The sequence below is a fragment of the Pedobacter zeaxanthinifaciens genome, assembly GCF_003313335.1.
GTDB lineage: Bacteria > Bacteroidota > Bacteroidia > Sphingobacteriales > Sphingobacteriaceae > Pedobacter > Pedobacter zeaxanthinifaciens.
On the sequence record NZ_QMHP01000008.1, the window covers coordinates 91,054 to 148,724 of the forward strand.

The 57,671-nt window shown below is 38.2% G+C and carries 46 protein-coding genes and 2 tRNA genes (2 of these 48 only partly in view); 29 read left to right on the forward strand and 19 right to left on the reverse strand.

Going from position 1 to position 57,671, the window contains the following annotated elements:
- The 3 genes in view from DUT68_RS13205 to DUT68_RS13215 are tightly spaced (at most 28 nt apart) and all read right to left on the reverse strand, a layout consistent with a single transcriptional unit that may run on beyond the window.
- On the reverse strand, window positions 1–38 hold the start of the coding sequence (locus DUT68_RS13205) for an IPT/TIG domain-containing protein (RefSeq protein WP_113638684.1). 985 nt of this gene lie to the left of the window's left edge; 38 of the gene's 1,023 nt are visible here — the first part of the coding sequence; the start codon lies at window positions 36–38; the stop codon falls past the left edge of the window.
- A gap of 28 nt (window positions 39–66) precedes the next feature.
- Window positions 67–1,716 (reverse strand): RagB/SusD family nutrient uptake outer membrane protein, encoded by a 1,650-nt coding sequence (locus DUT68_RS13210; RefSeq protein WP_113638685.1) that lies wholly within the window; start codon window positions 1,714–1,716, stop codon window positions 67–69.
- An 18-nt stretch (window positions 1,717–1,734) separates the two neighbouring features.
- Window positions 1,735–4,908, reverse strand: coding sequence for a SusC/RagA family TonB-linked outer membrane protein (locus tag DUT68_RS13215; RefSeq protein ID WP_113638686.1), 3,174 nt, complete (start codon window positions 4,906–4,908; stop codon window positions 1,735–1,737).
- 163 nt (window positions 4,909–5,071) lie between these two features.
- Here DUT68_RS13215 and DUT68_RS13220 point away from each other — a divergent pair, with 163 nt between their 5' ends.
- From DUT68_RS13220 to DUT68_RS13250, 7 genes are all read left to right on the forward strand, one after another.
- Entirely contained in the window at window positions 5,072–6,010 is a 939-nt protein-coding gene (locus tag DUT68_RS13220) for an AraC family transcriptional regulator (protein ID WP_237088338.1), read from the forward strand.
- Between the two features lie 17 nt (window positions 6,011–6,027).
- A complete protein-coding gene (locus tag DUT68_RS13225; protein WP_113638687.1) occupies window positions 6,028–7,098 on the forward strand; it encodes an SGNH/GDSL hydrolase family protein in 1,071 nt (356 codons plus the stop codon).
- A 103-nt stretch (window positions 7,099–7,201) separates the two neighbouring features.
- Window positions 7,202–8,605, forward strand: a complete 1,404-nt coding sequence (locus DUT68_RS13230) for an MFS transporter (RefSeq protein ID WP_113638688.1) — start codon at window positions 7,202–7,204, stop codon at window positions 8,603–8,605.
- Between the two features lie 301 nt (window positions 8,606–8,906).
- A tRNA-Met gene (locus tag DUT68_RS13235) sits at window positions 8,907–8,980 on the forward strand.
- Between the two features lie 181 nt (window positions 8,981–9,161).
- Window positions 9,162–9,542 (forward strand): START-like domain-containing protein, encoded by a 381-nt coding sequence (locus DUT68_RS13240; RefSeq protein WP_113638689.1) that lies wholly within the window; start codon window positions 9,162–9,164, stop codon window positions 9,540–9,542.
- Between the two features lie 128 nt (window positions 9,543–9,670).
- Window positions 9,671–11,122: an LptF/LptG family permease gene (locus DUT68_RS13245; protein WP_113638690.1), complete on the forward strand. Its 1,452-nt coding sequence runs from the start codon at window positions 9,671–9,673 to the stop codon at window positions 11,120–11,122.
- Between the two features lie 138 nt (window positions 11,123–11,260).
- Window positions 11,261–12,472, forward strand: coding sequence for a bifunctional 3,4-dihydroxy-2-butanone-4-phosphate synthase/GTP cyclohydrolase II (locus DUT68_RS13250; RefSeq protein ID WP_113638691.1), 1,212 nt, complete (start codon window positions 11,261–11,263; stop codon window positions 12,470–12,472).
- Window positions 12,473–12,603: 131 nt separating this feature from the next.
- Here DUT68_RS13250 and DUT68_RS13255 read toward each other — a convergent pair whose 3' ends face one another.
- Window positions 12,604–17,004, reverse strand: a complete 4,401-nt coding sequence (locus DUT68_RS13255; protein WP_237088339.1) for a translocation/assembly module TamB domain-containing protein — start codon at window positions 17,002–17,004, stop codon at window positions 12,604–12,606.
- A gap of 78 nt (window positions 17,005–17,082) precedes the next feature.
- Between DUT68_RS13255 and tsaD the strand changes: the two genes are divergently transcribed.
- The 6 genes from tsaD to DUT68_RS13285 are packed head-to-tail and all read left to right on the forward strand — an operon-like array spanning window position 17,083 to window position 23,491.
- A complete protein-coding gene (gene tsaD, locus DUT68_RS13260) occupies window positions 17,083–18,084 on the forward strand; it encodes a tRNA (adenosine(37)-N6)-threonylcarbamoyltransferase complex transferase subunit TsaD (RefSeq protein ID WP_113638693.1) in 1,002 nt (333 codons plus the stop codon).
- Between the two features lie 10 nt (window positions 18,085–18,094).
- Window positions 18,095–18,310 (forward strand): hypothetical protein, encoded by a 216-nt coding sequence (locus tag DUT68_RS13265; protein ID WP_113638694.1) that lies wholly within the window; start codon window positions 18,095–18,097, stop codon window positions 18,308–18,310.
- A gap of 46 nt (window positions 18,311–18,356) precedes the next feature.
- Window positions 18,357–19,280, forward strand: a complete 924-nt coding sequence (locus DUT68_RS13270; RefSeq protein ID WP_113638695.1) for a hypothetical protein — start codon at window positions 18,357–18,359, stop codon at window positions 19,278–19,280.
- A 17-nt stretch (window positions 19,281–19,297) separates the two neighbouring features.
- Window positions 19,298–20,734: a B12-binding domain-containing radical SAM protein gene (locus DUT68_RS13275; RefSeq protein WP_113638696.1), complete on the forward strand. Its 1,437-nt coding sequence runs from the start codon at window positions 19,298–19,300 to the stop codon at window positions 20,732–20,734.
- The gene (locus tag DUT68_RS13280) at window positions 20,731–22,320 is read left to right on the forward strand and encodes a glycosyltransferase 87 family protein (protein ID WP_157960867.1); all 1,590 of its coding nucleotides are present in this window, start codon (window positions 20,731–20,733) and stop codon (window positions 22,318–22,320) included. The genes DUT68_RS13275 and DUT68_RS13280 overlap by 4 nt, the downstream gene beginning before the upstream one ends.
- Window positions 22,321–22,324: 4 nt before the next feature.
- A complete protein-coding gene (locus DUT68_RS13285; protein WP_113638698.1) occupies window positions 22,325–23,491 on the forward strand; it encodes a hypothetical protein in 1,167 nt (388 codons plus the stop codon).
- Here DUT68_RS13285 and DUT68_RS13290 read toward each other — a convergent pair.
- On the reverse strand, window positions 23,484–24,209 hold the full coding sequence (locus tag DUT68_RS13290; protein ID WP_113638699.1) for a glycosyltransferase family 2 protein: 726 nt from the start codon (window positions 24,207–24,209) through the stop codon (window positions 23,484–23,486). The two genes, DUT68_RS13285 and DUT68_RS13290, sit on opposite strands and share 8 nt — an antisense overlap.
- Window positions 24,210–24,253: 44 nt before the next feature.
- Between DUT68_RS13290 and DUT68_RS13295 the strand changes: the two genes are divergently transcribed.
- From DUT68_RS13295 to DUT68_RS13315, 5 genes are all read left to right on the forward strand, one after another.
- Window positions 24,254–25,060: a methyltransferase domain-containing protein gene (locus DUT68_RS13295; protein WP_113638700.1), complete on the forward strand. Its 807-nt coding sequence runs from the start codon at window positions 24,254–24,256 to the stop codon at window positions 25,058–25,060.
- 12 nt (window positions 25,061–25,072) lie between these two features.
- Window positions 25,073–26,467: a B12-binding domain-containing radical SAM protein gene (locus DUT68_RS13300; RefSeq protein ID WP_113638701.1), complete on the forward strand. Its 1,395-nt coding sequence runs from the start codon at window positions 25,073–25,075 to the stop codon at window positions 26,465–26,467.
- On the forward strand, window positions 26,464–27,159 hold the full coding sequence (locus tag DUT68_RS13305) for a HemK2/MTQ2 family protein methyltransferase (protein WP_113638702.1): 696 nt from the start codon (window positions 26,464–26,466) through the stop codon (window positions 27,157–27,159). Before DUT68_RS13300 ends, DUT68_RS13305 begins: the two co-directional genes overlap by 4 nt.
- 160 nt (window positions 27,160–27,319) lie before the next feature.
- Complete coding sequence (locus tag DUT68_RS13310; RefSeq protein ID WP_113638703.1) at window positions 27,320–28,855, forward strand: B12-binding domain-containing radical SAM protein; 1,536 nt, start codon at window positions 27,320–27,322, stop codon at window positions 28,853–28,855.
- Complete coding sequence (locus DUT68_RS13315; RefSeq protein ID WP_113638704.1) at window positions 28,845–29,762, forward strand: FkbM family methyltransferase; 918 nt, start codon at window positions 28,845–28,847, stop codon at window positions 29,760–29,762. Before DUT68_RS13310 ends, DUT68_RS13315 begins: the two co-directional genes overlap by 11 nt.
- A 351-nt stretch (window positions 29,763–30,113) precedes the next feature.
- On the opposite strand, the gene DUT68_RS13320 is transcribed toward DUT68_RS13315, so the two are convergent.
- Window positions 30,114–31,184, reverse strand: a complete 1,071-nt coding sequence (locus tag DUT68_RS13320; RefSeq protein ID WP_113638705.1) for a glycosyltransferase family 4 protein — start codon at window positions 31,182–31,184, stop codon at window positions 30,114–30,116.
- A gap of 212 nt (window positions 31,185–31,396) precedes the next feature.
- Between DUT68_RS13320 and DUT68_RS13325 the strand changes: the two genes are divergently transcribed.
- Window positions 31,397–32,434: a polysaccharide biosynthesis protein gene (locus DUT68_RS13325; protein WP_113638706.1), complete on the forward strand. Its 1,038-nt coding sequence runs from the start codon at window positions 31,397–31,399 to the stop codon at window positions 32,432–32,434.
- Between the two features lie 58 nt (window positions 32,435–32,492).
- Here DUT68_RS13325 and recA read toward each other — a convergent pair whose 3' ends face one another.
- Window positions 32,493–33,503, reverse strand: coding sequence for a recombinase RecA (gene recA, locus DUT68_RS13330; RefSeq protein ID WP_113638707.1), 1,011 nt, complete (start codon window positions 33,501–33,503; stop codon window positions 32,493–32,495).
- A gap of 135 nt (window positions 33,504–33,638) precedes the next feature.
- Complete coding sequence (gene nth / locus DUT68_RS13335; RefSeq protein ID WP_113638708.1) at window positions 33,639–34,298, reverse strand: endonuclease III; 660 nt, start codon at window positions 34,296–34,298, stop codon at window positions 33,639–33,641.
- A 763-nt stretch (window positions 34,299–35,061) separates the two neighbouring features.
- Here nth and mtgA point away from each other — a divergent pair.
- Window positions 35,062–35,784, forward strand: coding sequence for a monofunctional biosynthetic peptidoglycan transglycosylase (gene mtgA / locus DUT68_RS13340; protein ID WP_113638709.1), 723 nt, complete (start codon window positions 35,062–35,064; stop codon window positions 35,782–35,784).
- 80 nt (window positions 35,785–35,864) lie between these two features.
- Here mtgA and DUT68_RS13345 read toward each other — a convergent pair whose 3' ends face one another.
- Together DUT68_RS13345 and DUT68_RS13350 are read right to left on the reverse strand one after the other, a co-directional pair.
- Window positions 35,865–38,303: an AsmA family protein gene (locus tag DUT68_RS13345; RefSeq protein WP_113638710.1), complete on the reverse strand. Its 2,439-nt coding sequence runs from the start codon at window positions 38,301–38,303 to the stop codon at window positions 35,865–35,867.
- Window positions 38,304–38,492: 189 nt separating this feature from the next.
- Window positions 38,493–38,981, reverse strand: a complete 489-nt coding sequence (locus tag DUT68_RS13350) for an ABC transporter ATPase (protein WP_113638711.1) — start codon at window positions 38,979–38,981, stop codon at window positions 38,493–38,495.
- Between the two features lie 51 nt (window positions 38,982–39,032).
- Between DUT68_RS13350 and DUT68_RS13355 the strand changes: the two genes are divergently transcribed.
- Complete coding sequence (locus tag DUT68_RS13355) at window positions 39,033–39,515, forward strand: hypothetical protein (protein WP_113638712.1); 483 nt, start codon at window positions 39,033–39,035, stop codon at window positions 39,513–39,515.
- Window positions 39,516–39,695: 180 nt separating this feature from the next.
- On the opposite strand, the gene DUT68_RS13360 is transcribed toward DUT68_RS13355, so the two are convergent.
- Complete coding sequence (locus tag DUT68_RS13360) at window positions 39,696–40,484, reverse strand: (Fe-S)-binding protein (RefSeq protein ID WP_113638713.1); 789 nt, start codon at window positions 40,482–40,484, stop codon at window positions 39,696–39,698.
- Between the two features lie 135 nt (window positions 40,485–40,619).
- Complete coding sequence (locus DUT68_RS13365; RefSeq protein WP_113638714.1) at window positions 40,620–41,915, reverse strand: 4Fe-4S dicluster domain-containing protein; 1,296 nt, start codon at window positions 41,913–41,915, stop codon at window positions 40,620–40,622.
- 233 nt (window positions 41,916–42,148) lie between these two features.
- On the opposite strand from DUT68_RS13365, the gene DUT68_RS13370 reads away from it, so the two are divergent.
- A tRNA-Phe gene (locus DUT68_RS13370) sits at window positions 42,149–42,221 on the forward strand.
- Between the two features lie 131 nt (window positions 42,222–42,352).
- Here the strand turns inward: DUT68_RS13370 and DUT68_RS13375 are convergent.
- The gene (locus tag DUT68_RS13375; RefSeq protein WP_113638715.1) at window positions 42,353–43,216 is read right to left on the reverse strand and encodes a DMT family transporter; all 864 of its coding nucleotides are present in this window, start codon (window positions 43,214–43,216) and stop codon (window positions 42,353–42,355) included.
- 576 nt (window positions 43,217–43,792) lie between these two features.
- Here DUT68_RS13375 and DUT68_RS13380 point away from each other — a divergent pair.
- The 4 genes from DUT68_RS13380 (at window position 43,793) to DUT68_RS13395 (ending at window position 46,319) form a co-directional block, all read left to right on the forward strand.
- Complete coding sequence (locus DUT68_RS13380) at window positions 43,793–44,260, forward strand: hypothetical protein (RefSeq protein ID WP_113638716.1); 468 nt, start codon at window positions 43,793–43,795, stop codon at window positions 44,258–44,260.
- Window positions 44,261–44,589: 329 nt separating this feature from the next.
- Complete coding sequence (locus tag DUT68_RS13385) at window positions 44,590–45,039, forward strand: SRPBCC domain-containing protein (protein ID WP_113638717.1); 450 nt, start codon at window positions 44,590–44,592, stop codon at window positions 45,037–45,039.
- A gap of 390 nt (window positions 45,040–45,429) precedes the next feature.
- Complete coding sequence (gene arr, locus DUT68_RS18640) at window positions 45,430–45,843, forward strand: NAD(+)--rifampin ADP-ribosyltransferase (protein WP_306419626.1); 414 nt, start codon at window positions 45,430–45,432, stop codon at window positions 45,841–45,843.
- A 5-nt stretch (window positions 45,844–45,848) separates the two neighbouring features.
- Window positions 45,849–46,319 carry a DinB family protein gene (locus DUT68_RS13395; protein ID WP_113638719.1) on the forward strand — a complete coding sequence of 157 codons (471 nt, stop codon included), beginning with the start codon at window positions 45,849–45,851 and terminating at the stop codon, window positions 46,317–46,319.
- 95 nt (window positions 46,320–46,414) lie between these two features.
- Here DUT68_RS13395 and DUT68_RS18610 read toward each other — a convergent pair whose 3' ends face one another.
- Complete coding sequence (locus DUT68_RS18610; protein WP_262510302.1) at window positions 46,415–46,549, reverse strand: hypothetical protein; 135 nt, start codon at window positions 46,547–46,549, stop codon at window positions 46,415–46,417.
- Window positions 46,550–46,743: 194 nt separating this feature from the next.
- On the opposite strand from DUT68_RS18610, the gene DUT68_RS13400 reads away from it, so the two are divergent.
- The gene (locus DUT68_RS13400) at window positions 46,744–48,963 is read left to right on the forward strand and encodes an NADP-dependent isocitrate dehydrogenase (RefSeq protein WP_113638720.1); all 2,220 of its coding nucleotides are present in this window, start codon (window positions 46,744–46,746) and stop codon (window positions 48,961–48,963) included.
- A gap of 239 nt (window positions 48,964–49,202) precedes the next feature.
- On the opposite strand, the gene DUT68_RS13405 is transcribed toward DUT68_RS13400, so the two are convergent.
- Together DUT68_RS13405 and DUT68_RS13410 are read right to left on the reverse strand one after the other, a co-directional pair.
- A complete protein-coding gene (locus DUT68_RS13405; RefSeq protein ID WP_113638721.1) occupies window positions 49,203–49,640 on the reverse strand; it encodes an SRPBCC family protein in 438 nt (145 codons plus the stop codon).
- 103 nt (window positions 49,641–49,743) lie between these two features.
- Window positions 49,744–50,157: a VOC family protein gene (locus DUT68_RS13410; protein ID WP_113638722.1), complete on the reverse strand. Its 414-nt coding sequence runs from the start codon at window positions 50,155–50,157 to the stop codon at window positions 49,744–49,746.
- A 143-nt stretch (window positions 50,158–50,300) separates the two neighbouring features.
- On the opposite strand from DUT68_RS13410, the gene DUT68_RS13415 reads away from it, so the two are divergent.
- Window positions 50,301–53,135 carry a S8 family serine peptidase gene (locus DUT68_RS13415; RefSeq protein WP_113638723.1) on the forward strand — a complete coding sequence of 945 codons (2,835 nt, stop codon included), beginning with the start codon at window positions 50,301–50,303 and terminating at the stop codon, window positions 53,133–53,135.
- A gap of 158 nt (window positions 53,136–53,293) precedes the next feature.
- On the opposite strand, the gene DUT68_RS13425 is transcribed toward DUT68_RS13415, so the two are convergent.
- On the reverse strand, window positions 53,294–53,869 hold the full coding sequence (locus DUT68_RS13425) for a thymidine kinase (RefSeq protein ID WP_113638725.1): 576 nt from the start codon (window positions 53,867–53,869) through the stop codon (window positions 53,294–53,296).
- Window positions 53,870–54,151: 282 nt separating this feature from the next.
- On the opposite strand from DUT68_RS13425, the gene DUT68_RS13430 reads away from it, so the two are divergent.
- Complete coding sequence (locus tag DUT68_RS13430; RefSeq protein ID WP_113638726.1) at window positions 54,152–55,210, forward strand: hypothetical protein; 1,059 nt, start codon at window positions 54,152–54,154, stop codon at window positions 55,208–55,210.
- 121 nt (window positions 55,211–55,331) lie between these two features.
- On the opposite strand, the gene rodA is transcribed toward DUT68_RS13430, so the two are convergent.
- The gene (rodA, locus tag DUT68_RS13435) at window positions 55,332–56,594 is read right to left on the reverse strand and encodes a rod shape-determining protein RodA (RefSeq protein ID WP_113638727.1); all 1,263 of its coding nucleotides are present in this window, start codon (window positions 56,592–56,594) and stop codon (window positions 55,332–55,334) included.
- Window positions 56,578–57,671: the 3' portion of a penicillin-binding protein 2 gene (mrdA, locus tag DUT68_RS13440; protein ID WP_113638728.1), read on the reverse strand. 889 nt of this gene lie beyond the right edge of the window; only the last 1,094 of its 1,983 coding nucleotides appear in the window; its start codon lies beyond the right edge, outside the window; it ends in the stop codon at window positions 56,578–56,580. The genes rodA and mrdA overlap by 17 nt, the downstream gene beginning before the upstream one ends.

The following is a 57,671-nucleotide window of genomic DNA, read 5'->3' on the forward strand; positions in this document are numbered from 1 at the left end:
ACTAAGCCAACTCCAATGTTTTTGTTTATCATTCTCATATCAATCAATATTTAAATGTTTGATGAATTACCAACCAAAGTTGTTGCCTTTGATGGCAGTATTTGAATTCAGTTCGTTTAATGGAATAGGAAGTAATAAATTCTTCTGCTGACGTACTTTGGAAATGTTGTTTTGTCCCGTGCCAATTTTATTCATTACTTGAAGATAAACTCCCCAACGCATTAAATCAAAGCGCCTAACTCCTTCCAAGTTAAATTCTCTAGCTCTTTCCGCTAGTACGTAGCTACGGAATTGCTCGGGCGTCATGCCAGCTGGAGCGTAAGCCTCAGGAACGGGTGCCGCTGGTGTTCCAGTAGTTGGAAACGAACGAAACCTTACCGTGTTCAGTGCATTATAAGCTGCGGTTGTAGGCCCGTTAACTTCATTTTCTGCCTCTGCATACATTAAAAATAGTTCTGCATAGCGAAGCATAGGATAAAATGCGTCGCTACTAACAACAGTTGGATCGGTTACACCGCTAAATTTAATGGTGTAAGCTCTTTCGGCAGTAGTAGTACCTGAGTTGTTATAGGTAATGCCGCCTACTACTTTATATTGTGCCGATTGCCATGATGGGTAAAAGATGTACGTGCCTTGTAAGGTTTGGTAGTTGTGCGTAATGCCATCTAGCACACGTTTGTCCTGTACATCATAATCGTTGTAGTGATTGTTGGTTGTCCATACAGCGCCTACGCCAAATGTTGAACGGGCTGAAAAATATGCATTTAAATTGTTGATGAAAGCACTTCCAGCAAGGGATTGCAATTGCCACATGTGTTCTTTCGAGTTCCTGCCGGCAATGCTCCACAAGTCTTTCCAGTTTGCAGTTAATGCGTAAAGGTTGCTGCTGATTACTTCGGCTGCTTTGTCCCTAGCCAGAGTGTAGTAAGCCCTAGCATCCAATCCTTCTAATCCTTTCACCACATCTTTGGTATAAGTGTAGTAGCCATTATCGGTTCCGCCACGTACGGTGACATTACCTGTAGATGCGCCTGAAGCCATGGTTAAATAAGTTTTAGCTAAAAATGCTTTAGCCACTCCTTGGTTTACCCTTCCAGGCTCACCAGCTTTAGCATTGCCGTAAGGAAGTAGGTTTTGCTCTGCAGCTTTAAAATCTGCAATTACCACATCGTAAGTTTCTTTTACTGTAGCTCTTGGTACATTTGTTTCAGGGTTATTTGCTGATAACGACTTGAGTTTAATTGGTACGCCGCCATAAAGCTGTACCAGTTGAAAATAAGCCCAGCCACGTAAAAAATAAGCTTCGCCTAAAATCCTTTTCTTAATATCTGGATCTATATCCGTAATGTTAGCCACATTTTCCAGTACGGTGTTTGCCCGGGCAATAATAGTATAGCAGCCTACCCAGGGGCCATCAATTCCCCAGTAGCCTTGCGGGTTACCTGCACCAGTGGTGCCTAAAAACCAATCGGCACCAGCTACATGGTCATCATCTAACATCGTGATGTTCCAAAATGGTTGATAAAAAAGGTCTGTAAACCAAAGCTCGGCATATACGCCATTTATTGCCGCTTTGGCATCACTTTCATTTCTGTAGAAATTTTCAGGTGAGTAAAAAGAAAATGGTTTTTCTTCGAGTGCTTTTTTGCAAGAACTAGTGCTTAATAAAGCCAGTCCTACAATTGAAGCCATAAAATATGTTGAAATCGCTTTCATGAGATTACTTTATTAAAGTTAAAAATTGCAACGTAGCGATAAATTGTACGTTCGTGAATTTGGATAGCCCCCTAAATCTACCCCGAATAGGGCAGGATTATCGCCATAGCTATTAATTTCAGGATCGTATCCAGTGTATTTAGTGAAGGTTAATAAGTTGTTTGCACCAACGGATACCCTCAAGTTAGAAATGGTTTTTGATTTAAGTGGAACGTTGTAGCCAAACGTTACATTTTTTATCCTCACAAAACTGCCATCTTCAATAAATCTTCTAGAAAATAACAGGTTTCTGAAAAACTGGCGCATAATTTTTGGGCCTGTAGCGTTAGTGTTGTCCTGTCCCTGTGCCCAAGCTCCATCCGCCATTTCTTGCGTAATATTTTTATTGGTTCCTAGGTTGGCGTTAAATCGGGTATTCATATTAATGATATCATTTCCTTGTACGCCGTTTACAAAAATGCTCAAATCAAAGCGTTTGTATTTGAAGTTGTTGGTAAACCCAAAGGTGTAATCAGGGCTAACATCGCCAATGAAGGTTCTGTCGCCTTGGCCAATGGTTGTAGGGTCGTTGTCTAAGTTTTTGTACTTGATTTCGCCAATGGTACGCAAGATAATCGCGTTGCCTTGGTTAGTGTACTGAGGGTCGTTGCGTACTTCAGCCTCGTTATCGTAATAACCATTTTCAACATAGCCATACAAAGCACCAATTGGCTTGCCTACCGTTTGTATAAAAGGGGCATCTCCGGTAGAGATATTACGGCCATATTGTTCCGTAACATTTGGTCCTAAACTCAAAATCTTATTTCTGTTGAAGGCAATGTTAAAATTGGAAGTCCATTCAAAGTCTTTAGCTTTCAACACCGTTCCGTTTAAAGTTACTTCTAATCCTTTGTTTTGGATTGAGCCAGAGTTTACCAGCTGCGTTCTAAATCCTGTTGATGACGGGATAATTAAGTTCTGTAAAAGGTCATCAGTAATCTTTTTGTACAGCTCCACATGTAGGTTTAGTCTGTTTTTGAACATGCCCAAATCTAAACCTAAGTTGTAGGCGCTTGTGGTTTCCCATTTCAACTTTTCGTTTGCGGGTCCAGCAAATAAATCATTAGCTAAACCAGTTTGTACTGCGCCCCCAAAAACGTAATTGTAAACGCTCAGCTTTGCCAATGAAGTATAAGAGCCAATACCCTGATTTCCTGTTTTGCCATAGCTGAAACGTAATTTCAAATCGCTAATAGTTTTAATGTTCTTCATGAAATCCTCATTAGAGATTTTCCAGGCAACCGCTGCCGAAGGGAATCCCGCCCACTTGTTATCTTTACCAAACTTGCTCGAACCATCTTGACGGAACGATACGGTAAGTAGATAACGTTCATCGAAATTGTAGTTTACCCTTGCCAAAAACGACATTAAGGTAGATTGGTATCGGTTAGTTACCACTGGCATAATTACTTCGCCGGCGGCCAAGTTTTCGTTTTGCAACGCATCATTAGGGAAGGTTTTCGCTTCAGCTCTTTTGCTTTGTCCGTTGGTGCGCTCATAAGTTCCGGCTGCAACGGCATTGATGTTATGCTTGTCAAATTTTTTGGTGTAGCTTAAAATGCTTTCAGCAGTGGCATTGCTCCAAATGTTATCTGCTTTTAATCCCCATCCTTTCATTGCAAAACCTTCATACACACTACGAGGGTAGTATTGGTCTCTTGCACTGTTGGAGTAGTTAAAGCCAATATTTTGTCTGAATTTGAAATCTTTTAAAAAAGTAGCTTCAACATAGTTGGATGAGAAAATATTCAGTCCTTTTACTTTGTTTAAAACATCGTTTACATAAATGTAAGGATTGGTGATAAATGCATCCCCAACGCCGTCATAAGCAATTGGATCAGCAATGGTAGAAGGGAAGGTAATTGCCGAACGGATAATCCCAGCACTTGCTGCATCTGACTTGTCGGTTCCTGTTTTTACACCATCGGTATTGGTGCTTGCAAATGAGGTACTGGTACCAACTTTAAAAGTTTTACTTACATTTCTCGACAAGTTAAGACCTAAACCAAACCTATTGTAGGCCGAGTTCATTACCGTTCCTTGCTGATCTAAATAGTTAAAAGAAATGCTGTGGCTGCCTGCATCGCTTCCTCCTGATATGTTAAGCGAATAGTTTTGGTACAAACCGGTGCGGAAAATCCTGTCTTGCCAGTTGTTGGTATCTCCAATAAAATCTTGCGGACTTTTGTTGTAATACGTTTGTCCGGGCCTATCCGGATCTGGAATGGTTTCGCCGCGGTACGGTAATGTGTAATTTGTTCCTGTATAGATATTTGAATTGCGGTAAGCTAAATTTTGGTAAGCTGCATATTCAGATGCGTCAAGTACATCTAGTTTTTTAGAGACCTGAGCTGATCCAACGTTGAAATTAGCTTCGATTCTGTCCTTGCCGCTGCGCCCTTTTCGAGTGGTAATAAGCACTACACCATTGGCACCACGTGAGCCGTAAATAGCTGTTGCAGAGGCGTCTTTTAAAATATCGATACTTTCAATATCATTAGGGTTGATGAACGACATGGCGTTTAACGTCTGCTTTTCGTCCTCGCCAATTGACATAGGTGTAGAGCCAGTGCTAGAGTTGTTGAATGGAATACCATCAATAACGTAAAGGGGCTCGGTGCCACCTAAAAAAGAGTTGGAACCCCTAACGCGGATACTTAGTCCGGCTCCCGGAGCCCCATCGTTTTGAGTAACGTTAACGCCTGCAATTTTACCTTGCATAGCTTGTAGGATGTTAGTGGGAGCATCTCTGGTAAATTCCTCACGTTCAATCCTGGCTACTGATCCAGTTAAGTCACCTTTTTTTACCGTGCCGTAACCTACAATTATTACGTCTGATAGGATGGTTGCATTTGGCTTTAGCCTTACATTGAAAATAGTTTGCGTGCCAATGGCGAATTCTTGTGGCTCCATCCCTAAAAATGAAAAAACAATTACCTGTGCGTTTGCTGGCACGGTAATATTAAAATTTCCATTTTGATCGCTAATAGCCGAGGACTTCGAGTTTTTAACGCTAACGGAAGCGCCAGCTAAAGGGCTTCCACTCTCATTAACTATTTTGCCTGATAGCTTTTTTTCTTGGGCAAAACATAGCGTGGTAGCGAATGTCCATACAAGTACTGCCAATAAAATACAGTTTAGTTTATTAAGCATATTGAGTTATTTGGTTGATATCAAAAGTAGTATCTCTTGATTCTCTTAAAGTAATACTATTTTATCTTTTTATTGTATTTTTAACTCAATAATCTACGTCTGCTTTCTCGCTGTGCGTTTTAAACAATTGTAAAGCGCTTTTTAATTGATAAATAGCATTAGTATGTTTTATCTTTGCTTATGGTACTATTTTATCAAAAATGTTGATATTATATTTATTAAGCCTATGCATTTGAACATCATTAAAGAAATTACACCTCTTACCAATGGCGATTGCTTCACCATTTTTGAGCGCAGGAAAAGGGATTTTGATTTCCCGTTACATTACCACGAAGAGATGGAGCTCAATTTTATTTCTAACGCCGCCGGAGCAAGAAGGGTAGTGGGTGATCACATAGAGGAAATAGAAGACGTTGAGTTGGTGCTCATCGGCTCTAACTTGCCGCATGTTTGGGAAACGCATAAGCTTAATGGAAAGGAAATTCATGAAGTGACTATTCAGTTTCATAAAGATCTGTTCGATGAGAAGTTTTTAAGGCGTAATCAGCTGCGTTTAGTAAGGGAAATGTTTGAAAAGGCCAAGTGCGGTATTTTGTTTTCCAGCGAAACGGCTAAACTGATTGGCCCTCGATTGGTTAAGCTCAACAAGCAACATGGTTTCGATTCGGTGTTAGAGCTCATGTCTATTTTGCATGATTTGTCTACGTCGCGGCAAATGCGTACCCTTTCCGATTCCACGTTTAGCCAAGCGGAGTTTTCGTATACAAGCCGCAGGGTTGAAAAAGTGATGGAATACATCAACCTAAATTTTGATAAGCAGGTTTCCTTGGCAGAAGTTGCCCGCATCGCTAACATGACGGAAGTTTCGTTCAGTAGGTTTTTTAAGAGCAGAACGGGGATCAGCTTCATCGACAGCTTAATAGAAATTCGCCTTGGGCATGCTTCCCGTAAGCTAATTGATACCAATGAAACGGTGTCGGAAGTAGCTTACAACTGCGGTTTCAATAACATCTCTAATTTCAATAGGATTTTTAAAAAGAAAAAAGGTTGTACTCCGAAAGAATTCAGGGAGAATCTTTCTGGTCATCGTGTATTTGTCTAAATCAACCAAAACATCAAATGAAAAAAATATTGCTTCTAATTTTAGTGTCAAGTGTGGCATTATCTTGCTTTGCCAAAGAAAAACAATTTTTTAAGGCCAATCATCCTTTTATCCAATATACAGGTAGGGTTGATTATTCTAATCCTTTAAAACCTAAGTTTTGGGCTTCAGGGGCTTATGTTGAAATTAAATTTAAGGGCAATTACTGCGCCATGAAAATCAACGATGAAATGCTGTGGGGAAATATATTGAACTATTTGGAAATCAAAATTGATGATCAACCTGCATACAGGATTAGGCTTACCGGCAAGGAAAATGAAGTGGTGCTAGGTAAAAATCTATCTGATGGAGTTCACCGGGTGATGATTTGCAAGAACTCGGAAGCGGAAAATGGCTACTTAGAAATGGTGGGTTTCAGCTGTGCCGAATTACTTAAACCAGACCCAAAGCCGGTGAGAAAAATGGAGTTCATCGGTGATTCCATTACCTGTGGTGCTGGCAGCGATGAAAGTGAGGTGAAGTGTGGTGCGTCAGGTTCTTCTTGGCATGATCAGCATAATGCTTATTTCGCCTATGGCCCCACAACCGCACGTAGCTTAAATGCACAGTGGCATTTAACGTCTGTATCGGGAATTGGATTAATGCACAGCTGCTGCGAAAAAAAGATTGTAATGCCACAGGTTTTCGCTAAAACCAACTTTGCGAAAGATACTATTGACTGGGATTTTAAACGCTACCAGCCTGATGTGGTAACAGTTTGTTTGGGCCAAAATGATGGCGTTCAGGATTCTATTAAATTTACTGATGCTTATGTGAAATTTGCGAAACAACTGCGTGTGTACTATCCTAAAGCGAAGTTGGTTTTATTGAGCAGCCCAATGGCTAACGCAAAATTGAAAAGCGTGTTGGTTAATTACATTGGTGCGGTAGTCAATCGGCTTAAAGCTCAAGGAGATAAGAATATTGGTAGTTATTTCTTTACCCAGCAAGCACGTAGTGGCTGCGGAAGTCACCCTTCGTTGGCAGAACATCAGCAAATTGCAGCTGAGCTAACCACTTATTTAAGTGAGGAAATGAACTGGAGGTAAAGTTTTGCAGTGCTTTTATGGGTAAGTATTAGGTCAAAAAATAGCAAACAACTTGGTATATACGCGGTTTAAATATTAGCTTTGAAATAACTGATTTAAGCGTATGGAGCAATTATCCGAGGACAGTCGAGCGTCAACCAAGAAAATACTGCCAATCATTTTGGCTACTGCCATTTTCATGCAAATGCTGGACTCCACTGTGCTTAACACTTCGCTGCCAACCATTGCCAGAGATTTAAATGAGTCGCCGCTGAACATGCAAAATGCAATTATCAGTTATGTACTTACATTGGCGCTTTTTATGCCTGTAAGTGGGTTTTTGGCTGATAAGTTTGGGACAAAGAAGATTTTCATCTTTGCTCAGGTCTTGTTCATCGTGGGATCTTTGTTTTGTTCGCTTTCGCATAATTTAACGGAGTTGGTAATTGCAAGGATGCTGCAAGGTGTCGGCGGCAGCTTGCTTACACCAGTTGGTAAGTTGGCCTTAATTAAAACTTTTCCGAAAAACGAGCTGCTCAAGGCAATGAATTTTGCCATTGTGCCCGCCTTAATTGGTCCGGTTTTAGGGCCTTTGGTTGGTGGTTACATGGTAGATTATTTGTCGTGGCACTGGATTTTCTTGATTAATATTCCAATTGGTGCGTTGGGTATTTTGCTAAGTTTAAAGTACATGCCCGATTTTAAATCAACCATTATTGATTTTGACTTAAAGGGATTTCTGATTTTCGCTGCGGCGTCACTTTTACTGTCAATCGCTTTAGAGCTGTTCGGTAATACAGTGCACATTAGTCCGGTGTTGCTCACGCTCATGCTGGGGTTTTTGATGATGTATTTTTACTATCGACATGCCGCAAAAGATAACAACCCAATTTTTCCGCTAAACCTGTTTCAGGTGCGAACCTTCAGAGTGGGGATAGTAGGTAATTTAGCTACCAGACTAGGCATTAGCTCGGTACCGCTACTTTTGCCAATGATGATACAGATTGCCTATGGGCAGTCGGCTGTAATTTCTGGTTGGATTGTTGCACCAATGGCACTTACGGCAATGTTTGCAAAATCTGCCGTAATTAGGATATTAGATGTGTTTGGTTACCGCCGAACGCTGATGGTCAACACCTTTATGATTGGTATTCTCATCTGCTGTATGGCAATTCCAACTGTTAGTACTTCAATCTATTGGTACATGCCAATTATTGCTGCACTCGGTTTCTTCAATTCCATACAGTTTACCTCTATGAACTCCATTTCCATTGCCGATTTACGTCAATATCATACTTCTAGTGGTAACTCGCTGGCATCTGTTAACCAGCAGTTGGCTATTGGATTTGGCGTAGCTTTCGGTTTAATTGTGCTAAAGGTTTTTCAGGGCGATGTAAAGTTGATTCATAATGAAATACACAACGCTTTCCGTTATACTTTTTTGGTGATAGGAGGGTTAACAATACTTTCTGGTTTTGTTTTCAGGCGCTTGCATTTTAAAGATGGCGAAAATATGCGATCAGCTTAGCGTTTTTTATATCAGTTAAGTTTAATATTGAATGGCCGTAATTTCTAATAAGCCCATTTTTTAAGCGTTTTGTCATTCCGACGTTAGGAGGAATCTATACTTTGGCAATTATAGAAATAGATTCTTGAAATTTTTAAGAATGACAAAATGCAGATGATGCCTAATAACGGACAGCCAAAACTTAATAATTAGCACATTATTAATTAGCTCAAAAATAGCAAGTTGGTAAATGGGCAGAAGGATATTTAAATATTTTTCTTGTTTATTGGATTAAATCCTATATTTGCAGCTCGAAAAATTCGGCGGGGTAGCTCAGATGGTTAGAGCGCAGGATTCATAACCCTGAGGTCGGCAGTTCGATCCTGCTCCCCGCTACTAGGCAAAAGCTCACAGCAATGTGAGCTTTTTTTATTTGTAAAAAACGCCTTCTTTTGGTAAATGCAACACTTCAAATCCTCAGGCTATAAATAAAAAAATACTTATCTTTCAAAACTTTGCATTTATAAAAGAAATTACTTTTCTTTAGAAAAAATAGAAAGCCTAAACCAAAGCAAGGATGTCAGAAAAGAAGAAATTTACATTAGAATACGCAATAAGATCATCTCCACGTATACTATATAGTTTTATTAGTGAGCCAAATGGTTTGGCGCAATGGTTTGCTGATGATGTAATTTTCAGAGACCAAACTTATACCTTCACTTGGGATGATGAAGTGCAGAAAGCTAAGCTGATTAGCGCTAAAGAGAATAAGTTGGTAAAGTTTAAGTGGATTGATGACGAGCCTTATTGCTATACAGAAATGGAAATCATCCAGGATGAACTTACTAATGATGTAGCTTTAGCAATCACTGACTTTGCAACGGAAGACACTTTACAAGAGAGAAAGCAAATTTGGGATAATCAAATCGATTACCTTTTGGGTGTTTTAGGGGCGTAAAACTATTAGGGTTAACGCAAAATAAATCTTTCAAGCTAAGTTTAACTGTTTGAACATTTGCTGTCAAATTATACATTTAGCTTTCACATAAATTCTACTTTTAATTGGCTTTGCCTATCTTTGCATAATTGAAAAAGATTCATTTACTGCTGATAAAGGCGTTCATTAGGCCGTTTGCCGTCACATTTTTTATTGTGATGTTTATTCTATTGATGTTCTTCTTGTTCAAGTACGTCGATGATTTAATTGGTAAAGGTTTCGAATGGTATGTTATTGCCGAGTTGATGATGTATGCTTCGGCATCCAACGTAGCTATGGCCTTGCCGTTGGCTATCCTTTTATCATCCATCATGACATTTGGTAATCTCGGTGAAAACTACGAATTGGTTGCTATCAAGTCGGCAGGTGTATCACTTAGAAAAGCAATGCAGCCGCTATTTGTGCTTATTTTGGGCTTGGCGGTCGCATCCTTCTTTTTTTCCGATTACATGTTGCCCAAAGCTAACCTAAAATATGGATCGTTGCTTTACGATGTGCGTAATAAAAAACTTTCTTTTCTAATTCAGCCCGGGGTTTTTAACAATAGCATTCCTAACTATTCAATGCGTGTAGAGCGTAAAGGCGAAGGTGCAATTGATTCGCTTTATGGTATTATGATTTACGACCATAATGCTGGAAATGGGGTGCCTCAAATCATCATGGCCGAAAAAGGGAAGATGTCAAAAACTTCTGATGGCAATTACATGGTGCTGAATTTGGTGAATGGTGTACGCTATCAGGAATCTGCATCTAATAATGGCTCCTACAACCCGCGTCAGTCGTTTACTCGTATGCGCTTTAAACAAACTGAAGTAAAGTTTGATTTTAGTAGTTTTAAAAATATGGCTCGCACCAATGAGCAAAATTTTAAAAATAATGCCCCCATGCTAAATCGTAAGGAGCTGTTGCATCGTGAGGATTCCTTGGTAAAGAACTTAGACAGTTTAGGGAAAGCGCTTAAAACCAATGCACAATACTACTTTAAGCAAAACAACTACGTTAAAGGATATACTAAAACAAAAACGCCCGCCAAAGATATTAAAGGCAACATCATCAATTATATCCCCAAGGCGCAAAGATTCCAGTCGATGCAAATTGCTTTTGATCAGGTTGATGCTCTGAAGCAAACCATTAGGGCGCAGCTCACAGATTACGATTTTAAATCAAAAGAAGTGCTAAGGGCCCAAATTGAATATCAACGTAAATACACGCTTGCCGTATCCTGCTTACTTTTGTTTTTCATTGGAGCGCCTCTAGGTGCCATTATACGTAAAGGTGGTTTAGGGCTTCCTGTGGTTATTGCGGTAATTTTCTTCTTATTCTACCACATTATTTCTACCGTTGCCGAAAAATCTGCCAAGGAAGGTTCGCTTGATCCGGTGGCTGGAATTTGGATGGCTGTTATTGTACTTACACCAGTCGGAATCTTTCTTACCTACAAGGCTACTGTTGATTCGGCGTTGTTTGATATCGACTACTATAAACAGTTAATCGTTGGGCTTTTTAAACGTAAAAAGGTCGCAAATAACGAGCAAAAGTAGTGTCGCAACTGCTATAATACGCCACTTAGAAACTTACTTCTTAATGATAATTAGCTATAACATTTGATGATAAAGGTTGTACCTTTGCATTGAAAATAATGAAGCGAATAAATCGCATTTAAGTTGTTTTTTGCCAAAATGGAGATTAAATTAAATACCATAGAAGAAGCGCTAGCCGATGTGAGGGCAGGCAAAATTATCATAGTAGTAGATGACGAGGATAGGGAAAACGAGGGCGATTTTTTAACTGCGGCTCGTAATGTTACTCCTGAAATCATCAATTTCATGTCTAAATACGGACGAGGCTTAATTTGTGCTCCGTTAATTGAAGAACTTTGTGATAAGCTTGAGCTGAATTTGATGGTACAAAACAATACTGTATTACATCAAACTCCTTTTACCGTTTCTGTTGATTTAATTGGCCAGGGTTGTACTACTGGAATTTCCGCTCATGATAGAGCAAAAACTGTACAGGCGTTAATTAACCCTGCTACTAAGCCTGAAGATTTAGGTAGACCTGGACATATTTTTCCATTACGTGCTCGTAAAGAGGGTGTGCTGCGCCGTACCGGTCACACAGAGGCAACCATTGATATTGCCAGATTAGCTGGTTTTGAGCCTGCCGGTGTGCTGGTTGAAATCATGAACGAAGACGGCACCATGGCCCGCTTACCTGATTTAATGCTGATTGCTAAGCAGCACGATTTGAAAATCATTTCTATTAAGGATTTGATTAGCTATCGTTTGGCGGTTGAGAGTTCGATTAAAGAAGAAGTAACGGTTAATTTGCCCACCCAATGGGGAGATTTTAAAATGACCGCCTATACGCAAATGAGCAATGGTGCTACACATTTAGCATTATCAAAAGGTGAATGGACTGAGGATGAACCGGTATTAACTCGTATTCATAGTTCATGCGTAACAGGTGATATTTTTGGTTCTTGCCGTTGCGATTGCGGACCTCAATTACATAAAGCCATGGAGATGATAGAGAAAGAAGGAAAAGGCTTGATTGTATACATGAACCAAGAGGGAAGGGGTATAGGTTTAGTGAATAAGTTACATGCTTATAACTTACAGGATGCAGGTTTAGATACCGTAGAGGCTAATATTCAGTTGGGCTTTAAAGGCGACGAAAGAGACTATGGTGTAGGTGCGCAAATTTTAAGAGCTAAAGGCATTACTAAAATGAAATTGATGTCTAACAATCCTACAAAAAGAGCGGGCATAGTTGGATATGGTTTAGAGGTTGTTGAAAATATCCCGATTGAGATTGCGAGCAACAAACATAATGAGTCTTACTTGATCACTAAGCGTGATAAAATGGGACATCAAATCTTAAAAGGTTAGTCCTTTATTTTAGAGCTGTCTCAGAAGTTAGCCTTACAATTGATGTATAGGTATCTTTCGAGACAGCTTTTTGTTGCCTATCCTATTCTGCTATTACTTAAATGCTTCGGAAGTGTTACGTAAAATGTAGATTACCGTCTTTGTGTCTTCTTGCTCTCGTTAATGATAGCTTCCTTAGTAACACGCTGTTTTTCCCGCTCTGCTTCTTTTTTCTTTTGCTCCTTGCGGTACTTGCCCGATATCTTTTGAAGTAATTCGGTAAACGTATCGAACTGTTGGTTGTAAATTAGCCCTAATGAAGTGATATTTTGATATGGATTGATCCCTGGGTTGGCAAATATACTTTGTATGGTAGGAGGTTTATTGGCTATCTTACCAACTAGGCTACCATCTTTTTTAATTAAGCCCAAAATTTCAACTTCCCTTCCAATTTCATTCCTGAAACCGATAGTATTGTCAATTGAGCTTTTGCTAATATCAGTAATCCCTGCATTAACAATAATCCTATCATTAAAGAATTTGAACGAAGCACTTGCTTCGTTGAACGAACGGATGTTGATATCAACGAAGTTGAGGTTTAAACTGGATAACACATTGTTCAGCTGGTTGAAAATTAAATCTGTGGCTGTACCTGTACCAACGGAGCCTAACTGCTGGCTCAAGTTCTCAGATCCAGTTCCCGGTGCAAATCTTCTTTGGATAATCAAACTTAAAGCCTGTGTATTAAGGTTGTTTCCATCGTTGAAATACGACTGTAACTCGTCCTTGATTGCAGGGTTAGCCGGGAAAAAGATATCCAACTTGATGTCTGGCTTCATCAATAGGCCAGTTAAGCCCATCTCTACTTCTGTTTGTGCAGTTTGGTTTGCATTACTACTGGCATCGCGGTTGGCAGCCCTATACAAATCGCCCAGCGCCGCACGTAGGGTGTAAATTGCTTTTAGGTTGATTTGAGCATTCACAGGATTTCCAGTCCAACGGATGGTTCCACCTTGTCTAATGTCAAAACGTTTATTGATTACTTCCCTGGCGGTAAAGTCAAAAACACCACTTTCAATGATGTAATCGCCTTTCATCTCAAAATCACCAACCTTGCTAATATTAAGTTCCAAATCTGCATTTCCGGTGCCGCTGAGTTTACCTAAAACGGTGTAAATGTTTACCGTTGTGTTAGGATCAACCGATAGCTTGAAATTCATGCTCAATCCTTGGAAGCTGTTTATCTTTTTAACCACTTTAGTGGTATCCTTACTTACAAAAGTGATAAAATCTTTATCCGTTACCGTTTCCGAGCTATTTAACGGCAAATTAAATATCGTTCCCTTTTCCGTTTTTGCATCAATATCAATAAACATGTCATTGGTTGGGCCTTTAAAAATGAATTTGCCTGTTCCATAAGCTTTACCAAAATAAATGGCGTTATCCTTTGAGGTGGTATTTAGGGCCATTAACCCTTTAGCGTCAAGTTGCACTTGTATGTTTGGGTTATTGATATCCTTTAGGTCAACAGTTCCGTTAGCTGTGCCGCTATGACCTTCCAAATCTTTCAACACCAGATTGGTAAGTACAATTGCACTATTATCTACCTTTACTTCATCATCAATAACATAAGTTGTTTTGAGGTAATTAACCGTTAGTTGTGCTTGATCTAATGTGATATCTCCATTAATTAGAGGCTGGTCAAACTTTCCTTTTACAGTCAAATCTGCTGATACTTTACCTTTCAAGTTTGATACAATTTTGTTCAGAAAAGGCGTAAGAATAGCCAATTCGCTTTGATCAAGATTTACCTTTAAATCGATTTCTTTTTGACCTACATCCAAGTTTCCCGTAATGTTAAACGTCTCTCTGTCTAGCGCTGTGATTTTGGTGTGTACATTAGCTAATTTGCTAGTGCTGTTAAATGAGGAGGTGTCGACCAAACTTCCAATGTAAGTGCCGTTAAAACCAAGCGAATCTATCCTTAAACTGTCGGATATTTTTGGAGATTTCAGTACGCCATTGATTTTTGTTTTGCCATTGGCCGTTCCCGCAAATTTGATCCCCAAGTTTTTAACAAACGGATTAATTGTTTTGAGCTTAAAGTTCTCTAAAGCAACTAAAATCACATCAGCAGGGTCATCGGAAATCACGCCGTCAATTTTGAGTTCTTGTTGGCCATTGCTCAGTGAAAAATTATCAATTTTGGTTTTACCTTTATTAAATCCAATTTGAACCTTATCCTCTATCGTCCAATCTTCAAAATTGATTTTAAGGTTGGAGGGTAAAATACTGATCTTGGCCGTATCGGGTAAAAACTCTACCAAGCCGTTTAAATCTAACTGATTGGCATCATCTGCATTGGATAATTTCACGTTAAGCGATAAACTATCGTTGCGTAAAATATTCGAAATATTGACGTTTTTAATGTATAAGCTGTCGTTTAAATCGACCCTGTCAGATGATATAATGGCAGTAAGCTGCTTTGGCGAAGTACTCTCATCGATGATGATGTTATTGGCTATGACACCTTTGTATTTGAGTCGTTTGACAATACCTCCGAGCGTCGCCGTGTTATTTCTGGAGTCAAAAGAACCCACTAATAACGATTGATCATCAATTTCCAAGCCGGGAGAAATGAGTTCGGCAATAGGTTCAAAATCTTTAATCTTAAGCCTAAAATCAAAAACCTGCGTTTTAAATTTAACGATATCCGTTTTAAGCGATGGAATGTAAGTTTTTCCGATCGTTTTAAAATAAGATACAATGGTGCTCAAATCATATTGTCCCTTAATGCCAGCTTCTAAAATATCAGAATTTACCGTCAAACTCCTGTCCATGCCAATACCCCTAGCATTCAATAAAACCGAGTCTACTTTGTAAACACCCCTTAAATTGTTGATGGTAATTTGTTGCAACAGTAAGCTTCCTTGCAGGTTGTCTAAATTAGTTCCCGAAAAATTAGTGCTAAAAATGGCATCTACTTTTAAAGAATCTTTGTAGAGTTTTAAGGTTTTTAAACGGGCATTTCTAATGTTTGCTCTAAAGTTGAAGACGGGCAACTTAGGATTTAAGTTAACACCACCATCAAAATCTAACTGGACGTTTTTATCGTTAATTTTTAAACTTCCGTCGAAGAATTTCTTGTCAAAAGTTCCATTGATATTGATATTTCTATAGCGGTAACCTTTAAAATCCAAGTAGCTGATCTGCCCTTTCAATTCTTCAGTAAGCTCTTTTACTTCAGTTCCTTTTCCTTTAATGTTAAGTTCGGAGGTGATGCGGCCCAGCAGCTTTTCGTTAAGTAAATCGCCGATGTTAAAGTCATAGGTTTTTACATTCCCACTGTACGATGGTGTACCCTTTTTGTCAATTTTCATGTTGACATCCGAGCGTAGCCTACCAAGCTTGGTTTTAAACTCTCCGTATGCAATAAAATCATTTTGAAAGCCAGTGAAATAGCCGTTGAAATTGATGTTGCCAAACTTATTTACAATTTCAGGGATCGATTTTACTTTTTTACCAGTAAGGTCGGTCAATATTTCATCTAAATCTTTTTTATTGGTACCGGCCAACTCTATTTTCATATCCATAAAAGTTTCTTCCCAGTTGGGTAAACCTTTCATTGAAAAATCGCCTTTGATATAAGTTGCTCTGCCAGCCTTTATTGATAGTTTTTTAGCTCTTAAATCATTCACCAAACCATTAATTTGACCATCAATATCAATATCCAGCTTCATTTTTTGCAAAGCTGGCGCAAAAAAGGCAACATCGCTTGATGATAAATGGCTATTCTTGAAATTGGCCTTCATCCGTACCTTGTTCTCATAATCTTTGAAATCCCTAAATGTTTTGAATTTCATTTGATAGTAGTCGGTAAGGCGGGTTCTATTGGTAATCAGTAACAGTTTTTTTAGTTCGATGGCGTTAGAATCAACCGTAGCGAGCGCTGTTAAATTTTTGAGGTAAAAACCACTTTTCTCCTTTAACGTCAAATTTTTGATGTTCGCTTGAATGAAGTGGTCTTTCGTGTTTAAACCTTCGAAAATGCCATTCATTTCTTTAACATCAATGTCCTCAAAATTTACGGCATTAGGACTTGGTCGGTTATATTTTAAGTTTTTGTACTTGAAATGTAGGTTGTTGATGATAATCCTGTCAAATAAAAACTCAAACTTCTTTTTTTTCTTTTTGGGTTTTGGGGAAGGACTGTCAAAATAATCGATAATGAAATCTAAATTAGAGTTTCCATCTTTTTGATCTTTTAAAAAGAAAGTTCCGTTATTAATTTGAACGGTGTTAACGTCAAGTATGCGCTGTTTAAGCGAAAACTGATTGATATCAACTAAAAACTTCGGAAAGTGCGCTAATGTATCCTTTTCCAAGTCTAACACCAGTAAATCTTCAAGCACAACCGATTTAAAAGGAACAACATAAAGGCCACCAACACGTACAGTTGTTTTTAATTCTTTTGAAAGATAAGCTGCTGCTTTTTGTGCTACGTAGGTTTGTACGGGTTTAAATTGTAGTGAAAATAGTACGCCCGCAATCAATAAAATAATTGAAGCGATAATCCAAAGAAGTATTTTTAATAGTTTTTTAATAATTTTGTAGCTTAAAATATCTTTTCCGTGCCTATCATATTAGCTATAGAATCATCCTGCGACGAAACTTCGGTTGCCATTTGTGATAACGGCAAAATTACTGCCAATGTTATTGCAAACCAAACAATTCATGAAAATTATGGAGGTGTAATTCCTGAACTTGCTTCAAGGGTTCACCAGCAGAATATTGTGCCCGCTGTACAACAGGCTTTAGCCATTGCCGGAGTGGATAAAAAGCAGCTTGAAGGTGTGGCGTTTACGCAAGGTCCGGGATTGTTGGGTTCTTTGTTAGTAGGGGTTTCTTTTGCCAAATCTTTTGCTTTGGCACTCGATCTTCCACTGATTTCTGTAAACCACATGCAGGCGCATATTTTGGCCCATTTCATCGATGATCCGCATCCAAAATTTCCATTTCTGTGTCTTACCGTTTCAGGTGGGCATACGCAAATTGTGCTGGTGAAAGATTATTTTGATATGGAAATTGTTGGTGAAACATTAGACGATGCCGCCGGCGAAGCATTTGATAAAACCGCAAAGATTTTAAACCTGCCATATCCTGGCGGCCCACTGATTGATAAATACGCTAAAGAAGGTAATCCGCATGCTTACCAGTTTCCAGAACCACAAATACAAGGTTTAAACTACAGTTTTAGCGGCTTTAAAACAGCGATATTATATTTCATTAGAGATAACCAAAAGAATAACCCCAATTTTGTAGAAGAGCATTTGGCCGATATCTGTGCATCGGTGCAGTATAGCATTGTTAATATTCTTTTAAACAAGTTAAAGAAAGCAGCAAAGCAATACAACTGTAAGCAAATTGCCATAGCTGGAGGAGTTTCCGCCAATTCTGGATTAAGAAATGCCTTACTGGCACAGCAAGAAATTTTGGGTTGGGAGGTGTTTATTCCTAAATTTGAATATTGTACTGATAACGCTGCCATGATTGCGATAGCCGGTTATCATAAGTTCCTAAATAAGCAATTTGTAGGGCAGGAGGTAGCGCCAATGGCTCGTATGATTTTTTAATATTGATGATATGCAAACAAGCAGTTTTATATTTTTTGGTTTATTAGCTATTCCGTTAATTGCCTTTTTATTTTGGGTGATTAAAAAAGATAAGAAAAAGAATTACCTAGGTTTGGCTTTGCTTTTGGTAGGTGCCATTATAGCTGCTTACACTATCGTACGCTTAGATTCTTCTTTTGTTAAAGAGAAAATCCCAACAGCGCCAAAGGCTTCAAGTTTTAGATAGACGGCTTTTTTTCATAACTTACCTCTTCCTAAATATTATTTTACCTATGAATAAGTTTAAGAAGAACGAGTATTTGGCTATTGCAAAAATTATAGCCTACGCTGATGTTTTTAGCTATCCCCTTTTAGAAAAAGAGATAAGGGAGCGATGTCAAGACTTAGATTCAATCAATTTGCCTAATATTTTAGCGGCAATGGTCGACAAAAAGTTGATTCACAAGATTGATGATTTTTACCTTCTAAATTTTAAAAAAGAACTAGTTGACAGAAGAAAAATAGGAAATCAGTCTGCAAAGGATTGGCTGCCTGTAGCCAAATCTAATGGTTACAAACTGGTTAAATTTCCTTTCATAAAAGGTGTTTTTCTTTCAGGTTCCATATCTAAAGATTATATGGATGTGGACTGTGATGTTGACTATTTCATTGTTGCCAAGCATAAGCGTATATGGTTAGCCCACGCATCACTCTTTTTATATCGTAAGATATTTTTTAATACTAATCCTCAACTATTATGTATGAACTACTTTGTTGATGAAAAGTATCTGGAAATCCCTTATAAAAATTACTATACTGCATTTGAATGTGTTTCGGTAAAACCACTATTTAGTAAAGCTATGTACCATCACTTTTTAGATGCTAACGATTGGGCTAGGACGTATTTTCCACTTTATCCTTTGCAAAACCAACAAGTTGAAGAAGTACCCAATCACTTTATTAAAAAAATTATCGAAGCAACCTTTAATAATTTTTTGGGAGATATATTAGAGAATTTGATCTTCAAATTTCAACGATGGCGGATAAAAAGGCTTTATTCGAGTGCGATGTTTGCTGAATCAAGTCAGAATATTAATTTAACCAAGCACTCTATTAAAATACACACTGGAAATTACTTTAAAAAAGTTACTACTTTATTAGAAGAGAAAATGCAGCGATTTAATGAAAAATTGGAAGCAGTCTATTCAGAAATTTGATTCTACTTCAAAACGTTATGGCTAGAATACTGCTTACCCACTCATATTTTTATCAACTTGACCCTAAGCAATGGCAGTTCAAACAGCCGTATCCACCTTACAATACGCTGTTGGCGGCCGCATATCTTAGAGATAAGAATTTTGAAGTAATACTTTTTGATTGTAATCTATCAACCAATCCAGGAGAAATTATATGCTACTTGGAGAAAGAAAAGCCCGATTTTGTAGTTTTTTACGATGATAGTTTTAACTATCTGAGTAAAATGTGTCTCACCAATATGAGAGACGCCTGTTTCGAAATGATTAAGCTTAGTAAGCAATTTGGTGCAAAAGTGTTGGTAAGTAGTAGCGATGCAACCGATCATCCTGAAAAATACTTGGCACAGGGAGCTGACGTAGTGATGCTTGGCGAAGCAGAAAATACATTGTTAAAGCTAGTTTCTCAACCCCAAGAAAATTGGCAAGGTATAGATGGTATTGCTTACTTAAAAGATGGAATCTTAGAAAGAAGCCTAAAAAAAAGTGTTCAAACCGACTTGGAGCAATTTCCCATGCCTGCTTGGGATTTGTTAGACATAGCTAAATATCAAAAAGTTTGGCAAATAAACCATGGCTTTGTTTCATTAAATGTTGCCACAACAAGGGGATGTCCTTTTAAGTGCAACTGGTGCGCTAAACCAATTTATGGCAATAGGTACAACAGCAGGCGGCCAAATGATGTGGTTATTGAACTCAAGTATTTGATGGAGAGATTTAATGCAAGTCATTTTTGGATTTGCGACGATATTTTTGGCTTGAAACCTAGTTGGGTTAAAGAATTTAGCCTCCTTTTAAAAGAAAATGCACTTAAACCAAAGCTGAAAATACAAAGCAGGGCAGATTTGCTACTTAAAGATGAAACTATTAAAGAGTTAGTAGCTGCCGGCTTGGATGAGGTTTGGATGGGTGCTGAAAGTGGAAGCCAAAAAATCCTTGATGCAATGGATAAGGGTACAACGGTTGAGCAAATTTATGAAGCTTCAAGATTGCTCAAAGAAAATGGTGTTAAAGTTTGCTTGTTCATTCAATATGGTTACCTAGATGAAAACGCTGAGGATATCAAATCTACCCTTAAAATGATTGCGCAGATTATGCCTCATGACATTGGAATATCGGTATCTTATCCCCTGCCTGGTACTGGTTTTTACGAAAAAGTAAAGCAACAGCTTCAGGAAAAACAGAATTGGTTGCATTCCAATGATTTGGAAATGATGTACCAAGGCACCTACTCGAAGGAGTTCTACAGGATGCTTTATAGTTATACTCATGCCTATTTTAGGAGCCTTAAACTTAAGGATCGATTAAGGAATAGAATGAAATTCTCAGTGCGTATTAAAACTATACTCTCGCTATTCCGACAAATTATTGTTAAAAATAGGCTATTCCGAAAAATGAAATTATACCAGTTAACGTGAAAAATAAGAAACTTTTTGTCCTAGGGGTATATTTTTTGATTTTTGGATATTTTGCCTTATTCAAATCAATAAAAGCGCCTATATCTGATTTTGGAAATAGCTATTACCCCGCGTTAGCTTCACAAAGTTACCATGATGAGGCCTTATTTTTCCTGTATGATTTGGACAAGTATAACCACTATGTAAATCAAATTGAAAAAACGGATAATGTTGTACTAGACTTTTATCTAAACACGCCTTTTACTTGTACCTTTTTTTATCCATTTACGCTGATAGAGAACGCCCTTAAAGCTAAGCTGTTATTTAACTGTTTCAGTTACCTAATTTTTGTGTTCGCCGTGCTGCTTTTTTTTAAGACTTATTTACCTGATAGTAATCTTCTCCTAATTCTTCTAATTCCCTTAATTTTTTTGACGCCTCTTATAAATCATATTAATACAGGTCAATCTTATTTTGTGTGTTTTGCCTTTTTGTTGATTGGTTATCATCTTATTAATGGTAAATGGTGGCTGTTGGGCTGTTTATTGCTTGCATTGGCAGTATTGATTAAGATTTTTCCGCTACTGCTATTAACTCCCCTCATTATCAGTAAACGCTATAAACAAACGTTATTTACGCTATCATTTGTACTGGTTTTAGTTTTTATCTCAGTGCTGCATTTAGGGTTCAACTTTTGGCACTTTTACTTAACCGATGTTTTATTGGCTTCGGTTAAATATCAGACCGCTGTAGACTGGCATTTTTCTGGGCAATCTATGGAGGTTTTTTTAAAGAACTTATTCGTTAAAGACAATAATTATAATCCACTGGGGCTTTTTAATGACCCTTTGGTTTATGCTGTTTTGTTATTTGCTTTCAAGACACTTGTAGCGTCAATTATTGTAGCCTTCATTTATCAAAATCGAGAAAATGAGTTGGCTATTTTAGCGTCGCTTACTATCGGTTATTTTGTGCTACAAAACCGAACGGCGTCTTATGCTCAAGTTTTTTGGGTTATTCCAATGGTATTTCTGCTTAGTTTGCAAATTTCAAAGGCACAAAAGCTGTTTTTTCTATGCTTACTTACTTTGATGGTCAACTGGCCTTATTGGCGTTTTGAAAAAGCAAACGAATTTTTTGCATATGGACGAATGTGGGCATGCTTGGGGTTGTTTATTTTCGTTTTTTTCTTTGCTTTTCGAAAGATGTTTCGCTTAAGGCCCGCCTATCTTTTGGTTGGGATTGCTTTTTTGCCTCAACTGGTAAACGCTAAAAAACACTCGCCCAATTATACCTATGTGTGGCCAAATCATAAAAATTTTGTAACCTACAATTACATTGTTAAACGTGGTGAGCTTACCGTTTTTGCTTTAGGAATTAATGGGGTTAACAGTGCATCTAGAAAATTTCCTATAACCGAAATTGACACGAATGCATGTGAAGTTATCGACAACCAAATTTTTTTACATCATAAACCAACAGGTATACGGTCATCTTTAATCAAAAAGCCAATACTAATTAACAAAAATGAAATCTGGTACCTATCCGATCGAAATGGCCGGTTCGGATGGTTGACTTTACAAAAAGTATCGACCCAAAAATTATAGCAATATGAAAAAGGTAATTTGCTTCTTGGCCGTTTTAATAACCTTTGTTGCTGCCTTTCAATTGTTCCGACAAAAGGAAGGTGTCGAAAATGAATCATATACGATTAACCTTCGTCACAACAAGTCTTACCATGACGAGACAGACGAGCTTATTTACAAAGGGTTACTGTGGTCGTTTTCGCAAGTTGGAGCAACTCTACCCAAAAAAACAACAGCACGCGGAATTGAAAAAGTTACCGATACACTTTGGAGAATTGATGTGTCTAAGTTAGGTTTTCGGCCAGTGGTGTTGGAAAAGTGGCGAAGAATAATAGCTGCTGCTAAAAATACTCAAGAGTATCATCTCTATGGTTCGATAATGTTGAATAGATTCGTCATTTGTTCCATTTATGCTAGTAATCATTACTACGAAATGGTTCAAGCACCCAAAACCTACAGTGAGTTTTTGCATCCTAGCGTTAACGCATCTAGTAAAGCCGAATATGCTGTCGAAATTTCATCTGTGTCCAAAGGAGAACGATTAATAAGAATGGATACCACAGTTGAGGCTATAACAGCTCAACAATTTATTGCAGTAGAAGGATCGGGGCATTTTAGCCAAGGGAATTTTAAGGAAGAACTGTTTGAGCTGATTGATATGATGCCAAATGGACAGCTACGTTACTTAATTTACAGCCATAATGGTCGGTTGGTAAATGCCTCGCCAAATTCTTACGGTGACGCAGGTAAGCCCGCCAAATGTATGTGGTGTCACGAATCCTATCTACTGGATAACTTTATGAGTACCCCCAATATCAAAGGTTACCTGAACTATGAACAATTTGTATCACTAAATAAACGCAATAATGATAAGTTGATCAAGTATCGCAAACAACTATCAACTGAAATTAACTATGAGAATAAAAAAGATCATGAACTGGCAGAAATCATGTATATCAGTTACATGGAACCATCTGCAGAAACCTTAGCTTTTGAGTGGCATTTAAGCATTGAGGAAATAAGACGGCATTTGGCTAAATTACGCACACATCAACATCATGAATTTCCGTTTTTAGGACAACTCTATGATAGGCATGAGGTAGATAAATTAGCACCACATAAAAGTGTGCCTATTCCAAAATCAATTAGAGAACCTAATGATGATGAACCAAATTTACTTGGAGCTAACTAAATATTTTTTCTTTCCTTACGCCCCATCTATGCATTAGGTAAGTGAAGGTTATTCGCAATATGCCTATTCCATAAACTAAGCTGTTTTTAAAAGAAATGGATGAGGCCTCCTTAAAATATTTTATTGGGCATGATACCTCTCCAATGTGAAACTTCTTGTTTATTAATTGAAGTAAAATTTGATTGTCGAAGATGAAATTATCGCTGTTCTTTTCAAAAGGAATTGCTTCCAGGCAACTGCTTTTATATGCTCTTAAACCTGTGTGGTATTCGCTTAATTTAGTGTTGAGCATCAAATTTTGAAATGCGGTGAGTATCCTATTAGAAACATATTTGTAGCGAGGCATTTTACCAACGATTGTCCTGTTGCCAATAATACGCGAACCAAGTACAACATCGTATACATCGTAAGCAATCATACTTACCATCGCTGGAATTAATCTGGGATCATATTGGTAATCACCATGTAACATTAAAATGATATCTGCCTTTAAAGCAAGTGCCATCTGATAGCATTTCTTTTGATTCCCTCCATAACCCACATTTTTATCAAGTTTAATACAGTTTTTAATCAATAAGTTATCTTTCGCAATTTCAAAGGTTGCATCATTGCTGAAATCATCTACCAATATGATTTCGTCTACGAAGCCAGGAGGAATGGTATGGTAGGTGTCTTCTATTGTTTTTGCGGCGTTATAGGCCGGAATAACTACAATAATTTTTTTCCGTTTAACATATTGTAAATTTACTTTCTACTTCGACTATGACAAAACAATTTGACTTCACAGCTTCCTACTACGACCAAGAATTCACAAACACTAAAATTGGTATAGCACAACGAAATATAGTTCTTAAATTCTTAGATAAAAATCTACAGGGATTAAAAAACGTAGATATTTTTGAATTGAATTGCGGAACCGGGGAAGATGCGCAGTGGTTTGGTGAAAAAAAGCAAGTGAATAGCATCCTAGCAACCGACATCTCTGAGAAGATGGTAGAGGTGGCAGAACAAAAAAATAAAACTAATTTAAAGGCAAGTTTTAGGTTAGAAGACGCCTCTAATTTGTCTCCAATCGTTTTGGAAAAACGGTTTGACATTATCCATTCTAACTTCGGTGGACTGAATTGCTTAGATCGGTTTGAAATCGAATCTCTGCTTCAGCAGCTATCGTTAATGCTAAAGCCAAATGGCTGTATTTACTTGGTATTAATGCCTACAGTTTGTATTTGGGAATCCTTTTATTTTTGTTTAAAACTGAATTGGAAAAATGTATTCCGACGCTACACTAAGGACTCAGTAAACGCCCAACTAAATGCGGATAATTTCGTGAAAACTTGGTATTATTCTCCAAAAACCCTCAAGCGTCTTTTGCCTCCATCGTTAAAAATTACTAACTTTCAAACAGTTGGGTTTTTTATATGGCCATCTTATTTAAATGCATGGGCAACAAAGTGCCCTGCGCTTTTTAATTTGCTTGTTAAACTAGAAAATTTAGTTAAAGGGCTCAGCTTTTTGTGTTTTTTTAGTGATCATTATATGGTTAAAATCACTAGCTCTGGAAAAAATTAAGCGCTTAAATTTATGGTGGTTCTAACACATGGATATTTTATTGATGAAGATGCTGCCGAGCAGCAGATCATGAAGCCATACCCGCCGTTGGGGATTCTTTACCTTTCTTCTTTTTTAGAGGAACAAGGTATAGCTAACGAAGTTTTTGATAGTACGTTCTCAAGTTTTAACGAATTGAGCAACTACCTGATTTCGAATAGCCCATTGGTGCTAGGGATATACGTAAACTTGGTTACCAAATTGAATGTCGTAAAACTATTAAGGTTTGTTAATACACATCAGGCGCTAAAGAAAGTGAAAGTAGTTTTAGGCGGACCGGATGTAAGGTACAATAAGGAAGCGTATTTGAAGCTGGGTGCTAATTATATTGTACTGGGAGAAGGTGAAGAAACATTTGGTGAATTGGTAGCAGCAATTATCCGCCAAGATAAAGTTGATCATATACCCGGCATTTCTTTTTTAGACAAGGGCAAGGTATTTACTAATCCAGAACGTCCACTCAACAAGGAGCTTGACAAACTTCCTTTTCCAAATAGGAAAAAGATTGATTTAGCTAAGTATTTGGCTACTTGGAAGCAGTATCATGGCTATAGCTCAATCACCATTAGCACCATGCGGGGTTGCCCATACACTTGTAAATGGTGCAGCAGGGGAGTTTATGGTAAAAGCTATCGAAGGCGCACTCCTGCTAATGTAGTGGAAGAGTTGGAATATATTGCTCAACAATACAATCCTGATAACATTTGGTTTGTAGATGATGTATTTACCATAAGTCATAAGTGGCTTGTAGAATTCGCTACAATAGTGAAAGAGAAAAACCTCAATATTAAATACGAATGTATCACACGAGCTGATAGGATGAATGATGAGGTGATCAAATTGCTTAAGCAAAGCGGTTGCTATAGGGTTTGGATTGGCGCAGAAAGTGGTAGTCAAAACATTATTGATTTGATGGACAGGCGTGTAGATGTAGATTTAGTACAGCAGATGATAAGAGCAGCAAAACAAAATGACATAGAGGCAGGAACATTTATCATGTTGGGCTATCCCGAGGAAACAGAACAAGATATTAAGCAAACATTAAAACACCTAAAAAAGGCTAATCCAACGTTTTATACAATTACCATTACTTATCCAATTAGAGGTACCGAACTATTTCAGCAAGTGGAGGCTTCAAGTAATGTAGCTGACCTCGATTTTGCTACTACAACGGACAGGCAAATTGCATTTAAACAGACATTTAGCAAAAAATATTACCAGTACGCAATTCAGTGGATCAATAGTGAAATGACTTTTCTTCAGCGAAAAGAACGTGACTTGGCTTGGCACGATAGTTTAAAGGCGAAGCTAAAATCAGTTAAAGCTCGAATAGGCATGTATCTAGAAAAAAGGAAATTAGTGGCATGAGAAAAATAATTCAGCAACTTAATAAGCCTTTAAGTAGGTATGTTTTGCAGCCATTGTATCATTGGTACGGATCATCTTCGCGTAGGGCTAAATTAAAAGGTATGGATTTAGTGGTTTCACCAGGGGTTTTTCATCCTGTTTTTTTCTTCAGCACTAAGATTTTGTTGAACTGGTTAGATCGCAACGAGGTGAAAGACAGAAGCCTACTTGAAATAGGAAGTGGGAGCGGGGCGGTAGCCATTTATGCCGCAAAAAAAAAGGCCTCAGTAACTGCAGTTGACATTAACCCTGCGGCATGTGCATGTACAAAATCAAATGCTGAACGCAATGGACAACGTTTAAGTGTATATCAGTCGGATTTATTAGATATGGTACCACAAATGCAATTTGACATCATTTTAATAAACCCACCATATTTTCCAAAAACACCTCAAAACTATGCTGAGCAGGCGTGGTATTGTGGTGAAGATTTCAGTTTTTTTGAACGTTTATTTCGTGAAATAAGTGCTTACATGCAATCTTATGCCAAAATAATTTTGGTGCTAAGCGAGCATTGTGAGATACGTCAGATACGAGAAATAGCCGAAAAAAATCAGCTAATTTGGAACCAAATAGAACGGCACGATCGTATAATTGAGCAAAATTATCTGTTTGAAATTAATAAATATAGTTTCGCTTCCAGTGATGGCTAAAAATAGCGTTAAAAAAGCAATAAAGATGGTAATGATGCTTGCAAAGAAAATGCTGGTTTGTGAATTCAGTATTTAATAAGGCTACAAGTTATTGATTATCAACAACTGATTGCCATAATTTATAGATAAACCTATTGAAAATAATATTAGTAAAATTAAAGTGAACAAAGTCATACTCTTCAATCCACGAAGTGCTAAAAATAAGCATCGCGTTCCTATCGGAATTCTGCAAGTGGCAGCTTCTATACACGGTAAATGGGAATATGTCATTGTTGATGGGAATATGGAAACAGATCCCGGCGCAAAGATAGAAGCATACTTGCGGACAGGAGAATATAAATATTTTGGATGCACAGTAATGCCGGGGCCGCAACTTAAAGAAGCTATTCCAATTACCAAAAAAATTAGAGGCCAATTTCCAAATGTTGTAACTATTTGGGGAGGATATTTTGCCACCAACCAACATAAAGTAGTGCTAGATTCGGGATATGTAGATTATGTGATTAATGGCATAGGAGACTTAGCGTTTCCGGCTTTGCTTGATGCCTTAGATCAACAAAAACCTACAATTCCGCTAATTAGTAACCTAATTTATAAACAAGATGGCCATATAATCAAGACACCAAAGGTGACCTTAATTGATATGGATGACTTGCCTTTACTGCCGTATGATTATTTGAATACACTTTATCCACTTAAAAATTATTTGGGTAAAACCTATCTTGGAAACAAAACAATTGGCTATCATTCCAGTTTTGGATGCCCATTTACATGTTCTTTTTGTGCAGTAGTACCCATTTTTGAGGCACGTTGGAAAGGCAAAAGTGCATCGTTAATTTATCAAGATATCAAGTTCCTAAAAAACAAATATGGCGTTGACTCGGTGGAGTTTTTTGACAACAACTTTTTTGTTTCGGAAAAGCGAGTGGTGGAGTTTTGCCATTTAATTAAGGATGAAAATATTACTTGGTGGGGTGAAGGGAGGATAGATACCATTGATAAATACTCCGATGAATCGTTGAAATTGATGAGAGCATGTGGTTGTAAAATGATTTTTTTTGGCGCTGAGAGTGGGAATGATGAAATCCTTAAGCAGGTAGATAAGGGTGGTACACAGTCGCAGGCGCAAATGCTTAACTTCGTTAAACGTATGAAAGCTGTGGGTATTATTCCGGAGTTTTCGTTTGTACTTGGTTTCCCGGCACCTACGGCTCAAAAGGTAATGCAGCAAGTTAATTTTGATATAAATTTCATCAAGAAAATCAAAGTATTAAACCCAGCTACGGAAATCATTATTTACGTTTATAGCCCGGTACCAACCGAAGGTTCGGAGATGTACGAACAAGTAAAAGCATTAGGGTTTAAATTTCCACAACATCTTGATGATTGGCTGGATGATAATTGGCAAAAATTCGATTTGCGAAGAAATCCACTTACACCTTGGTTGAGCCCCAAAATCGTGAACAAAATTCTTGATTTTGAACTAGTGATAAATGCCCGCTATCCAACCATATCTGATTTAAAATTAACTAAGTGGCAAATACGATTAATAAAGCTTTTATCTAGCTGGCGATATGCGCTTAATATTTTTAGTTATCCCTACGAGATAAAATTAGCAAATAGATTTTGGTTGAAATATAGGATGCCAAATACCGAAGGCGCAGAAGTAATTTATACGTCAGAAAATGCTGAATAGTCAATTAATCAAGGTGTTAGATAATCATAATATTCAAGACATTGTACTTGTTGATGTTGGCGCTAAAGGTGCGTTGGAATATTTTCGCAATTTGTTAAGTATAACAGAGATGTACGCCTTTGAGCCTAATTACATTGAATGTGCAAACTTGACGAAACGCTATCTTAATCATAAATTTAAGAAACTTCGCATTAACCAATATGCATTAGGCGTAGCCGACGTAGCGCAGGTTTCGCTTAATATCACCCAAAATGCTTCCATGAGTAGTTTGTTGACACCCGATAAGGACAACTACTTAAAGCACTTCGGTCAATACAAGGAATTTGATAAGTGGGCAGATGCTATATCGGTAAAAAGCCAAGCTCCCGTACAAATGAGAACTTTGGATAGCTATGTGCTTGAGCAGGGGATTAAACAAATAGACTATTTGAAAATAGATACACAGGGCAGCGAATTGGAAGTGTTGAAGGGGAGTAGCCAACTGTTGATTGATAAGAGCATCGCTGTAATAAAAGTAGAAGTTTCAACTATACCTGTATATAAAAATCAAGCGCTTTTTACCGATGTAGATGCCTTTTTGCGGAGTTTTGGGTATACACTTGTCGATTTCAGGACCTATCGGAGAGATGATTTTGCAACGCATGAACATTATGCACCTTGTGGCGATGCTATATATGTTGTTGATCGTTTGAATGGACAGTTTGGTTTTAAAGCGGCCATCATATTATTTAGTTTGGGATATAAAAGTTTGGCGCATAGATTTTTGGAGGATTATGGCCTATCAAAAGATGAAATTCAAAGCATAGCTAAGCTTGGCAGTGTAGGTTTTGCTAGTAGGCTAAGAAAATTTCTAAGGCTTTTGCTGCCTCCAATATTTGTTGAGGTTAAGCGTATACTTAGTAAATGATAATTACTAACTATCTAAGAAACTGTTTAAATTTCTGTTGATTAACATACAGCTGTCATGTTGAGCTTTTCGAAACATTTTTTAACAAGTAGTCTCCGCCAAGCTCAGACTGACAAGTAAAAAGTTAAACTGAAATTTAAACAATTTCTAATTCTTCATTGCTGTTTATTAAAAAATGTCAAGCTTGGTAAGCGAGGGTTATTGCATTTATTGAAGTAATTGTAATTATGTTTTTAGATTTAGCTGAGGGCCAACGCAATATGCTGCTATCTTTCTGGTTATATTCACTTGTTCATTAAGCTTATTGCCGCTAGTTTTAACTTTATTTAATTTGATATCAAAATTTAAGGTTTAATAGTTTGACGCCGACTCTCCAAATTTACTATGATGTACTATTGAATAAAATTGAGTCATCGAAATAAGGTGGTTCGCCCAGCTAAATTTTCGAGCCCTTTTTATCCCTTTTTTTATCATTTCTGTTCTTTTTTGCAAGTGGTTTAAAGAAAGTATTTCGTTTACAAATGCATCAGGATTTTCGTAGTCGCTAATAAATATAGCTCCATCTTCTGCAATTTCTCTCAAGCATGGAATATCCGAACAAACTACTGGACACCCTGTTTTCATGGCTTCAAGAACAGGTAATCCAAAACCTTCATATTTACTTGGGTATATTAGGCAATGGGCAGTGTTATAATGATAGTTTAACTCATCGGTGCTGATGTTTTCGAAATGTTGTATCCTGTTCCCAAATTTCGATTTGTAAGTTTTCCATTCTGTTTTGTAGAACTTTTCGTTGCTAATTACCACCAGGTTATATTGAGGTAGTTTTTCGATAATATCGATACAAATCTGAAAATTCTTATAGTGGCTGCGCCTACCTACAAAAATGATTTTATTGTTAACCTTTTGAATGCCTTCTAACGGAAATAGTGTATCGGAACATCCGTGATGTATCACACAAATTTTTTTACTAAAAGCATCTGGGTAGTAAATTAACAGGTTTTTTTTGGTTTCTTCAGATACGCAAATAATACCATCGGCACGTTTAATAGCGATTTTTTGAAGCCATTTTTTCACTGCTGCACGTATACCTTTTACGTGTCCCATCTCTGCCGCTAAATCATGTATGGTTACTACGTTAGCTATGTTTTTTTGTAAAGAAATACGCAAGTAACTGGAATGAAAAATGCTTTTTGGTTGCAGTTTTTTTAATAAGATGCGTGATAAGAAAAATGGATATCGATACTCTGACAGCTGTTTTGAACTGATTTCTTTTATGGAGCAGGGATTTATCTTATTTGTGAGTACTTTAAAATCGATGGCCTTAGATTTGGACATTTCCGAGATTACCGATTTCCAATAAACGGATATGCCACCAACCGACTGTAAGTGGAAAATAAAATCGTCGAGGTAGATCAACATATTTGCAAAATATAACTTTATTTGCTCAGAATAAAATTTATCTACTTTCCTAACAACCTACCTTAATGCTAAAACGGAAGTTTTCAACCATACTTAAGAATGTGCTGCGGCAAGGCATAAGTAGCATAATTAGTTTTTCTCTTCCCTTTTTAGTAATCAACCATTACTCAAAAAACCTATGGGCTGATTTTGTTGGTTATTCACTTTACTTAATGGCAGCAGTTGCCATAGTTGCTTGGGGTGGTACAGATTTGATTATTAGGAAGATAAGCCGCAGGCCAAATAACGCTGTTGTAATAATCCAGGAGCTATTGCTAAGTAGGATGCCTATCTTGTTGCTGTCTTTTGGTATCACTTTTCTTCTATTTCCTGTTGCAATAGCAACTGCTATTGCACTCTCTATCGCAGTTACATTCGTGGGACAACTTTTTTTTGCACTAATGCGCTACGAACGCTTGTACACGTGGTCTAGCTTAATTGAAGTGGTTTGTTATGTTTGCTTTTTAGTCTGTTTTTTTAGTTTTCAATCATTTGGAGATATTAAAAACTTCCTCAGGTTGTACACGTTTTATCAGTTATTGCGTACGTTGTTGGCCGTTTCCATACTTAACGGCTATGTATATCCTTGGTATGTTAGGCCAAGTTTTGATGTAAGTTATCTTTGGAAATCTTACGGGTTATTCATTTTTTCTATTGTAGGGTTTTTGATGTCGCGACTTGATTTGTACTTGGTTTCGTACACTCATAACAAATCTTTGTTGGCCAATTATCAGTTATTTAACGCTGTTTTCGTTAACGCAATGATAATACCTTATTTAATTTATTCTCCATATCAAAAAAACCTATATAGAAACGGGGAGATGGTCTATCGTAAAGTTAAACGTTTAATTTGCTCGGCTGGTTTATTTATTACGCCAATTATACTGCTCGTTATTTCAATTATTTTCAGGCATTTTGCAGGAATAGAAACTACCCCAATCCTAGGCGTTTTGTTGTTTTTTTCTGTATTTCCATCATTTGTTTACAGCCTAGACATCCTTTTTCTTTTGAAGAATAAATTAGAAAATAGAGTGGTTTTTCTTACCATAATAGTGTTGCTGGTAGAATTTTGCTCACTTTATATTTTGTTAGCGTTGCAGCAAGAGCTGTACAGTGCACTAACTGGAGTGGCAATAGGCCAAATGACGTTTTGGTTTTTGTTGAGCCGAGAGGTTAAGAAGCATCAAACAACTCACCATCAGTCAAGCTAAAAATAAAAAGCGCATGTTTTCAATAAACATGCGCTTTAATTTATGTAGTGGGCAAATTCTAATTTTCTTCTAACTGCTCTCCGCTCACTTCTTCTCTAATTTGTGCTTCAATTTGTTCCGCTAACTCAGGGTTGTCAAGTAGCAATTGTTTAACTGCATCTCTACCTTGACCTAACTTAGTATCACCATAAGAGAACCAAGATCCAGCTTTTTTAACAATGCCAAAATCAACACCAAGATCAATAATTTCGCCTGTTTTAGAAATACCTTCACCAAACATGATGTCAAACTCAGCCAAACGGAAAGGAGGGGCAACTTTGTTTTTTACAATTTTCACCTTAACGCGGTTACCTGAAACCTCGTCAGAATCTTTAATCTGCGACGTGCGGCGAATATCTAAACGTACTGATGCGTAGAATTTAAGTGCGTTACCACCAGTTGTAGTTTCAGGGTTACCAAACATTACACCAATTTTCTCACGTAACTGGTTAATAAAAATACAGCAACATCCAGTTTTTGCAATAGTTCCTGTCAATTTACGTAACGCCTGGCTCATCAAACGAGCTTGCAACCCCATTCTGCTATCGCCCATTTCGCCTTCAATTTCAGCTTTAGGCACCAAAGCAGCAACAGAGTCAATAACAATTACATCAATAGCGCCCGATCGAATCAAATTATCAGCAATTTCTAAGGCTTGCTCACCATTATCAGGTTGAGATATTAATAGGTTGTCAGTGTCAACACCTAATTTTTTTGCGTAAAATTTATCAAAAGCATGCTCCGCATCAATTATTGCAGCTATGCCGCCTTTCTTTTGAGCTTCTGCAATAATGTGTGTCGCTAAAGTTGTTTTACCTGATGATTCTGGTCCGTAAATTTCAATGATACGACCTTTTGGTACGCCGCCAACACCTAAAGCAATATCCAAGCTAATAGATCCCGTAGAAATTGCTTCCATGCTTTCTACCGCTTGGTCGCCAAGTTTCATGATAGAACCTTTGCCGTATGATTTTTCAAGTTTATCTAAAGTAAGCTGCAAAGCTTTTAATTTGTCTGCGTTTGGATTCATGTTTTTTAAAGTTCAGGGAATAAATATAACAATACGTTTCGGCAAATAATAAATTATGTTTAACTAATAATTTTAGCAAACATATCAAATTGTTTATAATAAATGCAAATAATTTTAGAAAATTTTTTTGATGTGTTAAATTTTGCTCATGTTTTTAGCTTTCTGTAGCTTTTCAAAATATTGGCAAAAATAGGTTAACTCGCAAATTTCGCACTTTGGACTGCGGGCTACACATACATATCTGCCATGTAAAATTAACCAATGGTGTGCCGTGGCTATGGTATGTTCGGGTAGGTTTTTTACCAAATCTTTTTCCACCGCCAATGGCGTTTTGCCCTTAGTTAGCCCCAGCCTGTTGGCTACCCTAAAAACGTGCGTATCTACCGCCATTGCAGGCTCGTTATACACTACAGATGCGATCACGTTAGCTGTTTTTCTGCCAACACCTGGCATTTTTTGCAGCTCTTTCACATCCGATGGCACCTCGTTGTTAAATTGATGAAGCAGCATATTGGCCATCCCAACCAAATGTTTAGCCTTGTTGTTGGGGTAACTCACGCTTTTGATATAATCAAAAACAATGTCTGGTGTAGTTTCAGCAAGCGCTTTGGCGTTAGGGAAACGATTAAAAAGTGCCGGTGTTACTTGGTTGATACGCTTATCCGTACACTGGGCAGATAAAATTACCGCTACCAGCAACTGGAATGGATTGTTGTAATGTAGTTCTGTCTCAGCGTGCGGCTGTTTGGTAGAAAAATGCTCTACAAAACAACGGTAACGTTCTTTTTTTAGCATAGGCGAAATTACGATTATTAGTGCATTGGTTCAATAGTTCACTAGTTCATTTGTTCAATAGTTCATTGGTTCACTAGTTCATTTGTTTGCCGGTCAGCGTTTTTATTTTGAAAATGTTTGTGCAGTATTTCTTGGCAATTGTATTCCCGCTTTTTGCTACAAGTCCCGCTTTGCAATCGGGAGCTTTTCGCGTCAATCGGGTTTAATTAACAATGTACTTGCAGTAAAACCAACTTTGTCAATCTTCTTTGCAAGTGTCTAGTAAGATTGACAAAGCTATCGGCAGTAAACTTTGCGGAGACTTCTTTGCTTTGCGGTTACGATAATAATACCGCAAAGGAAAATTAAGTTGCGCAGAGGTCGCAAAGCTATTAGTGATATAGTAATTGACAAAAGCTATTGCAGTAAACTTTGCGGAAACTTCTTTGCTTTGCGGTTAAGATAATACCGCAAAGTAGAATTAAGTGGCGCAGACGTCGCAAAGCTATTGGTGATATAGCAAGATTGACAAAGTTATAGCACCGAAATTGCCAATTAAACCCGATTGGAGTGTAAATACTTTTTGTCGCAGACCAAGAATTAAACTTACGAAGTTTCTAAAACTTCGTAAGTTTTGAATGCCTTACACAAAAAGATTGAAACGAAAAGCGGGACTGATTTCAATAGCACCACTGCTTTTGCTTTTCAAAAAAAATTTAACCTCAATAGAATGGCTTTTTTCGGCAGATTTCGAGCTTAAGCTAAAAACTTTACCTTTGTAGCAATGGCTCGAAAATCAAATAGCAAAAAATCGTTATTCAAACGGATTGCACTGGCAGCAGGTAAAGTGCTGTTATGGTTCTTCGTATTTTCGGTGATTTGGGTATTGGCCTATCGGTTCATTAACCCGCCAATTACGTTTTTGATGGTGCAGCGTAAATGGGAGCATAAGCCAGGCGAACAACCGGCAAAAATTAGGAACAAGTGGGTGAAGTTTGAAGATATTTCAGACAATATGAAGCGTGCGGCAGTAAGTGCCGAAGACCAACTTTTCCTAAAACACATGGGTTTTGATTTGAACGCCATTGAAAAAGCTTACAAAGCCAACGAAAAGAAAGGCAAAAAGAAGAAAAAAATCAGGGGCGGTAGTACGATTTCGCAGCAAACGGCAAAGAATGTGTTTTTATGGCCTGGTCGTTCTTACATTCGGAAAGCATTTGAAGCTTACTTTACACTGCTAATTGAGGTAATGTGGAGCAAAGAGCGAATATTGGAAGTGTATTTGAACGTTATAGAAATGGGAGATGGCATTTATGGGGCTGAAGCTGCTTCACAAGCTTATTACGGACATTCGTGTACCAAGATGAGTAGGCAAGAGGCAGCGCTGTTGGCGGCTTGTTTTCCTAATCCCATCCGCTGGAACCCAAATAAAGCTACCAGGTATATTAAGCACAGGCAGTATTTAATTATGAGAAACATGCGGAGGTTGGGCCCGCTTGATTTTTAATTTTTAGTTCATTGGTCATTAGTTCATTGGTCATTGGTCATTGGTTCACTGGTCATTGGCTCAATGAACATTGGTACTTGCTACTTTTCTCTGTCCTTCTTCTTATTCCACTTAATCTTAATTTCTCCATCTTCATCAACCGCTTTTAGGTGCAACACAATACCTTTCATACGGGCCAGTTCACGTTCTTTTTTATCAATGATATCTGCGCTCTTTTTCGGGTCGCGTAAGGGAATGTCCAATGCAATGTTTGTCCCTTTATTGAAGCCGTAAACGCCTTGCACATCAAAATTTAACGCAGTGGAATTTACTTTCATAGGGCTAATATCAACGGTTTCGCCACGTAATGTAAGTACGCCATTTAGTTTTTCCAATTGCACATTGGATAAGTTTCTGCTTCGGAAAACAAATTTCCCAATTTTCTCCAGCGGCTCAAACCCTACCAATGCAGCTTTGTCCAAAGTAAAATTCACCTTACCGAACATGGATTTGGGAATGATATTTCCTTTTGAACTGATACTACCTTGCGCATTTACTTTGGCAGATAAAAACCCTTTTAAGTTTTTGTTGGTGATAGATTTTTGTCCGAAATTATCGAAGGCATAAAAAAATTCTTTGATGCTAACTTTGGCGATATTGGCATTGAGCTGCATTTTATTAACAGCGCCAAGCTGTTCTATTTTTCCGTTGAAATTGATTTGTCCGCCGGCATGCTGTACACTCATGTTGTTGAAATAAACGCCATTACCAATTAAGGAGATGTTTGAATTAAGATGGTAAGCAACAAATTTTTGGTAAGTTGCCTTATCTACCTTGAGTTGCAGGTTTACTCTTGAAGCTTCTAGGGCATCGCGTAATTGTTCCGATGCTTCCTTAATAGCATTTCGGGTGGAGGTTTTTTTACGACGTGCTTGGCGTGGCCCTAAAAAAGGCATAAACTCGCTTAAATTCAAGTTAGGACTTTTAAGTTTAACGTTGATTTCTATTTTCTCTGGATCGGTATAGTAGAAATTTAAAAAATTCTGCATGTCGCAAGTCATTTGCACTACACTGCGCCCTAGCTGAAACCTGCTATTGGTAATGTGTAAATCTTTCTGACTAAAATTTAAGTCCAGTGAGCTATTGACAATTTTCATGTTACGTGGTAGATAGGTAATGTCCGCATTTTTAATTGCTACTTTTCCGTGAATCACTGGTTTGGTGAACAAGAAATTATCAATGTCGGCTTGGCAATATAAACGCAAATCGGCAGTACCTTTTCCAAACCTAAAAGTTTCGTCTTCAAATGAACTATTTAGTCTTTCTAGATCGAATTTTGAGATAACCAACCCCTGCGCTAATGGTTTTTCCAAGTTGGCTACGGTAAATGTATCTACCTTAATTGGCGCATTGTAATAGTTGCCGGTTAATCCGAAGAAACGAATTACGGAGTTAGCATCACCAATTGGTCGGGTGGTGGTATCTTGGTTTGAAAAATAACCAGTAAAAGAGCAATCGGTTAATTCACCCGATGGAATGGAGATATTATTGTTTTTCACGCTCATTTTAACGTTAATTAAAGGGTCGGCATGACTTTTATCCCCATCATCAATGATGCTGGCTGTAACATCCACAGGTTTTTCGATGCCAAACTTGAACAGTTTTTCGGAGATGTTTGGCGCTAAAATAGAAGCAATGTTTTTGTACAATAGCTGGTCGGCTTTAATGGCTATTGAAAAGGCTGACTTATTTTCGGCAATGTTAATGTTAGCGCCAATTTGATAGGTGTCGTTTCCAATTTTTAGAGGCTTTTGATCTATCATGATCACTTCGGCGTCGCCGTCGTAATGTGCCGTGAGACTGCCGGATAAGGTTTTATCTTTAAGGAAACTACCTTTTCTGGTGTTAAAGGCAAAACTGTTGATTTTGGTTTTCAATTTAAATTCGCCGTCCCAACGACCAAATGGATATTTTACCTTGCCTTTCAGTTCATCTACATAAAAACTGAATAGCTTGAATTTTTTTTGGTTATCAACCACCAAATTAACATTGTTCAAATCAATCAATCTTACTTGTAAATCTGTTGAGCCGCCATCATTTTCTACGGATTTATTTTTATCCTTTTTGCGGAACATACTGGTATTGCTGTAGCCGCTGCTATCGGTATATAGATAAATGCTGGCGTTATTAATGGAAACCTTACGAATATTGATGGTGCCTAGAAAAAGGGAAAGCGCATTTAAACTTACATCAATATCTTTTGCGGAAACTAATTCTTTATGGTGCTTGCTGTAAAGACTATCTCGCAGGGAAACATTTTTGAGCGATACTGCTACACCAGGAAATCCTTTGAGTAAGGTGGTTTCCATATGTGATACCTTTACCGAGCCGTTAACTTTTGCGTTAACTTGATTTAGGATTTTGGCTAAAATAGCCTTGTTATTATGATTGATGTAGTAGGCGGCACCTAACCAAATTACTACCAATAAAAGCACTAAAGCGCCAATAATTTTTAAAGATATTTTGAGCCAACGTAACATAAACGGTATCTGTAAGTTATCATAACAAACAAGTACGTCAGTTGTTTCGAGTGGTAAGGGACTAGTTGATAGGGGTTAGGGATTAGTTGTTAGGGATTAGGGGTCAGGGGTCAGGTGTGAGTAGTTGGAGATTAGTTGTGAATTAAACAATTAACCAATTAAACAGTTAACCTATAAATAGTTAACCGATTAACTATCTGCCAATTGCTCTGCAAAAACATTTTTATGCCAGCTGTCTTTTAATGGCACTTCCCATTTCTGATTAAATTCTTCGAGGGTTTGCACTAGGTTGTTAAATACTATCGTATCAAGCCCAATTTTTTTAATGCTGATCAGGGTTTCGAAGTCTTCTTTCGTCACTACATTAACGTCTCCATCAACTTTGTAGGCCATGTTGAAACGGTCAAATAAGTCTAGCCTAAATTTTGTTTCAATATCCTTAATCACCCTAACAGAAGCATCGATAGAGCAGCCAGTAGCGTTAGCCACTTCCTGATCAACTGTAAGTACAATAAAGTAATCGTGAAAAATTTCCGCCTTGGCTTTAAGTTGGTGTCCATGTGCTGTCCACTGCGCTACAAAGTTGTTTAATGTTTCTTGTATGCTGGCAGTTTCTTGGTCGGTGAATTTCCTGTTGCTTTGGTAAATCCAAACTTTTGATTGTGGAGAAAAAATCATATTCCAAATTTATCAAAATATTTAACTTTCAGAAGTTAAAACGGGACTCTCATGCAAAAGTTTACATTGGACTTAAAAAAGTTTGTTTTTTTAGGGTTTGGGCTAGCTTTATTGGTCTCTTCTGGATTTATTTTTCCAGAGGATAGCCGTGTTTTTATCCACGAATTGCTAAATAAGTACTACGATAAGGATGGTCAACAAGAGCCATTAAAGCGCTATGAGTTGAATGTTACCAACACAGGTTTTTGCAGGTATAGGAAAATTTACGCCAATGGTAAGGAAGAGTTCTTTTCCTTCAATTTATCGAGGTTTAAATCGATGGATTATTATGGTGACACCAAAAGTGGGCAGCTTTGGTTGCATACCAAAAACGATGATGTAATTGTACAAACCAGAAAGGATAAGAATGGAGACATTGACTCTATGGCTACTTACTTGGTGATTCCCCTAAAAAGCATTGACGAAGAAAAGCTGAACGAGCTAGCTGATCGATTTAGACAGTTAAGCCAAATTCAGTTGAGTGTAAATAAATAGCTTTGCTATGTCAAATGCTATGCAATCGTAAATTAACTAGCTAGGGCGCATTAAAGATCCTGAAACGAAAGATAACATGTTTGGTGATGGCGTTCCTATCTCGTCATTCTCGCAAACGCGGAAACTATGATGCGACAAAGTAACATTTACTCCAAGTACTAAAATACTATCGGATGTCTGTTACAAACCGTTAGCTCTAGCGGTAATCTCAGCGATATCTAACACCTTTACTTCTTGCTCCTTGTCTTTCAGTTTCACGCCATCGTTAAGCATGGTCATACAAAAAGGGCAGCCAGCAGCAATAAACTGTGGTTCAGTGCTTAAAGCTTCTTCAATTCGTTCAATGTTGATGTCTTTGTTTCCTTTTTCCGGTTCTTTAAACATCTGTGCGCCGCCGGCACCACAGCAAAGTCCGTTAGCTTTGCAGCGTTTCATTTCAACCAATTGCGCATCTAGCACTTCAAGCGCTTTTCGAGGAGCTTCATAAACCCCGTTGGCACGGCCAAGGTAACAAGGGTCATGATACGTAATTTTCTTGCCTTTAAAACTTTCGCCACCTTCGGCTTTTAATTTACCCTGGTTAATTAAGTCTTGAATCAATTGAGTATGATGGATCACTTCGTAGTTTCCGCCTAATCCCGGATACTCATTTTTTATCGTATTAAAGCAGTGCGGGCACCCAGTTACAATTTTTTTGATGTTGTAAGCGTTTAGCACCTCAATGTTAGCCATGGCCTGCATTTGGAATAAAAACTCATTTCCGGCACGCTTAGCTGGATCTCCGGTACAGCTTTCTTCTGTACCCAAAACTGCATATTTCAGTCCAACATGATGAAGTATCTTGCAGATATCACGGGTGATTTTCTGTGCTCGTTCGTCATAACTTCCAGCACAGCCTACCCAAAATAAAATTTCTGGTTCTTCTCCTGCGGCCATCATGTCGGCCATTGTTGGTACTTTAAATTCCATTTTTTTAGTATTTGGTAGTTAATATTTAGATGCTAGCGCACCGAATACTTACTTTACTCAACTCGATTTTATTTTTCTTGTAATTTTAGAAGCTAAGCATCGTTTTTTAGCTTCAACTTCTTGTTTTTTCTGGGTTTAATTCCCTTCACTCCAGTTAAACCTGTCGGAAGGAGAATATTTCCACGGAGCGCCATTGTTTTCTACATTGCCTAGCATCGCGTTTATACTAGCTGGCGCTACAGATTCTTCCATCACAGCGTATCTTCTTAACTCGGTAATGATGGACAAAGGATCAATATTTACCGGGCAAGCCTCCACACAAGCGTTACAGCTTGTGCAGGCCCAAATTTCTTCCCTGGTAATGTAATCGTCCAGTAGTGCTTTTCCATCTTGGTGCTCGGCGCCATGTTTATCGATGTTTTTCCCTACTTCTTCCATGCGGTCGCGGGTATCCATCATAATTTTACGGGGCGACAGCAACTTGCCGGTAATATTTGCCGGACAAACAGAAGTACATCTTCCGCATTCGGTACAGGTGTAGGCATTCAATAAATTTACCCAACTAAGGTCTTGAATATCCTTGGCTCCAAATCTTCCCGGAGCAGCATCTGCCGGCACAAAAGATGGATCAAGCATAGCTTTAACCTCATTGGTAACGCTATCCATATTACTAAACTGTCCTTTTGGTTTTAAATTGGAGAAGTAAGTGTTTGGAAAGGCCAATATGATGTGGAAATGTTTAGAGTAGGGTAGATAGTTAAGGAAAGCAAAAATGCCTGCAATGTGAAACCACCAGCAAAAACGCTCTATAAAAATCAAGGTGTCAATTTGGTTTGGCAATAGGTTTTGCAACCATGCGCTTACCGGGAAAGCACCAGCAGCGGTGTAATGTGAAGCGCCAAGCGATTGCAGTTTAGCATCTGCAGCATTCATCAGCAAGAAGGCGCTCATCAATAGTATTTCTGTAATTAAGATGTAGTTGGCATCTGATTTTGGCCAAGTCTTCATTTCTACCCCTGAAAAGCGTTTAAGCTTTAATACATTTCTTCTAATTAGAAATACAACGCAGGCCAACCAAACCCCAGCTGCTAATAGCTCGAAGCTGCCAATTAAGAAATTATACAATCCACCTAATCCGGAAAAAACACGGTGAGTGCCAAATATGCCATCAATTACAATTTCCAGTACTTCAATGTTGATGATTACAAAGCCTAGGTAAACTACCAAGTGCAATAAAAACGGCACAGGGCGCACAGCCATTTTGGTTTGACCAAAAGCTACTTTAAGCATCACCATCCAACGTTCCTGAGGCTTGTCGCTACGATTGGCGCTTTTACCTAACTTGATATTGCGGATAACCTTTTGAGCGTTGAAAGCAAAAAGCCCAACGCCAACTATGGTTAAAATGACGAATATTATTTGAGAAACCATAAATGATGTATTGTTATACTAACAACGAAGTTAAAATATTTAGGTTTAAAATATTTATTATGCAAGCATAATTTTTAAAATTTAGAATGGTTATGGATTAATTTCATTTTTTTATAAAAATTAATTGGTTGATTTAGAGTGTGAAGAGATGTTTTGTTGTTGCTGATTGATATTTTTTTGCAAAATAATTTTGTGTTTCAAAAAAAGGAACTACATTTGCATTCCCAAACGGAGGTGCCTTAGCTCAGTTGGTAGAGCAAAGGACTGAAAATCCTTGTGTCGCTGGTTCGATCCCGGCAGGCACCACTTCCCAAACCCCGAAGTAACTCTCGGGGTTTTTTTATTGCCTAAATTTTATTAGCGCTAACTGGCGAAAAGTTTCCCTAGGCCGTTGAATCGTTCAATAGCTAATGCCTTTATGTTAACAGTGCGGTCGGTTATGTAAGGCTTAACGCAACTATACCACATAGGATAAGTGCGCTGGCAATGATCCTTCTTTTGCCATCTGTTTCATTGAGTGCTTTTGAACCCATGAAAACCCCGATGAGTATGCTGGTTTCCCTTGCTGGAGCGATAATGGTAAGTGGGGCTAATTTTAGTGCTTCTAGCACTAAGATGTAGGCGGCAGGGCTAAGTGTGGCTATGGCCAATATGCTCCATTTGTGTTCAATCCAATCGCTTTTTATTTCTTCGGTTTTACCAATAAGCAAAGGGATTAGCAATACTGTGCTAAAGGCGTTGGAAGAAAACGTAAGTTGTAGAGGTGATAGCTGATAGTTTTTAATGGCAATGGCATCATTAAGCGTATACAGCGCAATAAATAATCCGGTTAGGCTTCCCCAAAAAATTCCAGCGTGTATCTTTTTATCCCCCTTTTTAAAGCTTAATCCGGTAATTACGAGTACGCCTGCAAGAATTAGCGCTAAACCTAGGGCTATATGATATCCAAATGTTTCCTTAAGCACTACTATAGCAGCCATTGAGGAGAGTAGCGGGCCAGAGCCACGAGCAAGAGGATAAACTACCGAGAGGTCGGCTTTTCGGTAACCTTTCTGCAAGATTAGAAAGTAGGCAATGTGCAGAATTGCGCTACTGAGCGAAAACCATAGCATGGGTTCAGAGAACTCGAATTGCTCGTTACTAGCGATGTGGTACACTAGCAATGGTAGGTAAACTACGGTGCTGCCAATGTACATCAGCCATACGAAAGGAGCCTTTCCGTTAGCTTTTTTAGAAATTAAATTCCAAACGGCATGCAAAACGGCGGCGCTTAATACTAAGAAAAGCACGTCGGGTGTCATATAGTAGCAAAATAATCAAAATTGCTAGCATTTGATTTGATTTTCTTGATCAAAGGTCATTTGAAAGATAACAGCGGTATTTACTATAAAAACGCTGTTGCTTGTCTTGGATTTAATTTCCGATTGGTCTATTCGAAGTGCGACAAAACCCTTTGTCCTTATGGTCTGAAAAAAGAAATGGAGATACAACCGAAGTCATATCCCCATCATCTAAATTAACGCTCTCGCAACAAAGGTAATCAACATGATGTAATTTGCAATAGAGGATTGGTAATTTTATCTTAATGAGGTGAATCCGGATGCCAAGTTCGGTATTCTTTGGAGTGCTAAATAATAATACTTTCTACAGTATGATTATCTGGGGCATCTTTAGTGTCGGCGGTATTTTTATTGACTTGCAGTAGATTAAATATCTTTTTATGATTTGTAAGGAAATGTGATATATTTGAGATAATAGAATAACGAGATAAATTTTTGTCTTTAAACAACGAAATGTTGGATATGCGAAGTTGTTTCCATTTTAAGTTTTAAAAACCTAGTTAACAGCAACTTCATTGCCAGATAAAACTAAATATTGTGGAAATTAAATATTTAAGTTATTTAAAAGATAACCCTGTAGAGAAAGGAGTTACCAGAGATTGGAAAAATCAACCTATTCCGCTTACTGAAATTGAGCAATTAGAGGCATTATACAATAATAATACTCCTTTTCCCAAAGCATTGAGGGAACTACTTTTTTTAACAGGAAATTCCTGTTATTTGCTTGATTTTGCAATTTTTAATCAACAACAAATGCAGGAACATGTTCGTAAATATTTGAATTATGGTAATAAAACAATTACCAGACCTTTTTATGCAATTGATGTATACCATGCCAGTGACCAAATGCTATTTGTATATCTAGACCAAGGCGATGATCCAATAGTATGGAATGCTTTGTATGAATACCCTATTGATAAATGGTTAGAACCGACAGGACTAAAAATCTCTGAGTTCATTACGAGTAGGATAAATAGCGTTAAGAAAGGCATGAATCCCTTCTAAATAGCAATTTAGCCATTTGGTAAGACTTGTGCGGGCGAAGGCGTGTGCTTTTGGGTATCGAATTTGAAATCACTGTAAATGGAGTGGCTTATCCGTTTTTTGAAGAGGAATTTCCTCATCACGTATCGGCATATAAAGAGCAATTCAAAGCAAACCGTTAACTGCAAGCTTAACCAACTTATTTTACGACAGATATTGGAATTGTAGGATTTATTTTAATTATGGCAAACTTTGCTTTTTTGTCAAGATTTTTACCACACAATTTTCATTAAAATTTAAAATCAGCTGATAAAGCGTTAAGTTTATATTTTGTAACTGATTTCAACAAAATGCAACAAACAGCTAACCAAGAGGTGTTAAGCTCAAGAGTTATTGAGGCGCCAGTAAATGTGGTGTACGATTTTTTTGCTAAACCAGCGCTACTAAAAACTTGGTGGGGTCCGGAAGGTTTTACCAATACCATTCATGAATTTGATTTGAAGCCCGGCGGTAAGTGGATCTTAACGATGCATGGTCCGGAGAAAGGTAATTACGAAAACTCCGCTGTTTTTACACAGGTAGTTCCTCAACGGCTGGTTGCGTGGACGAGGCTTTCGCAGCCACTTTTTGATATGGAAGTTGGTTTTGAAGAGTTGGGCAATGATCAAACACGTATCTCATTCAAGATGATTTTTGCTAGCGTAGAGGAGTGCGAGAAAATGCGAAAGTTTGTAGCACCTAAAAACGAAGAGAATTTTGATCGGCTTCAACGTGCAATTCAGGAGGGCGGCCAGCTTTAGCGTTTGTTGCATCGTTTTAAATTTCTACCGCCCATATTTATTGCCGCAAATAACTTACAAATGGAATTTTCCCCTTTTAATCCGATAGTTAAATTGTGCCTACAAGGCATGGAAATGGAACAGCAAGGCGAACTTGAAAAAGCGAAAGATTTTTTCACACAAGCTTGGAACGAAGCTGCCGCTGATTTCGAGAAGTTTTTAGCAGCCCATTATTTAGCTCGTTTGACGCAGCAGGATCCTGAAAAACTGAATTGGCTTAAACAAGCATTGCATTATGCCTTAAATGTAGCTGATGTTGCTGTTAAAAGTGCCTTGCCATCTTTGTACTTGAACTTAAGCAAATGTCATCAAGCATTGAAAAATGAAGTTAAGGCTCAGCACTTTGCAGCGTTGGCCAGTCAACATCAAAACAAACCCTCTGATCAAGGTCCTTTCTATCACGGTACAAAGGCAGATTTGAAAGTGGGAGATTTGTTGACCCCGGGAGGAAATTCCAATTACCAGCAGTCGCTGAAAATGAACCATATTTACTTTACGGCGATGGCTAATGGAGCGGGTTTGGCCGCCGCCTTAGCTAAAGGTGATGGCGTAGAACGAGTGTATGTGGTAGAGCCAACGGGGGATTTTGAAAATGATCCTAACCTCACAAATCAAAAATTTCCTGGAAACCCAACGCGTTCTTACCGTTCTGCAGCGCCACTTCGTATTGTTGGAGAGGTAGCCGATTGGGAAAGGCAAGCTCCGGAAGTGATTCAAAAATTTCGTGAAAGGGTAGAAAATAACCAAGGGGAAATTATCAATTGACGTAAATGAACCGAAACTTAACCATTGCCGCTCGACTTAGCGAGGTGTTGCTGGATGGTACTTGGATTGCCAATACCAATTTTAAAATGCAGCTACAGGATTTGAACTGTTTGCAGGCCACTCAAAAATTAGGAAGCTTAAACACCATCGCTATGCTAACTTTTCACATCAATTATTACCTGAAAGGATTGTTGCGAGCATTTGAAACAGGTAAGCTGGAAATTAGCGATCAATATAGTTTTGACATGCCCCAAATTAACTCAGCAAATGATTGGGACGAGTTGAGAGCTGAATTTTTACATCATGCAGCACAGTTTGTTTGGAAAGTAGAACAATTGGAAGACGACGTTTTTGATCAACCTTTTATAGATGAGAAGTATGGCACTTGGCTTAGAAATATTGAAGGGGTAATTGAACATTGCTATTATCACTTAGGGCAAATTTCTTTGATTAAAAAGTTAATTGTTGGGACTTAGTTGGTAATCAATAAGAATAACACTTCAGCGGTAAAATTCGCTTATGCTATATTTTAAACGTTAACCTAACTTAATTCTAGCCAGTACCATGTAAGTTATGGATGCAACTTGGCATAAATCCATTGCCCAAATGAATAGCCATTTTGATAAATTCCTATAGCGATAAAAATGATGATGATGGGTAAAAGGATTTTGAACCAATTCGATTGCATTAATTCTTCTCTGTTCATGGTTGAGTTAGTTTAGCTTGTCATTAGAACGAAAACATATGGGATTTGTTACAGGCCCTTTTCTTTAAAGGTTGTTTTTATGTATAAATAACACTAAGCTGTTATATAATTCGCCGCTTTCTTTTATCTTTAGGCGATTTTATCAAACCAGTCCGTATTTGGACATTTTATTCGTACATCATAAATAAAAAAACATGTCAAATTCATCAAAAATTATCTATACTAAAACAGATGAGGCTCCATTGTTGGCAACCTATTCATTTTTACCCATCGTTCAGGCTTTTACGGCATCAGCGGGTATTGATGTTGAAACAAGGGATATCTCCTTAGCTGGAAGGATTTTAGCTAACTTTCCTGAGTTTTTAAAAGATGATCAAAAAATTGGAGATGCATTGACAGAGCTTGGTCAATTGGCAACTACACCGGAGGCTAATATCATCAAGTTACCAAATATTTCTGCATCTATTCCACAATTAAAAGGCGCTATTGCCGAGTTGCAATCACAAGGTTTTGCATTGCCTAACTATCCGGAAGATGCTCAAACTGAAGAAGAAAAAGCAATCAAGGCAAAATATGCAAAGGTTTTAGGTTCTGCTGTAAATCCAGTGTTGCGTGAGGGTAACTCTGATCGTAGAGCACCTAAAGCGGTAAAAAATTATGCAAAAGCTAATCCACATTCCATGGGGGCTTGGTCTTCAGATTCCAAAACCAAAGTGGCTAGCATGAGCGAAGGTGATTTTTATGGTTCAGAAAAATCTACTACTGTTGAGAACGATACGCAATTCAAAATCGAATTTGTAGATGCTGCTGGAGCAGTTACTGAATTGAAGGGCTTAGCTAAGCTAAAAGCTGGCGAAGTGATCGATAGTTCGGTAATGAGTCTTTCTAAATTAAAGGCTTTCGTTGCCGAGGCGATTAAAGAAGCTAAAGCTGATGGCGTATTGCTTTCTGCCCACTTAAAAGCTACCATGATGAAGGTTTCAGATCCTATCATTTTTGGTGCCATTGTGGAAGTTTATTTTGCCGATGTTTTCGAAAAATACGCTGAGCTTTTCAAAAATTTAGGTGTTGATACACGTAATGGTTTAGGCGATGTGTACGCTAAAATTGCTGGCAATGCACAGGAAGCAGAAGTAAAAGCGGCTATTGATGCAGCAATTGCAAACGGCCCAGCTTTAGCGATGGTAAACTCTGATAAAGGCATTACCAATTTACACGTTCCTTCGGATGTAATTGTAGATGCATCTATGCCTGCAATGATCCGTACATCGGGCCAAATGTGGAACAAAGAAGGTAAACAGCAAGATACTTTAGCTATAATTCCTGATAGAAACTATGCAGGTGTTTACTCGGCAACAATTGACGATTGTAAAAAGCATGGTGCTTTTGATCCAACCACCATGGGCTCAGTTCCTAATGTGGGCTTAATGGCTCAAAAAGCAGAGGAATATGGTTCTCATGATAAAACTTTCCAAGCTTCGGCTAGTGGAACTATCCGTGTAACTGATGCTGCCGGAAATGTTGTCTTCGAGCAGCAAGTAGAAAAAGGTGATATTTTCCGTATGTGCCAAACTAAGGATGCGCCAATTCAAGATTGGGTAAAATTAGCAGTAAACAGAGCCCGTTTGTCAAATACGCCTGCTGTGTTCTGGTTAGATGAAAACAGAGCACATGATGCTGAAATCATTAAAAAAGTAAATAAATATTTGCCAAACTTTGATACTAACGGGTTAGATCTTCGCATTTTATCTCCAATTGAAGCTACTAAATTTACCTTGGAGCGTATCCGTAAAGGTGAAGATACCATTTCAGTAACTGGTAACGTATTGCGTGATTACCTAACGGATTTATTCCCGATTTTAGAATTAGGTACTTCCGCAAAAATGTTATCTATTGTTCCTTTAATGAATGGCGGCGGTTTGTTCGAAACTGGAGCTGGAGGTTCGGCTCCTAAACACGTAGAGCAGTTTGTTCAAGAGGGTTACTTGCGTTGGGATTCATTAGGAGAATTCTTGGCGTTACAAGCATCGTTAGAGCACTTGGCTCAAACGCAAAATAATGCAAAAGCTCAAGTATTGGCTGATGCTTTGGATGAGGCTAACGCTAAATTTTTAGCTACTGATAAATCTCCAGGTAGAAAATTAGGTACCATTGACAACCGTGGTTCACATTATTATTTGGCTTTGTACTGGGCAGAAGCTTTGGCAGCTCAAACTGAAGATGCTGAGTTGAAAGCTAAATTTGAACCTTTGGCAAAAGCGTTGGCAGAAAGCGAATCTAAAATTACTGCTGAGCTAATTGAAGCACAAGGTAAAGCGCAAAACATTGGTGGTTACTATAATCCAAATGATGAATTGGCTTCTAAAGCAATGCGCCCAAGTGAAACGTTAAATAATGCTTTGGCAAGTTTGTAAGTAGTATTTATTAGATACGAATATAGAAATCCCTCGATGGTTTTATCGAGGGATTTTTTGTTGGAATTATATTCGTCATTGCGTTAAAAATTAGTAAACCGCAAAGGGCACAAAGTGCGCCAAGTTTCCGCAAAGAACAGGTTGAGGTTATAGCTCAAAGTAAGATTTTGGACTTACGCTTTAATACTACCTCTCTGAGCTATGGGAAGTAGGCAGTTACTTATTATAATTTACTCCTCTTAAGCTTCTGCCAATTCTTTTACCTTTTGCAGCGCTTTAGGCCAAGTTTCCTCAAAATAGGATTTATACTCCTGTGTGCTATCCATTTCTACACTTAAAATTGATTTGCCTTCCAATGTGCTCAATTTGTAATTTTCATGTGCTCCATTCCACTTTTTCACCTCTTCACTTTCCAAGTCTTCAACACCGTTATTGTAAAAGCCCAAATGTTTGATAGACAGGTATTCGTTGGTGATGTGATCCGCAATTTCAGAAACCATTCCGTTGCCTTCAGTATTTAAAAACAAAGCTTTACTGCCTTTTTGCCAATCGGTTACCGCTCTTGAGCCTTCTGCAAATACGCTAGTCCATTGAGGATAGCTTTTTTCTCCGAAAAGAATATCCCAAACTTTTTCTTTACTGGCATTAATTTCGGTTTTGAAATACAATTTTTCCATAGTGTTAAATTTAAGTGCAACAATTAAATATCGCCGCTGCTTGAAGTAATTTACAGAGGAATACTTGAATATCAATGAGATGATTCAATTTTTTTTATAACGGTTAATATTTGAATTTGCTAAAGTCCATAAATAACACGTTCCATTTGTGACCATTTAGGTCGGTAAAACCACCTCCATACATCCAACCATCTTTTTCGCCACCTTTTGCATAAATGGTAGCTCCAGCTGCTGCGGCACTATCTAAAATTTCATCAACTTCATTTCTACTTTCGGCATCAATGGAAATTAGGCAGGAAGTAGCATTATCTAATTCGGCGATTTTAAAATTAGTGAAGCTTTTAAACACCTCAGTCGTAAAAAAATTCACAATGAAATCTTTTTGACCGATTTTGAATGATACCATTGTATCGCTTTGCGGCGCATTAGTATTAACGGTAAAACCAATCTTTTTGAAAAAATCGGTGGTGGTTTTAATGTTATTTACCGGCAGGTTTAGCCAAATTTCTTTAGTCATGCTTTAAATTTTTAAGTCGATAGTTCAAAAATCCGAATATTAACCTACTAAAAACAGGGCGAAATACGACAATATGCAGGGGCATTTGACCGTGTTGTTTGGCGACGTTAGATTGTGTAACTTAGCTCAACGCCAATAAGCTCATGAAGAAACTTTACTTGTTCTCGGTTTTGGTATTTGTTTTATTTGCTTTTGATAATGCAGATAAACCTTCCAAACAATCGAAATTTACGCTTCCCAAAGGAATTAATGCCGCCGATTATCTTCCAAATACTGTAATTGTTAAGTACAAAACCGGTACCAAGCTCAACTCACTTACTGAAAGTGCATCAGCCGAACTTAAGGATGCTGGCATAAGTCTATCAGCATTGGAGCCAATATTTAAGCAAAACACCAATAATACTGAGGCCACTTCAAATGCCGATCTTCATTTTGAGAATTACTATGAAGCGAAGTATACGGGCAATACGCCCATAGAAAAGGTAATTAACGCTTTGTTACAAAATGATCAGGTTGCGTACGCCGAGCCAAGCTATGTGCACACTACTTGGTACACGCCAAATGATGCGGCCTATAGTGCACAGTTTTATCTGTCGCAAGTGAAAGCGCCTCAAGCTTGGGATGTTTTGAGAAATGCCTCAAGTGTAATTATAGGCATTGTTGATTCTGGATCTGAACTTACCCATCAAGATTTGGCAGCCAATATTTATTACAATACAGCCGATCCAGTTAATGGAATTGATGACGATGGGGACGGTTACATAGATAACTACGCAGGTTGGGATTTTTGTGGTGCTTCTGCTACTACAATGATTGGTGATAATGATCCTAATGTGAAAAGTGCAGCTGCCGACCACGGTGTGCATGTAAGCGGCATAGCAAGTGCGGTAACCAATAATGGTATAGGCGTGGCAAGCATTGCAACCAACGCTAAATTGCTTATTGTAAAAGCAGGTGCCGATGATAATGGTAGGTCAATTTATAAAGGCTACGAAGGGATTAAATACGCAGCCGATAAAGGAGCACAAATTATCAATTGTTCTTGGGGCGGCGAAGGTGGTGGTCAGTTTGGACAGGAAATGGTGAACTACGCCATTAGCAAAGGTTGTTTGGTAGTTGCGGCTGCGGGCAATTCTGGCAATGATATTCCAATTTACCCCGCTGCTTACGACGGTGTGTTGGCAGTAGCTAATTTAAACTCCAATGATATCAAAGGGTCGGCCTCTAATTATGGTACTTATGTTGATATTTCTGCTCCCGGCGAAGGGATTTACAATACGGTTTTCAATAATAACTATGCTTATTACTCGGGCACATCAATGGCAGCGCCGCTGGTTGCTAGTGCAGCGGCATTGTTGAAAGCTAAATACCCTAATTATACTGGTTTGCAAATTGGCGAATTGTTAAGGGCAACTTCCGACAATATCAATGCGCAAAATCCAAATTATGTGAATTTATTAGGCAAGGGAAGGTTAAATGTTTACAGGGCGCTCACTGAAAGTGCTGCGTCAGTACGCTATCAAAATATTGCCATTACAGATCAGAGTTTCGGTAATAGGGCACCAGGCACTGAAATTACAATGCAGTTCAGTTTGAAAAATCTGCTCGTTCCTGTTACGGGATTAAATGTAAATATTACTTGTAATAGTCGTTATGTTCAGGTGTTAGATCAAAATATCAATGTCGGTAATCTAAGTACTGCTGAACTAAAAAATAATGTTGGTCCGGTTAGGGTAAGGATACTGACTAATGCACCAGAAAATCACGAGGTATTATTTACGCTGAATTACACCGCCAATAATGGTAGTTATACCGATTTTGAAAGTTTTAAAACGGTAGTAGCACTCGATTACCTTAATGTTGCTGTAAATAAAGTGAGTACCACTTTAACTTCAAATGGTAGGGTGGGGTATAGCAAGGCTAATGCTACAGCTGGTTTGGGCTTTGTTTACAAAGATGAAAATATGCTGTATGAGGCTGCACTGCTAGTGGCTAAATCAAGTACTCAGGTAATGAATAATGCCAGGGCATCGTCCACTTCTAGTGAGGATTTTACACGTAATAAAACCGCCGCAATGTCCGTTTCTAACATCGCTGCTTTTGAAGGCACTAGTGTATTTACTGATGGGGCGGCTGCTAATCCAATTGGTTTAAAAATTACCTCAAGGGCTTTGGCTTTTAATAATAGTGGTGATGACAAGTATGTGATTATGGAATATGAGCTAATGAATGCCAGTGGTACCGATTTGCAAAATATTTATACCGGTTTATTTACAGATTGGGATTTGGATGAATCGTCAGCTAATGCTACAGCCTACGATGCCGCAACAAAAATGGCTTACGTTTACGCGAAAAAGAATACTTCCTATCCTTATGCAGGTGTGCGCTTACTAAATTTATCGGCGGCACCGGCTTATTATCCTTTGTCGTACCAATTGCCCAATAGTTTACTGGCGGATAATAGTTTTTCCATCGCTGAAAAATATCAAACACTATCGTCGGGAATACAATCTCCGGGACTAGGCTATGATACCGCAAACGGTTACGACGTAATGTTCACGCTGGGAAGTGGGCCGTATAATATACCCAAAGGCGGTTCTATTAAAGTAGCCTATGCCTTTTTAGCTGCCGACAATAAAAATGAACTGATTGCAGTAAGTGAAGCAGCAAAAACAAAGTATGATTTGGTAAACATTAAACCCGCTAGCGAATTGCCTAAAGATTATGCTTTGAAGCAGAATTACCCAAATGCAGCAGATAAATTTACCTACATTCCGGTGGATTTGCCTGAAAACACGGATGTGGAGTTAACCATTTACGATATTCAGGGCAAGAAGGTTGCAACAGTTGCTTCAGGTGCTTTTAGCGCTGGTGCCTACCGCTTTTACGTTGATTTAAGCAAAACTTCAAAAGGAACCTATGTGTATCGGTTAAATACCACGAAATTCAAGCAAAGCAAAAAAATGGTAGTGAGGTAGAGGGCAATAACAAATGATCAATAACCAATAGCCAATGACCAAGGACCAGTGAACTAATGACCAATAACCAATAAACCAATGACCAATGACCAGTGAACTAATGAACCAATGACCAATGAACCAATGCCCAATGAACCAACAACGAATGAACGAATGAACTAATTCCCGTTATTAAAACAAGCTCTACATCTAGGCTCATAGCTGTCCTTTTCGCCTAGTAGTACCCTAGCTTCGCTAGCTGCGGTACGGTAAGAATAAACAGCTGGACTGCCGCATTGCATACAAACCGCATTAACTTTCGTGACATGTTCGGCAATGGCCATTAAAGCGGGCATTGGGCCAAATGGTTTACCCAAGAAATCCATGTCTAAGCCGGCAATAATTACCCTAATTCCTTTTTTTGCTAAGGTGTTGCAAACTTCAGGCAGTCCATCGTCAAAAAACTGAGCTTCATCAATGCCCACCACTTGTGTATTGGCACCAAGTAGTAAAATAGCGGAAGAGTGGTCTACAGGCGTGGATTGGATGGAGTTGGAATCGTGTGAAACCACTGCGGTATCATCGTATCGAGTATCCGTTTTAGGTTTAAAAATCTCTACATTTAGCTTAGCAATCTGCGCCCTTTTAAGTCTTCTGATTAATTCTTCGGTTTTGCCTGAAAACATAGAGCCGCAAACTACTTCAATACTTCCACTAATTTCTCCCCGTCTAAAATTTTGTTCGCTAAATAACATTGTAAAGGTATTTTTAGCCAAACTTAGATAAATTTGCTTTGATATGCAATATCATCGGCTAGTGTATCAAAGTAATTTTCCGTTCTCTCCTCAACCATAAGAAGATATGATTATTAGAAGAAATATAACAGATTTTTATAGTATTTTTGGTTGAGTTTATTAACATAAAAAGCCAAAACTTTCGTTTAAAGAATGTGTTAAACTGTACATCAGGCAAATAATACATTCAAAAAATTTTTTCTTCGGAAGAAGTTTACTTAACGATTTAGAAATATAGCACAGATGAAACAAGAAGCTCTTTTCAAAAAACTAGGAAACATACTTGCCGAATTGAACGATCAATATCAGTTTTTGTCACAAAATCCGGAGCAATTGAGCGAGTTGGAATTAGAGCTATTTTTGGCTAACGCAAATTTCTTAGCAGATCATATCCAAATTATCAAGAAACTAAATTTAGCGCCACAAGTTTTGCCTCCTGTTTCATCTCCCCAAAATCAGTTAGCGATAGAAGAACCTTCTGTATCTGACGAATTAAGCGATGAGCTAAGAGATGTGCAGCAATTAGAAGCGATTACGTTTGCCAATACACAGGAACCAGAGGTAACGCCAATTGAATTGGTAGTTGAAGAAGAACCGGAGGTATTGAAACCAGCTCATGAGAAGGAAATTTTTAGGTTAGATGAAGAGCCTGCTCAAACTTTTGAGTTTATACTGAATTCGGATAGTTATTCGGAAGACGATAAATTTGATTTCGAAGAGAAAGGTGCTGATGAACTATTTGACAGGCCTTTAAGCGAAGAGGAAGAGTTGATTTTGGCGCAGAAACGCAAAGTGAAAGAGAACTTAATCAGAAATCCGGAGGAGCTAGAAGAAGATGAGATAGGCCCTGAGCCGTTCTTGGTACATAAAGAGGAGGAACTGCCTGCTGCTGCCCCTGTAGTTGAAGAACCTATGGTTTTGGAGGCACCTAAGCCAGTGGTTGAGGTTCATCAGGCAGTAGTTCCGGTAGCTAAAGTTGAAGAAACTACCGCTAAACCTACACTAAATGATATTTTGGCAGGAAGAAATACAAGCACCCGTTTGAACGAAACTTCTGGCAATGTAGTTACTGATTTAAAGGCAGCTATCAATTTAAACGATAAGTTATTATACATTAAAGATTTGTTCAATGGTTATAACTTAGCTTACGCGGAGGCTATTGATATCGCCAATAAAATGCCAAACTTTGATGCCGCGGATAACTTCTTCCAAAAAAACTACGCCGTTAAAAACAATTGGGCTGAAAAGCAAGCCACGGTTGATAAGTTTTATTTGTTGCTGAACAGAAGATTTAAAGATTAGCTTTGGTATAGGTATTACAGGTACTTGAAGTTGGTAATAGGCTAGATATTCGTCTAAGACGATTTTTACCGAATACTGTCCACTAATTACTAATTACTAATCCCTAGCTCCTAACCACCATTTAAATAAATCCCATCCTATTTGAATCCAATTTCAAGAAGATAAATAGGAGTATGGTGAAGCTCCATAATGATGATCCTCCATAACTGATAAATGGTAATGGAATACCGATAACAGGCATAATTCCAATCGTCATCCCCACGTTGATAAACACGTGAAAAAATAAGATGCAGGCAATACTGTAGCCGTACACCCTTGAGAAAGCGGATCGCTGTCGTTCGGCCATATTGATGATCCGTAAAAGTAGGAAGCAGTAAAGGCCAATCACCACAAAACAACCAATAAAACCCCATTCTTCGCCAATGGTAGAAAAAATAAAATCGGTGCTTTGGGCAGGCACATAACCAAATTTTGTTTGTGTACCCTCTAAAAATCCACGGCCGGTAAGTTGTCCAGCACCAATGGCAATTTTAGATTGTCTTACATTATATCCCGCACCTCTATTATCTGTAGTAAGTCCCAAAATTAGCTCGATACGTGTACGCTGGTGCGGTTTCAATACGTTTTCAAAAACAAACTTAGCTACAAATAAATAGGCAATTGCGGCTATGGTAATAATGCCAATGTTCACCACTCTTCTTATCTTTTTTCTTGCATTGTAGGCAAATAGCGCTCCTATCGCCAAAATGGCAAAAATGAGCATTGCTGGAGCAACAAAAAGATTTAAGATGAACAACAAAACTGCTCCCCAAAAAATAATCAAAAGGTTGCCGGGCAAGCCCTCGCGGTATAGCGGGAACATGAAAGATAAAAAGACCAACATTGATCCGGCATCTGGCTGCAGCATAATTAAAGCCATTGGTAAAATGATGATTGCCGCACAAATGAGAATCGGTTTTAAGGTATTGAGCTTTACGTTAAACGAGCTGATGTACCGAGCCAGTAAAAGTGCAGTTCCGAATTTGGCGAATTCTGAGGGCTGCAACCTAAATGAACCAATGGGAATCCATGCCTGGTTACCACCCACGTTTCTTCCCACAACCAGTACTGCCATGAGCATGATGATGGTAATTCCATACACGATGGGCGCAAATACACTGAAAAACTTTGCATCTAACAATAAAATAGATAAACCCAAAATCAAAGCCGATATAACGAAAATCAATTGCTTTCCATACTCATCGCTAAAGTTAAATGCCGTTGAAGTGTCCGGATCAAAACGTACCGAAAAGATATTTACGAAGCCAATGGCGCAAAGGGCCATATAAATCAATATGGTGATCCAATCAACGTTAAAAAAGAATCGGCTATTTTGCTGTTGCATTTTTTCTCGGTAATATGGCGTTCTGATTCAATTGTTTTGCTGGCACTGGCTTAATTGGAGCCTTTTGCTTCGTAGTGTCTACTTTACTGCTATCTACCTTTAATTTTAATTTGGTGGGTAATTTATCTTTTAAAACTGGAAGTAAATTATCTGCTTTATATTGTTCAACAGTAGCACCATTAATTCGTCTTCCTTTTAAACTGTCAGTTAAGTATTTTTCGGTTATAAAACTAGCTATTGGAGCTGCATAAGCACCACCATAACCGCCATTCTCTACAATCACAGCAATTGCTATCTTAGGATTTTCGCGTGGAGCAAAGCCGATAAAAACAGAATGGTTTTTACCATGTACGTTTTGTACCGTTCCTGTTTTACCACACATTAATACGCCGGGTATACGAGATTCAGTTGCCGTACCAATAGAGGTATTAACCGCATCCTGCATCCCATCAATAACGGGTTCAAAATATTTAGCATCAATACCCACATAGTGCTTTTCTTTGTATTTATTGTCGATGTGTTTATCGTTACCAATACCTTTAACTAGATGCGGTTTAACGTAGTAACCCCTGTTAGCTATAATGGCCATAATGTTTGCCATTTGTAGTGGTGTGGTGGTAACCTCGCCCTGTCCAATGCCCACCGACAAAATAGTAGTGTAGCCCCAATATTTACTGTAGCGCTTGGTGTAATCGTCGGCAGTGAATAATTTGTAGGCACTTTCGCCAGGAAAGTCAATTCCCAAAGTATCACCTATGCCAAACTTGCGGACTTTTTCCTGCCATTCATCGTAAGCTTTATGCTGATTTTGACTTTTCAACCCCTTCTTCACCATCATTTTGGCAAAAATAGTCCAGAAATAAGTGTTGCATGACCTAGCTATGCCTTTCCGCAGGGCGATATTTCCATCTACGTGTTCACATTTAAATCTCCTATTTCCAGCTTGGTAATAACCTGGGCAATTGAAGGTAGTATTTGGATCAATAACTCCATCTTGTAGGGCAATTAAAGCATCCAAAGGTTTAAATGCCGAACCGGGCGAGTAACGTCCTTTGATAGGGCGAACGAATAGCGGCC

Bases quoted from the DNA above. Each gene is read 5' to 3' on its own strand.
- DUT68_RS13210 (WP_113638685.1), bottom strand. From the start codon at position 1,716: ATGAAAGCGATTTCAACATATTTTATGGCTTCAATTGTAGGACTGGCT.
- DUT68_RS13215 (WP_113638686.1), bottom strand. From the start codon at position 4,908: ATGCTTAATAAACTAAACTGTATTTTATTGGCAGTACTTGTATGGACA.
- DUT68_RS13220 (WP_237088338.1), top strand. From the start codon at position 5,072: ATGTTTTATCTTTGCTTATGGTACTATTTTATCAAAAATGTTGATATT.
- DUT68_RS13225 (WP_113638687.1), top strand. From the start codon at position 6,028: ATGAAAAAAATATTGCTTCTAATTTTAGTGTCAAGTGTGGCATTATCT.
- DUT68_RS13230 (WP_113638688.1), top strand. From the start codon at position 7,202: ATGGAGCAATTATCCGAGGACAGTCGAGCGTCAACCAAGAAAATACTG.
- DUT68_RS13240 (WP_113638689.1), top strand. From the start codon at position 9,162: ATGTCAGAAAAGAAGAAATTTACATTAGAATACGCAATAAGATCATCT.
- DUT68_RS13250 (WP_113638691.1), top strand. From the start codon at position 11,261: ATGGAGATTAAATTAAATACCATAGAAGAAGCGCTAGCCGATGTGAGG.
- DUT68_RS13265 (WP_113638694.1), top strand. From the start codon at position 18,095: ATGCAAACAAGCAGTTTTATATTTTTTGGTTTATTAGCTATTCCGTTA.
- DUT68_RS13270 (WP_113638695.1), top strand. From the start codon at position 18,357: ATGAATAAGTTTAAGAAGAACGAGTATTTGGCTATTGCAAAAATTATA.
- DUT68_RS13275 (WP_113638696.1), top strand. From the start codon at position 19,298: ATGGCTAGAATACTGCTTACCCACTCATATTTTTATCAACTTGACCCT.
- DUT68_RS13285 (WP_113638698.1), top strand. From the start codon at position 22,325: ATGAAAAAGGTAATTTGCTTCTTGGCCGTTTTAATAACCTTTGTTGCT.
- DUT68_RS13295 (WP_113638700.1), top strand. From the start codon at position 24,254: ATGACAAAACAATTTGACTTCACAGCTTCCTACTACGACCAAGAATTC.
- DUT68_RS13300 (WP_113638701.1), top strand. From the start codon at position 25,073: ATGGTGGTTCTAACACATGGATATTTTATTGATGAAGATGCTGCCGAG.
- DUT68_RS13305 (WP_113638702.1), top strand. From the start codon at position 26,464: ATGAGAAAAATAATTCAGCAACTTAATAAGCCTTTAAGTAGGTATGTT.
- DUT68_RS13315 (WP_113638704.1), top strand. From the start codon at position 28,845: ATGCTGAATAGTCAATTAATCAAGGTGTTAGATAATCATAATATTCAA.
- DUT68_RS13320 (WP_113638705.1), bottom strand. From the start codon at position 31,184: ATGTTGATCTACCTCGACGATTTTATTTTCCACTTACAGTCGGTTGGT.
- DUT68_RS13325 (WP_113638706.1), top strand. From the start codon at position 31,397: ATGGCAGCAGTTGCCATAGTTGCTTGGGGTGGTACAGATTTGATTATT.
- recA (WP_113638707.1), bottom strand. From the start codon at position 33,503: ATGAATCCAAACGCAGACAAATTAAAAGCTTTGCAGCTTACTTTAGAT.
- nth (WP_113638708.1), bottom strand. From the start codon at position 34,298: ATGCTAAAAAAAGAACGTTACCGTTGTTTTGTAGAGCATTTTTCTACC.
- mtgA (WP_113638709.1), top strand. From the start codon at position 35,062: ATGGCTCGAAAATCAAATAGCAAAAAATCGTTATTCAAACGGATTGCA.
- DUT68_RS13345 (WP_113638710.1), bottom strand. From the start codon at position 38,303: ATGTTACGTTGGCTCAAAATATCTTTAAAAATTATTGGCGCTTTAGTG.
- DUT68_RS13350 (WP_113638711.1), bottom strand. From the start codon at position 38,981: ATGATTTTTTCTCCACAATCAAAAGTTTGGATTTACCAAAGCAACAGG.
- DUT68_RS13355 (WP_113638712.1), top strand. From the start codon at position 39,033: ATGCAAAAGTTTACATTGGACTTAAAAAAGTTTGTTTTTTTAGGGTTT.
- DUT68_RS13360 (WP_113638713.1), bottom strand. From the start codon at position 40,484: ATGGAATTTAAAGTACCAACAATGGCCGACATGATGGCCGCAGGAGAA.
- DUT68_RS13365 (WP_113638714.1), bottom strand. From the start codon at position 41,915: ATGGTTTCTCAAATAATATTCGTCATTTTAACCATAGTTGGCGTTGGG.
- DUT68_RS13375 (WP_113638715.1), bottom strand. From the start codon at position 43,216: ATGACACCCGACGTGCTTTTCTTAGTATTAAGCGCCGCCGTTTTGCAT.
- DUT68_RS13385 (WP_113638717.1), top strand. From the start codon at position 44,590: ATGCAACAAACAGCTAACCAAGAGGTGTTAAGCTCAAGAGTTATTGAG.
- DUT68_RS13395 (WP_113638719.1), top strand. From the start codon at position 45,849: ATGAACCGAAACTTAACCATTGCCGCTCGACTTAGCGAGGTGTTGCTG.
- DUT68_RS18610 (WP_262510302.1), bottom strand. From the start codon at position 46,549: ATGAACAGAGAAGAATTAATGCAATCGAATTGGTTCAAAATCCTTTTA.
- DUT68_RS13400 (WP_113638720.1), top strand. From the start codon at position 46,744: ATGTCAAATTCATCAAAAATTATCTATACTAAAACAGATGAGGCTCCA.
- DUT68_RS13405 (WP_113638721.1), bottom strand. From the start codon at position 49,640: ATGGAAAAATTGTATTTCAAAACCGAAATTAATGCCAGTAAAGAAAAA.
- DUT68_RS13410 (WP_113638722.1), bottom strand. From the start codon at position 50,157: ATGACTAAAGAAATTTGGCTAAACCTGCCGGTAAATAACATTAAAACC.
- DUT68_RS13415 (WP_113638723.1), top strand. From the start codon at position 50,301: ATGAAGAAACTTTACTTGTTCTCGGTTTTGGTATTTGTTTTATTTGCT.
- DUT68_RS13425 (WP_113638725.1), bottom strand. From the start codon at position 53,869: ATGTTATTTAGCGAACAAAATTTTAGACGGGGAGAAATTAGTGGAAGT.
- DUT68_RS13430 (WP_113638726.1), top strand. From the start codon at position 54,152: ATGAAACAAGAAGCTCTTTTCAAAAAACTAGGAAACATACTTGCCGAA.
- rodA (WP_113638727.1), bottom strand. From the start codon at position 56,594: ATGCAACAGCAAAATAGCCGATTCTTTTTTAACGTTGATTGGATCACC.